This is a genomic window from Streptomyces sp. NPDC085900, from assembly GCF_044540925.1.
Taxonomy (GTDB): Bacteria; Actinomycetota; Actinomycetes; order Streptomycetales; family Streptomycetaceae; genus Streptomyces; species Streptomyces gilvifuscus.
Map to the genome: position 1 here is coordinate 510,610 of NZ_JBITSP010000002.1, position 55,926 is coordinate 566,535.

Below are 55,926 nucleotides of genomic sequence, written 5' to 3' on the forward strand. Positions count from 1 at the left end.
GCACAGCCCGGACGCGGCGGTGCGCTCGTCGAGTTCGGCCAGGGTCACGCCGGCCTGGACGACGGCGACGTGGTTGTCGGTGTCGATCTCGACGATCCGGTTCATCCGCTCGAACGAGACGACGATCCCGTCCGCGCGCGGCACGCACGCCCCGCACAGTCCGGTCCCCGACCCGCGGGCCGTCACCGCGATCCGCCGCGCCGCGGCGACCGCCACCACCTCCGACACCTCGTCCGCCGTGGCGGGGCGCACCAGGTACGCGGGCGTCCGGGCCACGGCGGTCAGCGACTCGTCGTGTCCGTACTCCGCGGGGACACCCTCCCCGCTCAGGACGTGCTCCGCCCCCACCGCCTTGGCCAGCAGCGCTCCGGTGTCGGTCATGATCCGGTCCCCTCCTCGGTGACGCGCCACGGGCACCGCCCGCGGCCGTGCTCGCCATCATGGGACCGGGCCCACCTCGCCGATGCCGGTCCAACAGGCCTCACTGCACGGCCGGTTGGCCCTGCCGACCGCTTCCACCCCTCTGCATGACAGATGCTGAATTGCAAATTTTCGCAATTGGTTAGATGCTGTGATTGCTGTGCTCGCAAGTAAGGCCAGGGAAGCCGAGGCGCCACCCGATGACCACCGCACTCCGCCGGGCGGCCGCCCGCATCTCGTCGTTGCTGCCCTCCCGCACCGATCTCGCACAGGTACGGCGTGATCCGCGCCGCGACCTGCTCGCCGGTCTGACCGTGGCCATCGTCGCCCTGCCGCTCGCGCTCGGCTTCGGCGTCTCCTCCGGACTCGGCGCCGAGGCGGGGCTGGCGACCGCCGTGGTCGCGGGCGCCCTCGCCGCGGTGTTCGGCGGGTCCAACCTCCAGGTGTCCGGCCCGACCGGTGCCATGACGGTCGTACTGGTGCCGATCGTGGCCCGCTACGGCCCGGCGGGGGTGCTCACCGTCGGACTCATGGCGGGCGTCCTGCTGGTCGGTCTGGCTGTGCTGCGGGCCGGCCGGTACATGCAGTACGTGCCCGCGCCGGTCGTCGAGGGCTTCACCCTCGGCATCGCCTGCGTGATCGGCCTGCAGCAGCTCCCGAACGCGCTCGGCGTGCCCAAGCCGTCGGGCGACCGGGTGCTGGTCGTGGCCTGGCGGGCCGTCGAGGAGTTCGCGCAGTCCCCGAACTGGACGGCGGCCGGCCTCGCGGTCGGCGTGGCCGCGGTGATGCTGCTGGGGGCGCGGTGGCGGCCGACCGTGCCGTTCTCGATCGTCGCCGTGATCGCCGCGACGGCCGTGGCCCAGCTGGCGCACCTCGACGCGGCGAAGCCGATCGGCGACCTGCCGTCCGGGCTGCCGATGCCGTCGTTGTCCTTCCTCGACCTCGGCTCGCTCGGCACCCTGCTCGCCCCCGCGGTGGCGGTCGCCGCCCTGGCCGCCCTGGAGTCACTGCTGTCGGCGTCGGTCGCCGACGCCATGACGGTGGGCCAGCGACACGACCCGGACCGGGAGCTGTTCGGACAGGGCCTGGCGAACATCGCGGCACCCCTGTTCGGCGGGGTCCCGGCGACCGGCGCCATAGCCCGTACCGCCGTCAACGTCCGCACGGGCGCCAGCTCCCGCCTCGCCTCCCTCGTCCACGCCGCCGTCCTCGCCCTGATCGTCTTCGCGGCGGCGCCCCTGGTGTCGAGGATCCCGCTGGCCGCGCTCGCCGGCGTCCTGCTGGCCACCGCGATCCGCATGGTCGAGGTCGGCTCGCTGCGGGCCATGGCGAAGGCGACCCGCTCCGACGCGCTGATCCTCGTCCTGACCGCCGTCGCGACTCTGGCCCTCGACCTCGTGTACGCCGTGATCATCGGCCTCGCCGTGGCGGGCACCCTCGCCCTGCGCGCCGTCGCCCAGCAGGCCCGGGTCGAGCAGGTGCCGCTGGACCGGGGCGACCACAGCGACGAGGAGCACGCGCTGCTCGCCGAGCACATCGTGGCGTACCGCATCGACGGTCCGCTGTTCTTCGCCGCCGCCCACCGCTTCCTGCTGGAGCTGACCGAGGTCGCCGACGTCCGCGTCGTCATCCTCCGTATGTCCCGGGTGTCGACGATGGACGCGACCGGCGCCCTGGTCCTGAAGGACGCGGTGGAGAAGCTGCGGCGCCGGGGCATCGTGGTCCTCGCCTCCGGCATACGCGCCGGCCAGCTGCAGGTCCTCGACTCCGTCGGCGCCCTCGACCTCCTCAGGGGCGACGGCCACGAGTACGCCACCACGCCCGAGGCGATCCGTGCCGCGCGCGACCACCTGGAGGCGGCCGGCGTCCTGCCCCCGCCCCGGCCCTCGGACACCGCGGCGGAGGAGGCCCTGCGATGAGCACCGTCCCCGCCACCCTCCGCGTGGTCCGGGTCTCCGGCGCGGAGGCCCTGTGTCTCCTGGAACGCAGCAGCCTGGGCCGGCTCGTGTACACGCAACGGGACCTGACCGTGCTGCGGCCCGCCGCGCACGTCTGGGTCGACGGCGGCCTGATCGTGCGCACGTCGGCCCCGGCCGCGGCAGGGCCCGTGACGGCCACGTACGAGGTGGAGGAGAGCCGCGCCGTGCCCGGCACCGGCTGGACGGTGACCGTCTCCGGTCCGGCCGAGGTCGTCGCCGACGTAGAGGACGCCGTCCGCCGTGCTCCCGCCGGCTGGACGCCCGGCCCGCACGACACGATCCTCCGCATCCGCCCCCGGACCGTCGCCGGTTTCCGGGTCGCCCACAGGGAGGCGTGAGGGATGCCCACGCGACCGCAGAGCCTTCCCCACCGGCACGTCCTCACTCTGCCCACCGAGCCGTCGGCCGTCCGGACGGCCCGGGAGACGGCCGAACAGGCCCTGGTCGAGTGGGGGATCGGACTACGGCACAGCACCGTGGACCCGGCCCTGCTGATCCTGAGCGAGCTGGTCACCAACAGCGTCCGGCACGCCGCCGCCCTGTCCCCGACGGTGACCGTGACGTACGCGGCGGGCGCGGACTGCCTGGCCTTCGCCGTGCACGACCGCCATCCCTACCAGCCGCCGCTGTACGGAGCGGTCACCGGGGCCGGCTCCGGGGGTCTCGGTACGGTCATGGAACTGCTGCTCGGCCTGCACGGCACCGCGGTCGTCCGCCCCGACGCCGACGGCGGCGGCAAGAGCATCTGGATCACCCTGCCGCTCTGACCGGAGCGGGCCGACGATGATCCTCACACGACAATCGGTAATTGCTAAAGTCGATAATTGATGATGTCGTACCGCCGGATGCGGCGGTCCGATCTTTTGCGCGGGTTGAGGAGACGGCACGGTGAGCACGCCGCTGTACCAGCTGAAGGCCGAGTTCTTCAAAACCCTCGGGCACCCGGCGCGCATCCGTGTCCTGGAGCTCCTGAGCGAACGGGAGCACGCGGTCGCGGAGATGCTGCCCGAGGTGGGCATCGAACCCGCGCACCTGTCCCAGCAGCTCGCGGTGCTGCGGCGGGCGAACCTGGTCGTGACCCGCAAGGAGGGCTCGACCGTGTACTACTCGCTGACCAGTCCGGAGGTCGCCGAGCTGTTGCGGGTGGCGCGGACGATCCTCTCCGGGGTGCTGGCCGGGCAGGCGGAACTGCTCGCCGATCTGCAGGCCACACAGGGGTCGGCGAAGCCCCCCGCCTGACGTCCGCCCCGGACGAGCGCGCCGCCGCCGCGGCGGTCGTGATCGGGACCTCGAACGCGCAGGCGGGGATGTGATCCCGCCCACGGGCGGGCTCAGCAACGGTTGCTATATTGCGCAATCATCCAAGCCGTGGGGTGCGCCCTGACGTGCGGGGCGGTCGCCCGCCGCCCGGTCGTCGCGCCGGGACGGTTGGCGTCGGCCACAGCGTAGGGAGTGGGACTTGAGCGACCCCTGGGGCGAAACCCGCGGCCGTGCGGGCACCCGCAGCCGGACGGCCGGAGTCCCCCGGCAACGGGAGACGGGTGACGAGGCGTCCGGCCTCGCCCCCGGCGGCCGGGCGGCCGCCCGGCGGGCGGCCCAGACACGGGGACGCCGCGCGGGGCGCCGGGCCAAACCCGTGGCCCGCCGCAGGCGGCTGGCACGCATAGCCCTGTTCACCGTCTCGGGGCTGGTCCTGGTGATCGCGGGCGCCGGCGCCTGGCTGTACGAGCACCTCGACGGCAACATCAACAGCGTCGCCCTCGACGACGGTGCCGGCGGCAAGGAGAAGGCGGACGCCTTCGGACGGACCCCGATCAACATCCTGGTGATCGGCTCGGACGGCCGGAACAACGCCGCCGACTGCAAACTGGGCGGCGGCTGCGGCTCGGCGAAGTCGACCGTCGGGCACAACGCGGACGTGGAGATGCTGGTGCACGTCTCCGCCGACCGCTCCAACGCCACCGTGATGAGCATCCCCCGCGACACCATGACCCGGGTCCCCGCCTGCAAGGACCCCGACAGCAACCAGTCCACGGGCGGCTACTACGGGCAGATCAACAGCGCCCTGCAGTACGGCCCGGCCTGCCAGGTCAAGACCGTCCACGACCTCACCGGCATCACCGTCGACCACTTCGTGATGCTGGACTTCTCGGGCGTCGTGAAGATGTCCGACGCGGTGGGCGGTGTGTCGGTGTGCGTCAGTGACAACGTCTACGACACCTACTCGCACCTCAAGCTCGCCAAGGGCACCCACACTCTCAAGGGGGACGCGGCACTGGAGTTCGTCCGCTCCCGGCACGGCTTCGGCGACGGCAGCGACCTGGGCCGTACCGTCTCCCAGCACCTCTTCCTCAGCGCCATGATCCGCAAGTTCAAGAGCGCGGGCACGCTGGAGAACCCGACCAAGGTGTACTCCCTCGCCGACGCGGCCACCAAGGCGCTGACCGTGGACACCGGGCTGGGCAGCGTCTCCAAGCTGGTCGACCTCGCGACCGACCTGAACAAGGTCCCCTCCAAGCGGATGACGTTCACCACCATGCAGACCGGGGCCGACCCGGCCGACGCCAACCGGGTCGTGCCCGCGGCCGCGGCGAAGGCCCTGTTCGCCGCCATCGTCAACGACCAGTCGCTGAGCGGCGGCAAGAAGAAGGCGTCCGCCGCGCCGTCCGCGTCCGCCGCGGCCACGGTGCCCGCCTCCGAGGTCGCCGTCGAGGTGGAGAACGGCACCACCACCGGCGGACGTGCCTCGGTCGTCGCCGACGGGCTCCTCGCCAAGGGCTTCGGCTCCGGCACCACCTCGGGCAACGCCCCCGCCCAGTCGTCGAGGACGACGATCACGTACGGGCCCGGGCAGAAGGCCAAGGCCCAGACCGTCGCCGCCGCGCTGGGGCTGCCCGCCTCGCACCTGACCCAGGGCACCGCGGCGGGCGTGGTCCTGGTCATCGGCGGCGACTGGCCCTCCGGTACGACGTACCCCTCCTCGGGCGGCTCGTCGGCGGCGCCCGCCGACACGCACGCTGCCGTCTCCGACGCCCACGCCCAGACCGCCGACAAGGCCAAGACCTGCGCGAAGGTCAGCCCGTACAAGACCGTCGAGATCAACGGCGTGGCCATGACCCCGGCCCAGGCCTACGCGGCGGCGAGCGACAAGAAGGACTCCGCACCCTGAGCCCGGGAACTCTCAGCGGTCGTGTGCCATGCGGCGTGCGGTGGTGAGCGGGCGGGGCGATGCGGCGGGGCCGTAGCCGACGGCGGCCGTTCGCGGCGACGGCCACAACCGCGCCGCCCCCGCGGACGCGGCCAGCGCGATCGCGCCGAGGGTGACGACGGCCGCCTGCAGACCGGCCTCCGCGCCGAGCCACCCCGCCAGGGGGTAGGTGAGCAGCCAGCAGCTGTGCGAGAGCGAGAACTGGGCCGCGAACGCCGCCGTACGCTCCTCGGCCGGCGCGGCCCGACGCACGAGCCGTCCGGTGGGCGTGAGCACCATCGAACAGGCGGCGCCGAAGGCCGCCCAGACCACCAGCAGCGCGGGCCAGCGCCAACTCCCGCTCCCCGCCGCCGTGATGGCGCCGAGCCCCACGAAGACGAGCCCGAGCAGCAGGGCCCCGCGCAGCATCACGGCACGTTCGGGGACCTTCTCCAGCACCCGGGGCAGCACGAGCGCCACGGCCATCGACCCCGCGCCGTACGCGCCCAGCGCGAGAGGTACCGCACCGGCCGGCCGGTCCAGCACGTCGCGCACGTAGACGACGGAGTTGACGGTCACCATCGCGCTCGCGGCGGCGACCGCGAGGTTCAGGGCGAGCAGCGCGCGCAGTTGCGGGACGGCGAAGAAGAGCCGGGTGCCCGCGGTGGCCCTGGCGTGGACGCGGCCGGGTCGCGTGGAGCCGGTGGCGGCCGGCTTCGGCAGCAGTACGGAGACCACGAGCGCTGACGACGCGACGAAGCCCAACACCGTGCCGGTGAACAGCCAGTTGTAGGTGACCACGGTCAGCAGGGCCGCGGCGAGTGCCGGGGAGAACAGGCTCTCCAGGTCGTAGGCGAGCCGGGACAGCGACAGGGCGTGGGTGTAGTCGCGCTCCTCGGGCAGCACGTCGGGGATGACGGCCTGGAAGGCGGGGGTGAACGCGGCCGAGGCCGACTGCAGCAGGAAGACCAGGACGTACACCTGCCAGACCTGGTCCACGAACGGCAGCAGCAGCGCGACCCCGGCCCGGGTCAGATCGGCGGCGACCATCAGCGCCCGGCGGGGCAGCCGGTCGGCGAACGCGCCGATCGCCGGTGCGATGAGGACATAGGCCACCATCTTGATCGCGAGGGCGGTGCCGAGCACCGCGCCCGCGTCGCCGCCCGCGATGTCGTACGCCAGCAGCCCGAGGGCCACGGTCGCCAGCCCGGTGCCGACCAGGGCGATCACCTGGGCGGCGAAGAGGTGGCGGTAGGTGCGGTTGCGCAGGACGGCGAGCATGCGGCGGCTCCGGGGGCGCGAGGCGGCTCGGTGCGACCAGTGTAGCCATCATGTGCGCATCTGCGCACATGATGGCTGGAAGGGGAGTCAGGCTGCGCCGATGCCTCCGCCCTCGCCGGGCCGCGGTGCCTCTACGCTGTTCCCATGTCGGGACGCGACCCCATGTCAACTGCATCCGGTGCGCATCTGCGGACCCCGGACAGCGCACGGCTGGCCGAGGCGACCGGGGTCTTCGCGATGCTCTCGGACGCCACCCGGCTGCATCTGCTGTGGCTGCTGGCGCAGGGCGAGTCGGACGTCGGGACGCTCACCGAGCACACCGACGCCTCACGTACGGCGGTCAGCCAGCACCTGGCGAAGCTGCGCCTGGCCGGCCTCGTCGACACGCGCCGGGAGGGCCGACACATCCACTACCGCCTCAGCGACGGGCATCTGCGCCGCCTAGTCCTGGAGGCGCTCAGCCACGCGGACCACCGGGTGAGCGGTCAGGCGCCGCACGACTGACACGGCCGCCAGGACCGGCTCACCGGCGGCGATCACTTGGCACTGTCAGCACGCCCCGGAGCGGTGGGCCGGTGGGGCTCATAGGGCCTCGGCAGGCGCATGCCACGGTCGGCCATGATCTGCCGGACGTGATCGGGGTAGTTCGTGATGACGCCGTCGACACCCATGTCCATGAGCGCCTCGACGGTGGCCGGGTCGTCGCAGGTCCACGGAACGACCTTCAGCCCGCGCGCGTGGGCCTCGCGGACCATCGCCCGGTCCGAGTAGAAGCGGAATCCGGGGTCGCCGACCTTGCCGGTCTGCGGGAAGCCGTAGTTGGGGGAGAGGGCGCGCACGCCGGGAATCGTCGCGGCGGCCTTGACGAAGTCGCCGCCGTAGTCGTCGGCGTCGATGCCGCCCAGCCACGGCGAGGCTCCGGGCAGGCCCACCTGGAGGAAGTCGTAGTTGGTCAGGGCGACCAGCGGCCACCTGGGGGCCAGCCGGTGCATGACCTTCAGCGCGCCCCAGTCGAACGACTCGATGGTGACCTGGCGTTCGATGCCGGAGCGGTGGATCTCCTCGTACACCCGGCGCACGAACAGCTCGCGCGGAGCCGTCTCCTCGGGTGCGCCCGCCTCCACCTTGGTCTCGATGTTCAGCTTCAGTCCCCACGCGCGGTAGCTCTTGACCAGGTTCAGGACGTCCTTCAGTTCGGCCATCCGGTTGCCCTCGACCACCTCCTGCTCCGGGAAGCCGGGGAGCTGCCGGTAACCGCAGTCCATCGTCTTGATCTGGGCCAGCGTCAGGTCCTTGATGTACTTGCCGACGTACGGGTACACCGGGTCGCTCGGCGTGACCGGTGCCGTGTCACGGCACTTGACGGAGCTGACCTGCCGGTCGTGGGTGACGACGACCTTCTCGTCCTTGGTGATCTGCGTGTCCAGTTCCAGGGTGGACACACCGAGCCGCATCGCCTTGGCGAACCCCGCGAGGGACTCCTCGGTCGTCATGCCGATGCCGCCCCGATGGGCCTGCAGATCGAACCGGCTCTTCGAGCGCGGTACAGGGGTGCCGTCGTAGGGCGTGGCGTGAGCGGCCACCGGGAGGGCGAACAACGGAGCCAGCGCCAGGCCGGCGAGGACGTGTCTTGCGGACATCACTACCTCACTCGTGTCGGGTCGGGCCGTCTGCAGACGCTAGTGCGGCCGGCCCCGAGCTCAACGCCCCCGACATGACCGGGCCGTGAATGTCCGAAAACGCTTGCAGGGTGAAGGGAACGGCGGCGGGCGGAGGTTCGTTGGAACGGCATGGCGCTGAACATGCGATCCGGGCACAGCGGGACGGGGCCCGGTGCGATCACGCCGGACGGATGCGCGGTCGAGCTGTACGCGCGGTTGCCGGTGCGGGAGGAGCCCGACGTCGTCGCCGCGGCCGTGCCGCAAGGGGCGCGCATCCTGGAACTCGGCTGCGGCGTGGGGCGGGTGACCCGTCCACTGCTGGAGCGCGGCTTCGCGGTGACGGCGGTGGACGAGTCGCCGGAGATGCTCGCCCGGGTCCGCGGGGCACGCACGATATGCGCGCCGATCGAGGAACTGGACCTCGGAGAGACCTTCGACGCCGTGCTGCTCGCGTCGTTCCTGGTGCACGCGGGCGACGCCGAGGTGCGCCGGGCGCTGCTGCGCACCTGCGTACGGCATCTCGCCCCCGGCGGCCGCGTGCTGATCCAGCGCGAAGGCGCCGACTGGCACACGAACGTGCCCCGCGAACGCGTCGACCCCAGCGGCTGCACGGTACGGATCGTCTCGGCAGAACCGGTCGGTGACGGGGTGAACTCGGTTCACGCGGAGTACGCGTTCCCGGACGCCACCTGGACCCACACCTTCCTCACCCGGCCCCTGACCAAGGAGCAGTTCGAGGAGGCACTGGCGGAGGCAGGCCTGCGGGTGGACGCGTACCTGACGGAGGACGGGGTGTGGGTGGGGGCGGTGCGCGCGGAGTAGGCCTCGGGGTCGCCCGCGGTAGCCCTGGCGGCGCGAGCGGTTCGACGGATGGCGCATCACCGACCTCCCCCTGGGTAGGCGCTCTTGACAACATGCGTACTGTTTCGCGACGTTTGATCCACGTCGGACAGTTCGCGACCGGAGGGGTCAATCGCGAAACGAGCGTGTACACAGCGTGGAATCGGCTGATACTGAATTAAGCGGTAGGACGCGGACAGCGCGTCATGGGGGGACGTCACGGGGGAGCGATCGCCGATGCGATCCATGAACAGAAGGTCACCCGCCCATCCGGCCTGCGCCGCCGTCGGCGCGTTCCTCGCGGAGCCTGTGGAAGGACGGTTGATCTGAAGTGGACGTCACGATCCACAGAGCCGACGAACTGAACGCCTCACTGCGCGAAGCCTGGCACCGGGCCATGGACGAGTCGCCGGAGTACTCCAACCCCTTCCTGGCGCCCGAGTTCGCCCTCGGCGTCGGCCGGTACCGGTCCGGTGCGCGCATCGCCGTCCTGCGCGAGGGCGGGGACCCGGCTGGGTTCTTCCCCTACGAGCGCAACCCCTTCGGCGTCGGCCGGGCCGTCGGTCTCGGCCTGTCCGACTGCCAGGCCCTGGTGCACCGCCCCGGCTTCACCTGGGACGCCCAGGAACTGCTGAAGGCGTGCGGGCTGTCCATCTTCGAGTTCGATCATCTCGTCGCGGAACAGAAACCGTTCGGCAGACATGTCACGGGGACGTTCGCCTCCCCGGTCGTCGACCTCAAGCCCGACCCCAGCGGCTACGCCCAGTGGCTGCGCGGCGCCTACCCGGGGCTCGCCAAGACCACGTTGAAGAAGGAGCGCCGCCTCGGCCGCGACGTCGGCGAGGTGCGCTTCGAGTTCGACGAGCGCGACCCGCGGATGCTGCGCCGGCTCATGCAGTGGAAGTCCGCCCAGTACCGCAGAACCGGACGGATGGACCGTTTCTCCAAGCCGTGGATCGTCGACCTGGTGAACCACCTGTTCCAGGTCCGGGAGCCCCACTTCACCGGGGTGCTGTCCGTCCTGTACGCCGGAGACCGCCCGGTCGCCGCCCACTTCGGGCCGAGATCGCGCACCGTGCTCGCGGCCTGGTTCACCGCCTACGACCCCGAACTGCACTACTACTCGCCCGGCCTGATGATGCACCTGCGCACCGCCGAGGCGGCGGCCCGCAACGGGGTGACGCTCATGGACCTCGGCCGCGGCGACAAGGAGTACAAGGACTGGCTCAAGACCCGCGAGCTGCGCGTGTCGGAGGGCTTCGCCAGCCGCCCCCACCCCGTGGCGACGGCCCACCGGCTGTGGCGCCGGCCGGTGCGCGGCCTGCGCAACACCGTCAATGCCCACCCCGAGCTGCGCGCCCCCGCCGACCGCCTGCTGAGGACGATCGGCACGCTGCGCACCTCGCGGGGGACCGGACCGGGTGGAGCGGGGCCCGGCACCCGCTGAGCGTGGGCGGCGGGCGGGCGTCAGCCCGCAGCGAAGTCCGGTCCGCTTGCCGGGGCAGGGGTGTAAGCATGTAATTCCAGCCTCTTGGGCAAGCGGAAAGGCCGACTCGTGGCCGAGACACTTTCCGGGCCCGACCGCTCCGGCGAGGAGCAGGCCGCGGTCGACTCCTACTCCCGGACCGTCACCTCCGTGGCCGGCGAACTCACCCCGAAGGTGGCGGCCCTGAACGCCGCCCACCGCCGCGCGGGACGCTTCGTGGTCGGCACCGGCTCCGCCGTCGTCTTCACCGACGACGGCTTCCTGCTGACCAACGCCCATGTCGTCGGCCACTCCGACGCCGGTACGGCCTCCTTCGCCGACGGCACCACCATCCCCTTCCACGTCATCGGGGCGGATCCGCTGTCCGACCTCGCCGTGGTCCGCGCCGACGGGCCGACCCCGCCGCCGGCCCGCCTCGGCGAGGCCGACGCGCTCCGGGTCGGCCAGCTCGTCGTCGCCGTCGGCAACCCGCTCGGCCTGGCCGGCAGCGTCACCGCCGGCGTGGTCAGCGCGCTGGGCCGGTCGCTGCCGGCCGGCACGGGCCGGGCGACCCGGGTCATCGACGACGTCGTCCAGACCGACGCGACCCTGCACCCCGGCAGCTCCGGTGGCGCGCTCGCCACCGCCGACGGCCGGGTCGTCGGCATCAACACCGCCATCGCCGACATAGGCCTGGGCCTGGCGATCCCCGTGAACGGCACCAGTCGGAAGATCATCGCGGCTCTCCTGGCAACGGGCCGGGTCCGCCGCGCCTACCTCGGCCTCGCCGGCACCCCGAGCCCGCTGCCCCCACCGGTGCGCGCCCGCACCGGCCGGCGCACGGGCCTGCGGATCGTCGAGGTCGTTCCCGCGTCCCCGGCCGCCCGCGCCGGCCTGCGCGCCGGCGACCTGCTGCTCACCGCGGGCGAGGAGCCGGTGACCGGCGCGCAGGCGTTGCAGCGCCTGATGCTGGAGGACGCCATCGGGCGCCCGCTGGCCCTGACCGCCCTGCGCGGCGACGCGCTGGTGGACGTCGTCGCCGTACCGGTGGAGCTGGTCACCGACGACTGAGCGCGCTCGCCTCCGGGGTCAGGGGGTTCCGTTCCAGCTGTGGGCCACGTCCACGATCACGTGGCCGTCCGTCCGCAGCACCCGGAACGGCAGCCGGGTCCGCACGCCGAGCCCGAGCTGGGTGTAGCCCTCGAAGCTCGCGCCGAAGCGGGTGTCGCGGAAGGCGCGGTAGCCGGTGAGGTCGACGCCCGGCAGCGGGCGGCCCGCCTTGGCCGGATACGTCGGCTTGCCGGTCTCGGGATCGTACGCGGGCGCGCTGATCCGCACTTCGAGGATCGCTCCGCCGCCGACGTGGATCTCACGCCCCGATCCGTCCTGGTAGAGGTGGGTGACGTACTCGACGGAGTAGCCGAGAGCGCTCCGGTTCGCGCCGGGGATGTCGATGACCATCCGGTCGTAGCAGGTGTGGCGGCCGGTCCTGACGTTCTTCACCGGTGTCGAGGTGCTTGCCGAGTGGGTCTTGGGCAGGCTGCCCCAGCCCGTGGGGCAGGCGGTGGTGCGGGCGGTGGCGGCGGTTGCCGCCTCGACCGGAAGGGCGCTCGCGCCCAGCGCGGTGACCAGGAGTGCCACTGCCGCCCAAGCTGATCTGCTTCGTTTCATCTCGTCCCCCGAAGCGTTGTCGGTGCTGATATGGCAGAAGACATTCAGGATGGCCGAAAGGTTGCGGTCTCGCCGAGTTCCGTCAGCCGGGGCCGTGGGTCCAGCGGCCGCCCAGCAGCGTGCCGTACACCGGCATCCGCCGCAGTGTGCGGGCGTCGGCCGTCTCGGGGTCGGCTTCGACGATCACCAGGTCGGCCCGGTCCCCGGCCCGGATCGCCGTGCGGCCCCGGGCCGACGCCGCGAGCGCCGCCCGTACCGGCACGCGCTGTTCGGGATGCCAGGCGGGCCGCCCGTCGTCGGTGCGGTGGACGGCGGCGGCGATGCCGAGCCACGGGTCGAGCGGTGCGACGGGAGCGTCGGAGCCGAACTCCAGGCGGGCGCCGGCCGCCAGCAGATCGGCGTAGGCGAAGGCACGTCCCGTGCGTCCGGCCCAGTGCCGGTCCGCCACGTCCCGGTCGTCGACTGCGTGCGCGGGCTGCACGCTCGCCGTGACGCCCAGTTGCGCGAACCGCGGCACGTCGGCCGCCCTCAGCAGCTGGGCGTGCTCGATCCGGCCCCGGCAGCCCACCGCCGCGAACGCGTCCAGGGCCAGCGTGTTGGCCCGGTCGCCGATCGCGTGGACGGCGGGCTCGATGCCGTGCGCGGCGGCTCGCCGCATCAGACGGACCAGCTCGGGGTACGGCGTCTCCTCGATGCCGTGGGCCTCCGGCGTGCCCTCCAGACCGGGGTACGGCTCGCAGCACAGGGCGGTGCGGGTGTTGAGGGAGCCGTCCGTGAAGAGCTTCAGCGGCCCGACCCGCACCAGGCCGCCGGTGCCGGGCAGCACGTCACCCGTCCGCAACCCGCGCTCGATCACCGCGTCCAGGTGCCCGGGATACACGGCGGCCCGCACCCGCACCCCGAGCGGCCCCCGTCCCGCGCGCCGACCCCAGTCGGCGAGGTTGTCGGAGAAGTGGAAGTCGACGATCCCCGTCACGCCGTGACCGGCGGCATCCCGGCAGGCCTCGGCCACCCACCGGTCCAGGACCTCGACCGGTACCTCGGGAAGTGCCCGCAGCACCTCGAAGCAGTCGTGCTCCCGCAGCAGCCCCGCCGCGTGTCCGGGCCGCCCCACCAGGGCCAGGCACGCCGAGTTCAGCCACGCGGCGTGCAGATCGGCGCTGATCAGCGCGACCGGCCGGTCCGGGCACACCGAGTCCAGCAGCGCCCTGTGCGGCGCGTCCGGCCACAGCCCGTCCCGGAAGCCCTGGCCGACGAGCACTTCACCGTCCGGCAGACCACGCGCGTACGACCGTACGGCTTCGGCCACCGCATGCGCGGATCCGAGACCGGCGAGGTCGACGCGCCGCCGGTTGCCGGCCCACTGCGCCGCGTGCACGTGGGCGCCCCACAGCCCCGGCAGCACGGTGCGCCCGTCCATGTCCAGGGCGGGGCCGCCGAGTTCGTCCGTCTCCGCGACGGCGACGACCCTGCCGCCGTCGATCCGCACCCTGCCCAGCGGCCCGCCGGGGCCCAGCCGCACCCGGGCGAGGGTCAGCGCAGGCGGCCGGCTCTCGGAGCCGTCCGTGAGAGGAGCGGGTGTGCCGTCGACGGTCGTCATGCGGGCTCCAGGCGTCAGGACACGCACGGCGGGGGCCGCTCGTGGCCCCCGCCGCGGGATGATCTGCCCCGAGGCTACGCGGGCACCGCCGATCGGGCACCGGTCGCGCCGCGGTAGGTGGAGATGCCCACGGCCAGCAGCCACCAGCTGAGGAGCACGCCCATCAGGGCGGTGGTGCCCCAGCCGTTCGCCGCGTAGAAGTGCGCGGGCGTGTTGCCGAAGAACAGCGACGGCACGAACGCGAGGTTGATCACCGCGAGGGCGGAGGCCGACCTGCCGACCCAGCGCGGCAGCAGACCGGTGCGGGTGACCACGTAGCCCAGCGTGCCGAGGAAGAGTCCGACCAGCAGCCGGGAGATCGACCCGTAGAGGATGTACGTGCCGCTGACCGTGATCGTCGGATCGATCGGGTGGTCGGCGGCGATGACCGCGCCGGCCTCCAGCCCCGAGGAGACCAGGGCGATCGTCGCGTAGACGAGCCCGACGGTGAAGGCGATCGCGCCCGCCCACTCGTAGTCGGGGCGGGTGCGCCTGACCAGTTCGCGGAAGGCGGTCACGAACAGCACCAGTGCGGTGAGTCCGACGATGCCGAGCAGCAGCCGGGACAGCACGTTCGCGTCCGGCGGCGGCCCCGAGTAGACGAAGTACAGGGGTACTTGGACGATGAGCGCGACCGCGGCGACGACGCCGGCGATGCCGGTCAGGCGCCTGGCGAAGACTTCGTTCATGGGTGGTCCCCCGAGCTGCGACGACGGATGAGGCGTCGGCCGTTGTGCCGACGTCATGAATCCTGTCGCTCGCGCGGTCCGCCGTCCCTGGGTCTGGACACCGGATGCGGGGTGGTGTCACCTACACCCGCGTCAGCCCAGCGCCTTGTCCAGGTTGAAGGCCGCGCTGATCAGCGCCAGATGCGTGAACGCCTGCGGGAAGTTGCCCTGTTGCTCCCCGGTCTGGCTGATCTCCTCGGCGTACAGGCCGAGGTGGTTGGCGTACGTGAGCATCTTCTCGAACGCCAGGCGTGCCTCGTCGACCCGCCCGGCGTGGACCATCGCCTCGACGTACCAGAACGAGCAGATGGAGAAGGTGCCTTCGTCGCCGCGCAGCCCGTCGGGGCTCGCCATCGGGTCGTAGCGGTAGACGAGCGAGTCGGAGACCAGCTCGTGGGTGAGGGCGTCGAGCGTGGACAGCCACTTGGGGTCGGTCGGCGCGATGAACTTCGTCAGCGGCATCATCAGCACCGCGGCGTCCAGCACATCGCCGCCCTCGTGCTGCACGAAGGCCTGCCGCCGGTCCGACCAGCCCTCTTTCATGATCCGCCGGTAGATCGTGTCACGGCTCTGGCGCCAGCGCGGCAGGTCGGCCGGCAGGCCCCGGCGGTGGGCCATGCGGATGGCCCGCTCGATCGCCACCCAGCACATCAGGCGCGAGTACAGGAAGTTCTTGCGCCCGCCGCGGGTCTCCCAGATCCCCTCGTCCGGCTGATTCCAGTGCTCGCACACCCAGTCCACCAGGGCGCACACGTCGTCCCACTGGTCGCTGGAGATGGGCTTGGCCCACTTGTCGTAGAGGTAGATGGAGTCGATGAGCGCGCCGTAGATGTCGAGCTGGAGCTGCTCGGCGGCGGCGTTGCCGATCCGGACCGGCGCCGAGCCGTGATGGCCCTCCAGATGGCCGAGTTCGGACTCGGTGAGGTCGGTGCGGCCGTCGATGCCGTACATGATCTGCAGCGGGCCGGAGGGCCTGCCGTCGCCCGGACTGACGTGCCGGGTCACGAACTTCATGAACGCCTCGGCCTCGTCGGTGAACCCGAGCCGCAGCAGCGCGTACACGCAGAAGGCCGCGTCACGCACCCACACGTACCGGTAGTCCCAGTTGCGCTCGCCGCCCAGCTGCTCGGGCAGGCTCGTCGTCGGCGCGGCCACGATGGCGCCGGTGGGCGCGTAGGTGAGGAGCTTGAGGGTGAGCGCCGAGCGGTGCACCATCTCCCGCCAGCGGCCACGGTACTTGGAGGCCGACAGCCAGCGGCGCCAGTACACCACCGTCGTGTTGAACTGCTCCTCGGCCTCGACCTTCGCGCAGCGGCGCGGCTCCACGGCACCGCCGACCTGGTCCAGCGCGAACACCGCCGTCTCGCCCTCGGACAGCTTGAAGTCGGCCCGCGCGTCCAGGCCTTCGGCCTCCAGGGGAACCGTCGACGTCAGGGCGAGGGAGAGCTCGTCGGCCTCGAAGACGGCGACCTCACCGTCCATCCGTACGGTGTGCGGCCGGGTGCCGTAGGCGAAACGCGGCGCGACCCGGGTGCGGAACGGGATGGAGCCCCGCACGCACACCACGCGCCGGATCAGCCGATGCCGCTCCGGCTCCCCGAACCCGTCGTCGACCGGCATGAAGTCCTGCACCTCGCCGACGCCGTCCTCGGTGAAGAAGCGGGTGATCAGGACGTTGGTGTCGGGGAAGTAGAACTGCTTCGTCTTCGCCGGCACGGATGCGGCCAGCTCGAAGCAACCGCCCCGGTCGGCGTCCAGGATCGCCGCGAAGACGCTCGGCGCGTCGAAGGCCGGGCAGCAGTACCAGTCGATGGTGCCGTCCGTGCCCACCAGGGCCACGCTGCGCAGATCGCCGATCAGCCCGTGCTCGGCGATCGGCAGATACCGGCCGGCGGCCGTCGGGACGTCCTGGTCGATCGCTCGTGCGCCCATCGCTGCCTCCCGCACCCGACACGCATCCCGGCACTCAGCCTAGGCGGAAACGGGGCCGGCGGCGCGTGGATCGCGGTACCCCCGGACGTGCCGGGTCAGACCGTGAGGACCACGACGCCCGCCTCCTCGAACCGGCGGACCTCCTCCGGGTCCGCCGCCGTGTCCGTCACCAGCGTGTTCACGGCCCCGGCCGCGCAGATCCGCGCGAACGCCCGCTGACCCAGCTTGCTGGAGTCGGCGGCGACGACCACCCGCTCGGCGCGCTCGCACAGCAGCCGGTTGATGGCGGCCTCCGCCTCGTCGTGCGCCGCGGCCCCGTGCGTGACGTCGAAGGCGACGACGCCGAGCACCGCCACGTCGACGGTGATCTGCCCGAGCACGCCGTCCGCGAGCGGCCCGATGAGCTCGTACGACTGCGGGCGCGCGACCCCGCCGGTGACCACGATCTTGAACTGGGGGCGTACGGCGAGCTCGTTGGCGATGTTGAGGGCATTCGTGACGACGGTGAGCGCGGGGGAGCCGGAGGTGAGGTCGCCGCGCACGGCGAGGGCGCGCGCCACCTCGGTCGTCGTGGTGCCGCCGGTCAGCCCCACCGCCTGGCCGGGCGTGATCAGCTCCGCCACCGCCTTCGCGATCCGCTGCTTCTCGGAGGCGTGCCGGGCCGTCTTGTAGCGCAGCGGCAGCTCGTACGACACCCCGTGCACCACCGCGCCGCCGCGGGTGCGCACCAGCATCTGCTGTTCGGCGAGCTGGTCGAAGTCGCGCCGGATCGTCGCCGCGGAGACTTCCAGCTCGCCGGCCGCCTCCTCGACGTCCAGCCGACCGCGCTCGACGAGCAGCTCCAGCAGCGCCTTCCAGCGGGCGTCGCGCGACATCCGCCCTCCATTCCTCGGTCTCCCGGCGACCCTAGCGCACCCTGAACGCGCTCGAATGCTTGATTGTGCTCGAAAGCTCGCTATATCTTGCAAGAACAAGCAGACAGAGGGAGGGGTGCGACATGACGCACGTCGAGGACGAGCTGACGAGTCAGCCGGAGTGCTGGACACGGGCCGCGACCGAGGCGCCGCGGCACGCGGCGGTGCTCCCGGCGCCGGGGGAGCGGGTCGCGATCGTCGGATGCGGCACCTCGTACTTCATGGCGCAGGCCGCCGCCGCGCTGCGCGAGTCGGCGGGACAGGGCGAGACGGACGCCTTCGCCGCCTCCGAGTTCCCCCGCGGCCGCTCCTACGACCGCGTCCTGGCCCTCACCCGCTCGGGCACCACCACCGAAGTCCTGCATCTCCTCGACGAGTTGAACGGGAGCACCCGCACGACCGCGCTCACCGCCGACCCGCACACCCCGGTCATGCGGGCGGCCGACGACGTCGTCGTCCTCGACTTCGCCGACGAACGGTCCGTCGTCCAGACCCGGTTCGCCACCACCGCGCTCACCCTGCTGCGCGCCCACCTCGGCCTGCACACCGACGCCGTCGTCGCCGACGCCCGCACCGCCCTCTCCCGGCCCCTGCCCGAACGGCTCGTCGACTGCACGCAGTTCACCTTCCTGGGCCGCGGCTGGACGGTGGGCCTGGCCAACGAGGCCGGCCTGAAGATGCGCGAGGCCGCACTCGCCTGGACCGAGTCCTACCCGGCGATGGAGTACCGGCACGGCCCCATCAGCGTCACCACCCACGGCACTGCCACCTGGATGTTCGGCGAGGCACCCGAGGGCCTGGCCGACCAGGTGCGGGGCACCGGCGCGTTGTGGATCGCGGGCCACCTGGACCCGCTCGCCGAACTGGTCCGCGCCCAGCGCCTGGCCGTCGCCGTAGCCGCGGCCCGCGACCTCGACCCGGACCGGCCCCGCCACCTCACCCGCTCGGTGATCCTCGCCCCCTGACGCACCTCTTCGAACGGGAGAAACCGTGCCCCTCGTCACCACCGGCGAACTCGTCGCCCGGGCCGCCGCCGCGCACTCCGCCGTCCCGTCCTTCAACATCATCACGCTGGAGCACATCGAGGCCGTCATCGCCGGCGCCGAGACCGCGCAGGCCGCCGTGGTGCTCCAAGTCAGCGAGAACGCGGTCAAGTTCCGCTACGGCAGGCTGCTCCCACTGGCCCGCGCGGCCGTCGCCGCCGCCGAACGCGCCGCGGTGCCCGTGGCCTTGCACCTCGACCACGTCCAGAGCGACGACCTGCTGCGCCAGGCCGTGGACGCCGGTTTCAGCTCGGTCATGTACGACGCGGCCCGCCTGCCCTACGAACGCAACCTCGCCGCGACCCGGGCGGCGGCCGACTGGGCGCACGCCCAAGGCCTTTGGATCGAGGCCGAGTTGGGCCAGGTCGGCGGCAAGGCAGGACAGCCCGCCCTCGACGCCCATGCCCCCGGCGCCCGTACCGACCCCGACCAGGCCCGCGCCTTCGTCGCCGACTCAGGAGTGGACGCCCTCGCCGTCGCCATCGGCAGCACGCACGCCATGACGACCCGCACCGCCACCCTCGACCACACCCTCCTCAAGCGCCTCTCGGCAGCCCTGGACGTGCCCCTCGTGCTGCACGGCTCCTCGGGCGTACCGGACCACGAGCTCGTCGCGGCCGTCGCGGGCGGCATCTCCAAGGTGAACATCGGCACCGCCCTCAACATCGCCATGACGGGCGCGATCCGGGACTTCCTCGCCGCCCACCCCGAGGCGGTCGACTCGCGCAAGTATCTCGGCGTCGGCCGGGAGGCGATGGTGACGACCGTGACCGGCATCATCCGGACACTGACCTGATCACCGCTTGACGGCTTTGAGCACCACGAACTTCGGGTCGCTCGCGACCAGGCGGCTGTTGCCGAACAGCCGCTTGAGCTTGACGTGGTAGCCCAGGTGCCGGTTGCCGACCACCCACAGCTCGCCGCCGGGCCGCAGCACGCGCTTCGCCCCGGTGAACATCCGCCACGCCGTCGCGTCCGTCGTCGCCTGGTGGGAGTGGAACGGCGGATTGTTGAGCACCAGGTCGACACTTCCGGTCGGCACCCCCGCCAGCCCGTCCCCGACCCGGAACTCGGCATGCCCGGGCACCCCGTTCGCCCTGTACGTGGCCTCCGCGGAGGCCACGGCCTGGAACGACTCGTCGACGAACAGCACTTCGGCGTCCGGGTCGGCGACCGCCACGGCCGTCCCGACGACCCCGTTGCCGCACCCGAGGTCCACGACCCGGCGAGCGCCCGGGGCGGGCAGGTGCCGCAGGAAGAACCGGGTGCCGATGTCCAGCCGGTCGGCGCAGAAGACACCCGCGTGGTTGACGACCGTGCGCCCCGAGACCGGACCGATGTCCTCGGGCAGCGTGTAGCTGTACGGCCACGGGTCGGCGGGCCGTTCCAGCGACGGATCGGGCGTGCAGAAGATCAGCCGGGCCTTCTTCACCGCGAGAGAGGTGCGCGTCGGACCGAGGATCCGCTCGAACAGCTCCAGCGTCGAGGTGTGGATCTCCTTCACCATGCCCGTGCCGACGACGACCGTGCCCTCGTGCACGGCGGGCGCCAGCCGCAGCAGCTGGTCCTCCAGCAGGGCGAGGCTCTTCGGCACCCGCACCAGCAGGACGTCGACCCGCTCCGGCGGCGCGTCCTGGGTGGTCAGCAGGCGTACGGCACCGGTCTCGACGCCGTTGCGCGCGAGGTTGAGCCGGGCGGCCTCCTGCGCGAGGAAGGAGTCGGTGATCTGCGTGGGCCGGTGCTCGGCCAGCGCCGTGACCAGCGCGCCCCAGCGATCACCGAGGACCACGACCGTGCCGGACAGCGGGACCTTCTCCTCGGCGAGGTGGGCGAGCAGATACTCGTCGGAGGCGTCCCACGCGCGCAGCCGCTCGCGCGGATCCTCGGGGAAACGGGTCAGCGCGAACTCGCCCCAGGGCGTCGTCATACGGTCGTTCATCGTGCGACCAGGCTAGCGGAGCCGCAGGTCATCCCCGGTCGGGCGGCCCGGCACCCGTCGCCCGCCGAAGCCTCAGCCCCCGCAGGACCGGAGACACGCCCTTGTCATGGGCTCGGCGACCGGATCAGGATGGCGTGACCGAGTCAATACGGGGGGTGTCCGCTCGGGTGACGGAATCGGGCACGCGTCAGCAGAGCACGACGAAGGACGCCGAGGGAACGACGATCACAGTGGGGCCGGCGTCCCGGGTCCGGCTGCACGACCTGACCTGGCGGCCGGACGGCGCCGAGTGGATCGTGGGACGCCGCGAGACACGGACGTTCGTGGCCGTACCGGAAGCCGGCATCAGGGTCATCCGCCTGCTGGAGCGCGGCCTGAGCGTCGGGCAGGCACAGGAACGGGCGCTTGCCGAGACCGGCGAGGAACTCGACGTGGCCGAGTTCGTGCGCGACCTCATCGGCCTGGGATTCGTGGCAGAGGCGGCGGGCCTGCCGGTGGCGACGGAGCCGGTGCGCCCGCCGACCCTGCCCCGGCTGCGACCCGAGCACGTGCGCTTCCTGCTGAGCCCCCCGCTGCCGCTGCTGCCCGCCGCCCTCGTCGCCGCCGCTCTGATCGCCCTGGTCCGGCACCCCGAACTCGTCCCCACCTACCGAAGCCTGCTGTGGAGCGACCGGGGCAGCGTGGTGATCCTCTCCGGTGCATTCGTGGGCTGGTCGATCCTGCTGCTGCACGAACTGGCACACCTCGCCGTGGCCAGGGCCGCGGGTGTCCCGGGCCGGATCGGCTTCGGCACCCGGCTGCAGTTCCTGGTCGCCCAGACGGACATCAGCGGCATCGAACTCGCGCCCCGACGGCACCGGTTGACGGCTTACTTGGCCGGCATCGCGGTCAATCTCGCCGTGGCCGCCTCGGCGTTCCTGCTCCTGCTCGTGACGGCACCCGGGTCGGCCCCGCACCGGCTGCTCGCCGCGACCGTGCTGTGGGCGCTCCTGCCGCTCACCTTCCAGCTCATGGTGTTCATGCGGACGGACGTCTACTTCGTCCTGCAGGACCTGACCGGATGCCGCGACCTGTACGGGGACGGCCGCGCCCACGCCCGGCACCTGGCGGGCCGCCTGCTGCGCAGGCGCGCCCCGGACGCCGACCCCACCCGGGCGCTGCCCCCGGCGGAACGGCGCGCGGTGCGCGTGTACAGCGTGATCCAGGTCGTCGGAACCACCCTCTGCCTGGCCGGACTCGCGCTCTACACCCTGCCGGCGGATCTCCGGCTGATCCTCACGGCGGTGGCCGGTCTGCGCACGGCGCGCACCGGCCTCGACCTCGCCGACGCGCTCCTGACCCTCGGATCACTGCTCGCGGTCCACGTGCTGTGGTTCACCACCCGTCGGCGCGACCGCCGGCGCCGTCGCCGTCGCCGGAGCTGACCGGGTGGAGCAGGATGGCTCGTATGGAAGGCGAGCTGTTCCCCAGGCCCCGGACCGAGGTGTCTCCCGGTGCCGTGCACCTGCCGGACTGGCTCGACGACGGACGGCAGAGCGAGCTGCTGGAGGCCTGCCGTGAGTGGGCGCGACCCCCGGCCGGGCTGCGGACGGTACGGGTACCCGGCGGGGGCACCATGTCCGCCCGCCAGGTCTGCCTCGGCCACCACTGGTACCCGTACGGCTACGCCCCCACGGTCGTCGACGGCGACGGAGCGCCCGTGAAGCCGTTCCCCGAATGGCTCGGCGAGCTGGGACGGCGGGCCGTCGCCGACGCGCTGGGCGCCCCCGCACCGCCGTACGACATCGCACTGATCAATTTCTACGACGGCGACGCCCGAATGGGCATGCACCGCGACAGCGACGAGAGGTCGGACGCGCCGGTGGTGTCCCTGAGCCTCGGCGACACGTGCGCATTCCGCTTCGGCAACACCGAGACCCGCGCCAGGCCCTACACGGACGTGGAACTGCGCAGCGGTGACCTGTTCGTGTTCGGCGGGCCCTCCCGGCTCGCCTACCACGGGGTCCCCCGGGTGTACGCGGGCACCGCGCCGCCGCAGTTGGGGCTGTCCGGACGCCTCAACATCACGCTCCGGGTCAGCGGCCTGTAGGCGGACACGGCTGCGGATCATGGGAGACTCGCCCTCATGAGCGGCAAGGCGGACCCCCGGCCGGCGGGGGAAGGGACCACCTCGAGGGCGCGGCTGGACCGGGGGCGCGGCGCGCTCGGTCCCGCGTTGGAGCTCGTGCACACCGGACGCGCGCCCACCCGGGCCGTGCTCACCGCCGAGCTAGGGGTCACCCGGGCGACGGCGGGGGCGGTCGCGGCCGAACTGGAGGCGCTGGGGCTGATCCGGGTCGACGCCCGGCCCGGCGCGGCGGCCGGCTCGCAGGGGCGGCCCTCGCACCGGCTCGCGGTCGCAGACGACGGGCCGGTCGTGCTCGCCGCGCAGGTCCACGCCGACGGCTTCCGGGCCGCGCTGGTCGGCCTGGGCGGCCGGATCGTGGCCACGGCGCCCGGCTGCGAGACCGTCGACGCCGACCCGGCGAAGGTCCTCGGCTCGGTGGTGGAGGCGGGCACGGACCTGCTGCGCTCCACGGGACGGCGCTGCGTCGGCGCCGGACTCGCCGTGCCGTCCGCGGTCGCCGAACCCGACGGCCTGGCCCTGAACCCCCTGCACCTGGCCTGGCCGGTCGGCGCGCCGGTCCGGCGGATCTTCGCCGAGTGTGTGCGCGCGGCCGGCATCACCGGGCCGGCGTTCGCGGGCAACGACGTCAACCTCGCCGCCCTCGCCGAGCACCGGCACGGCGCCGGCCGCGGTGCCCGTGACCTGCTGTGCGTGGCCACCGGGCACCGGGGCGTCGGCGGCGCCCTGGTCCTCGACGGCCGCCTGCACACCGGCAGTTCGGGCCTGGCACTGGAGGTCGGCCACCTCACCGTCAACCCCGAGGGCCGCCCCTGCCACTGCGGCAGCCGCGGCTGCCTCGACGTCGAGGCCGATCCGCTGGCCCTCCTCACGGCCGCCGGCCTGGACACGGGCCCCGAGGTGTCCCTGCTCAGACAGGCCGACGACCTGGTCCGCGAGCACTACGACGACCCGGCCGTCCGCGCGGCCGCCGAAACGCTCATCGACCGCCTCGGCCTCGGCCTCGCGGGCCTGGTCAACATCCTCAACCCCGACCGCATCATCCTCGGCGGCCTGCACCGCACCCTCCTGGACGCCGACCCCGACCGACTGCGCGCCGTCGTCGCCGAGCGCAGCCTGTGGGGCCAGAGCGGGGGAGTGCCCATCCTGGCCTGCACCCTCGACCACAACAGCCTGGTGGGGGCGGCGGAGTTGGCCTGGCAGCCGGTCCTGGACGACCCGCTGGGAGCGCTCGCCTAGGACGCGAGGACGCCTGGCCGGCGGGGGATGGCTCCGGGCGAGGCGAGCTAGGCTCGTCGGCATGCGGATCTCCGTCTCCTCCGACATGGACGAACCCGTCGCCCGCGCCCTCCTCGCCGAGCTGGGCCGACGCGGCCACGAGGTCACGGCCCACGGCGCGCTCAGCCCCGGCGACGACCCGCAGTGGGCCGCCTGCTCGGAGGCGGCGGCCCGGGAGGTCGCCGCCGGCCGGGCGGACCAGGCGGTCGTGTGCTGCTGGACCGGCACGGGCGCGTCCATCGCCGCGAACAAGGTGGCGGGCGTACGGGCCGCGCTGTGCACGGACGCCTACAGCGCGGACGGCGCCCGCCGCTGGAACGACGCCAACGTCCTCGCACTCAGCCTGCGGCTGACCTCCGAGCCGCTGCTGAAGGAGATCCTGGACGCCTGGTTCGCCGCCGCGGCCAGCGAGGCCACCGAGGACCGCGAGAACATCGCCCGCGTCGACCGGCTCGATCTGGGGAAGACCGCTTCCTGACTCAATCGACACTTCCCGAGCCACCGGCAAGGCTCCACAGGGCCGCCACCAGAGGCCGCCGCAGCTCGGCCCGGCGCACGCACAGCCCATCCGGTGCACGAGGCCCGGGCCGCGGCCGCGAATCTGCGCCCCTCGGTGGACATCTCCGTCGCCCAGGCCGGCCCAGATGCCTTGTCAGTGCCGGCCGCTAGCCTGCGGGCATGATCGAGACAACGGACGACTCCCGCCGCTTCCCGCCGGCGCTGGCCGACGTGGCCCTGGTGGAGTTCGACTACGACGACGGCGAGGGCGTCGACTTCGAGCCGTACGGCGCCTTCGACTCCGCCGAGGAGACCACCGACTGGCTGCGTCACTGGACCGGCAATCACGAACTCGACGGTGACGCCTACCGGGTCTTCGGCCAGGACGGCACCGGCGGTCTGGCCGCCCTGTGGTGCGTACGGCCCGGCCGGCCGCTCGCAGAGCAGCCCGTGGTGTTCTTCGGCTCCGAGGGGGAGCGGGGAGTAGTGGCGGCGAACCTGTCCGACTTCCTGTGGGTCCTCGCCGACGGTCTCGGGCCCCTGGAGATCGTGGACTTCGGGCAGCGCGAGGGCCGGCCGAACCCGGCCCTGACCGCGCTCGCCGAGCGGCACGCCACCACTCCGCGCCGTCCCGCGCGGGAGATCGTGGACGAGGCGCAGGCGGAGTTCCCGTCCTTTTCCGACGACATCGACGCACTGTGCCGCTGATCCCCGTTCAGGAAGGGGGAGTTCCGGTGTACTGCGCGAGCCCGTGACCGAGCGACCAGTCGGCCGACTCGTTCTCGGTCACGGTGACGAACACGTTCCGCGGCTCCGTCCCCGCGTAGGCGTGGGCGAGTTCGGCGATCCGCCGGTACAGCGCCTGCTTGCGTTCGGGCGGGCGCCCCGACCGCATGGTGATCGCGACGTACACGATGCCCTCGTCGCGCGGGACACCCAGGTAGTCGTCGTGGCGCAGGGTGCTGTGCACGCCGTCGTGGCCTGTCAGGACCTGGAAGCGGTCGTTCGGCGGGATGCCGATCGTCTCGACCAGCGCCTCGTGCACGGCCCGGCCGAGCGCGTCCAGGCGTGCCGCGTCGGTCCCCAGCGTGTCGATACGGACGAAGGGCATGCCCGCGTTCCTCCTTCCGGCTCAGCGCCACTGCACGGCGAACGCCCGGCCGGGGTTCTCCGTCAGGACGCGGTCCATCAGCTCCTCGCCCAGCTCCAGCGCCAGCCGGGGCCGGACCCTGCGCAGCAGATACGGCATACCGGGGCCGCCGTCGACCGACCGGGCCCCGGCGATGACGGTGTCCCCGCCGAGCAGCAGCCGATGCCCGAAACCGGCCTCGGCCAACGCCCGCACGGCCTGCGGCATCCGCCAGTCGGTGGCGTGGTGGGCCAGCGACGGGCCGTCGAAGGCGAGATAGGCGCCGGCCTCGGCGGCCTGCCGCTGGACGACCGGGTCGGGGGAGCGGTTGAGGTGCCCGAGGATCACCCGGTGCGGCTCCACGCCGAGCCTGCCGCACAGCAGGTCGAGGACGTCCAGTGCCCCGGTCCCCAGCTCCAGGTGCACGGCGATCGCCGCCCCGGTCGCGTGATGGGCCTCCGCCGCCGCGGTCATCGTCCAGCGGGCGTGCGCGTCCAGCGCGTGGAAGCCGCCCGCCACCTTGATCAGCCCGGCCCGCACCCCCGAGGTGCCGATGCCCTGCGTGAGCTCCGCGACGAACACCTCGGCGAGCCCGCCACGCAGCTCCTCCACCAACTGCGCGCTGTAGTGCGCCGCTTGGTGCAGACCGGTCGCGCACACCACGTGCACCCCCGAAGCCCGGGACAGGTCGGGCAGGTCGGCGGCCCGCCGCCCCATGCCGTACGGCGTCCACTGCACCACGGTGCCGCCGCCCACCGCCCGGAACGCGGCCAGCTCGGCCCGGGCGGCCGCCGCGTCGTTGAGCTCCTGGCCGGGCAACCGGGCACTGCGCAGGAACAGATGGTCGTGCGCGTCGCACACGCCCAGCTCCTCGGGACGCACGTCCCCCAGCACCGTACGGACCGAACTCACCACTGCCGCCCCTCCGTCAGGACTTCACGCCCCGGCGCGGACAGGTGCAGCACCTGGAAGACGTCCCCCTCGGCCTTGGGCGCCCGGTGCTCCCACAGCGAGAAGTGCACCAGCTCCCAGCGGCTCGTGTCCACGGCCGCCGCCGCGAGCACGGCCCCGTCCTCGCCCGCCAGCCGCCCGACCTCGTCCGTCGCCTTCGCCATGACATCGGCCAGCACGACGCCGTCCGGCACGCGCCGACGGCGACGCACCGCGATACGCGCCGTACCCGAGGCGGCCGCGCCCTCCGCGTACGCGAGCCCCGACCACTGGCGCACGGACGGCCGCCCGAAGTCGTCGCTCAGCCCCTGGAACGCCCCTCCCCAGAGGAAGGAGTTCATGCCCTCCATGCTGTTCCACAGGTAGAACGGCGCGTACTGGTTGACCGGCGAGCCGTCCACCCCGCGCTCGCGCAGCAGGTAGGTCTTGAACCCGAGTCCCTCCCAGTCGTCCAGCAGATGCCCGATCCGGGCGACACGGTCGCGGATGACGTTCGTGTCGTAGTCGGCGGGGAGGGTCAGCTCGTACTGCATGGCGTGCATCGGATGCCTCCTCAGGCGGGTCGCGGGGCGAGCAGGGAGAGCAGTCCCCGGACGCCGGCGTCGAAGTCGGCGGGGGAGCCGGAGGCGCGGGCGAGCACATAGCCGCCCTGGACGGTCGCGAGGACGGCCGCGGCGATCTGCTCGCCGTCCAGCGAGGGCGCGAACTGGCCCAGCTCCTTGCCCTCCTCCACGATCCCCGCGATCAGCTCACGGATCGCGTCCAGCGTCTCGTCGACCGGAGCGCGCAGCTCGGCACTGGCGACGACGTCAGGGTCCATCGTCAGCCGGCCCACCGGGCAGCCCCGCAACACGTCGCGCTCGCGCAGCAGATACGCCTCGATGCGCTCGTACGGAGTCCCTGGCCCGCCCAGTACTCCCTCGGCGGTGGCCCGCAGCTCCGCGGCCGTCCGCCGGATCGCCGCCAGCGCCAGGTCGGGCTTCCCCTTGAAGTGGTGGTACATGCTGCCCTGCCCGGCGCCCGCCCGCTCCAGGATCGCCTTGGGGCTCGTGCCCACGTAACCGCGCTCCCACAGCAGCTCGCGCGTCGACTCGACGAGTCGGTCCGAAGTGCTCTCCGAGGTGCTCATGCACGTACTGTACATACTAGTAGTTACAGAAGTCGAGGGTATGAGGGAGCAGCGCACGAGCCCGCCGGTACTCCCCCGGAGGTATCCGCACTGCCGCTGGCCGTACGACGACCAGGGCCCCCTCCCGGCGCCAGTCTCGAGACATCACCACCGACAACCACTCTGGAGATGACCCGAGATGCAGACTTTCGCGGACTGGCACGGTGGCCCCGGCCCCTGGATCCTCTTCTTCCCGCTGATCTGGGCGGCCGTCGTGATCGGCGTCGCCACCTTCCTGCGCCGCACCGTCTGGTGCGGCCGCCGGGGCCCCTGGCGCCCGATGGACGACCCACGCCCCTCCGGCGACTCACCCCTCGCGGTACTCGGCCGCCGCTTCGCCTCGGGCGAGATCGACGAGGACGAGTACTGGCGCCGCCTGTCCGTCCTGGACGAGCAGTTCGGCCGCCCGAAGGGCGGCGCGGCATGACGACCGCGACCACCGTGCGCGCGGCCGCCCGAGTCGCCGACGCCGTGAAGGTGTACGGCCGTGGCGACACCGAGGTGAGGGCCCTGGACGGGGTGAGCGTCGACTTCCCGGCCGGCCGCTTCACCGCGATCATGGGGCCCTCGGGCTCCGGCAAGTCCACTCTGATGCACTGCGCCGCCGGCCTGGACACCCTCACCTCCGGCACCGCCCACATCGGCGACACCGACCTCGGCACACTGGACGACCGCCGCCTCACCCTGCTGCGGCGCGACCGCGTCGGCTTCGTCTTCCAGGCCTTCAACCTCGTCCCGACGCTCACCGTGGCCGAGAACATCACGCTCCCCCTCGACCTCGCGGGCGGCGGACGCGACCAGGACTGGCTCGATGCGCTGATCGACGTCGTCGGCCTGCGCGACCGCCTCCACCACCGCCCCTCCGAACTCTCCGGCGGACAGCAGCAACGCGTCGCCGTGGCAAGGGCGTTCGCCGGACGGCCGGACGTCGTCTTCGCCGACGAACCCACCGGCAACCTCGACTCGCGCGCCGGCGGGGAAGTCCTGGGCCTGCTGGGCCGGGCCGTCCGTCAGACCTCCCGCACGGTCGTCATGGTCACCCACGACCCGGTCGCCGCGGCCCACGCCGACGAGGTCGTCTTCCTCGCCGACGGCCGCCTCGTCGACCGCATGGAAGCCCCGACCGCCGACAGGGTCCTGGACCGCATGAAAGCCTTCGAGGTGCCCGCATGAACGCCGCCGTACGCCTGAGCGCTTCCTCGCTGCGCGCCCACAAACGCCGCTTCGCCGGCACCTTCCTCGCCGTCTTCCTCGGCGTCGCCTTCCTGGCCGGCACCCTCGTCATGGGTGACACGCTGCGCGCCGGCTTCGACACCATGTTCGGCAGGGCGGCCGCCGGCACGGACGCGGTCGTCCGCAGCGCCGACGCCATCACCACCCCCGGCGAGAGCCAGGGCACCCGCCAACCGGTCCCCGCGACCCTCGCGAACACGATCGAGAGGGTGCGGGGCGTCGCGGCCGCCGAACCCGACATCGAGGGCGCCGGCCAACTCGTCGGCAAGGACGGCAAGCCGATCGGCGGCAAGGGCCCGCCCACCCTCGCCGGCAACTGGATCACCGACCCCGAGAACAACCCCTACCGACTCGCCGAAGGCCGCGCCCCGCGGGCGTCCGGCGAAGTGGTGATCAACCGAGGCACCGCGGCCAAGGGCCACCTGAGGATCGGCGACACCACCACCCTGCGCACCCCAGACCCGGTCCGGGTGACCGTCGTGGGCCTCGCGACCTTCGCGGGCGAGGACGGCATGGCCCAGGTCACCTTCACGGGTATGACCCGGGCGGACGCCGAGAAGTACCTCACCGCCCGCCCCGGCGAGGCGGCGAGCATCAAGGTCCGGGCAGATCCCGGCACCACCCAGCGGGAACTGGTCGCCCGCCTGACCCCCGTACTCCCCAAGGGAGTCGAGGCGATCACCGGTCAGGAGTCGGCCCAGGAGAACACGGACATGGTCTCCAGCCAGTTCCTGACCCTCTTCACGACCTTCCTCCTCGTCTTCTCCGGCATCGCCCTCCTCGTCGCGACCTTCTCCATCCACAACACCTTCGCGATCGTCGTGGCCCAACGCACCCGCGAGAACGCCCTGTTGCGTGCCCTGGGCGCCTCCCGCCGCCAGGTCACCGCCACCACCCTCACCGAGGCCACCGCGGTCGCCGTGACAGCGTCCGCCACCGGTCTCGCGGGCGGCATCGGCATGGCGGCCGGCCTGCAAGCCCTCTTCCCGGCGATCGGATTCCCCTTCCCTGACGGCGACTTGGTCATCAAGTCCCTCTCCCTGACGATCCCGCTGGCCGTCGGCATCACCGTCTGTCTGGCCTCCGCCCTCCTGCCCGCCCTACGAGCAGGCCGCATCGCCCCGTTGGCGGCCCTGCGCGAGACGGCCGTCGACACCTCCGCCGCCTCCCGCACCCGAGCCGTCACCGGCACGGCCCTGGCCGCCCTCGCCGCGGCCGCGACCCTCGACGGAGTCCTGGCCTCACCCTCCCTGCCGCTGGCGGGACTTGGCGCCGTACTCGCCCTGGCCGCCTTCATCGTCCTGGGCCCGGTCGCCGCCACCAAGGTCGTACGGATCCTCGGCGCCCCCCTGGACAGACTGCGCGGCGTCACCGGCTCCCTCGCCCGCCGCAACGCCCTGCGCAGTCCAAAGCGGACGGCCGCCACCGCCGGCGCCCTGATGATCGGCGTGGCAGTCGTCTCCTTGTTCACGGTCTTCGCCGCTTCCCTCAAGGCGACCATGGACCAGACCGTCTCCCGCTCCTTCGCGGGCGACGTGGCGGTCAGCACCCCGTCCTTCGGCGCGGGCGGCAGCGGACTGAGCCCCCGCCTGGCCGGCGCGATCGGTCAACTGCCCCAGGTCGACACGGCGGTGGGCCTCGGCCGAGGAGTGGCCGAGGTCGACAGCAAGGGCCGCGCCCTCACCGTCACCGACCCCGTCGCCCTGAAACGCACCTTCGACCTCGGCAGGATCGACGGTTCCCTCGACGGCCTGGGCGCCGACGGCATCGCGATCACCCGCTCCGAGGCCACCCGCCGACACCTCACCACCGGCGACAAGGCGCGGCTCGCCTTCACCGACGGCCAGAGGCAGACCTTCACGGTCCGCGCGGTCTACGGCCGCTCCGAACTCGCCGGCGACTACGTCATCACCCGCGCCGCCTGGGCCCCGCACCGCACCCAGGACTCCGACACGCTCGTCGCCGTCACTTTCAAGCCGGGCGTGAGCACGAAGGCGGGCAAGGCCGCGGTCGAACAGGTCGCCGCCCGTTACGGCGACCCCGCCGTCCAGACCCGCGCGGAGTACGCGCAGTCCTCGGCCGGAGGCATCGACATGATGCTGACCCTGGTCTACGCGCTCCTGGCCCTCGCGGTGCTGATCGCACTGCTGGGCATCGCCAACACCCTCACCCTGGCGATCCACGAGCGCACCCGCGAACTCGGCCTGCTGCGCGCCGTCGGCCAGACCCGCTCCCAACTGCGGGCCATGGTCCGCTGGGAGTCGGTCCTCGTGGCGGCCTTCGGCACGGTGGGAGGCCTGGGCCTGGGCGCCTTCCTGGGCTGGGTCCTGGTCAAGGCCTCGGACGGAGCGAGCGACAGCAGCTTCGCCTTCGCCCTCCCGCCGACCCGCCTGCTGGTCGTGACCCTGGTGGGCCTGACGGCCGGCGCCCTGGCGGGCCTGCGCCCCGCACGTAGAGCAGCACGCCTCGACGTACTACGCGCGATAGCGACGGAGTAGGTGCGGCCCAACGGCAAGTGCCCACCAACGCCCCCTGTACCGACGCGCCGGCCGCGAGGGAGCCGCAGGGGGCGCGTCGGTGTCGAGAGGGCGAACGCGCGGAGGCGCGCAGCGCCGAGCACGTTCGCCCTCTCGACACCGACACAAAGCGCCCCCGGAGGCGACCGAGCAATCCAAAGGGTGAGGGCACTGCAGCAGGTAACCCCAACCGCAGCGCCCGACTCAGCCCCCAACCACAACCCTCAACCACAACCCTCAACCACAACCCCGACCGAACCCCCCATCACCGCCCGGTCAACCGACAACGGCCGACCGGGCGGGAGCGTGTCCGGCCCTGTGCCCGTCCACCGCGTGCTCGGCCTCGACGAAGCGCCGTACGGGTTTCTCGGCCGTACGCCGTGGGCGCCTGCTGGGCGCGGTGACCGTCACGGCGGCGGCGGGCAGCGTGAACCACACGACCTTGCCCGACTCGCCCTCGGGCCGTACCCCCCAGCTCTCGCTCACCGCGGCCACCATGGCGAGCCCACGTCCGCTGGTGGCGGAGGGTTCGACGTCCTGCACCTGGGGGAGGCGCGGGTCGTGGTCGCGCACCGAGACCGTGAGCCGGTCCAGCAGAAGCTCGATCTTGACGGTGCACTGCTTGTCCGGTTGGGCGTGCCGGTGGACGTTGGTCAACAGTTCGGTCACGGCGAGCGCGGCCCGGTCTATGAGGGGATCGAGATGCCAGTAGCGCAACTGCGCTGAAAGGATTCTGCGGACCTGGCCGATCCGCGACGGCAGGGCTTGGAGCTCCACCGTGCAGTGCCTGCTTGGGTGACTGATCACGGCTGCGACTCCCCGACTTGAGGTCCGGAAGAACACGGAGTTCGGATGCAGCAGCGGCCCGGACGGAGATGGTCGGCTGCTGTCGTGCCCGGCGGGCTGGTTCGCAGCGTTATCGCCGGTAAACCCAGAGTGACGTGAGACCAGCGTGACGCAAGGGGCGCGGGACCGCAACTCGCGGTCACCCCGCACGGGCTGTGCGTCATCGGACGGGGCCGGTCAGCCCCCGCGCCCCGCGGCCCTCCGCACGGCTTCGATGAACCGCCGTGCCGCCGGCGGCCCCCCTTCGCCCGGCGCGGGGTCGTGGTCGCCGAGCGTGAGCGTGTAGCGCTTGCCGTTGAGGTCGGCGAGCGCCCGGTCGTCGGCCGCGAACCACGGCTTGGAGGCGCGCACCGCCTGTACCGGCGCGCTGTCGATCTCGCTGCCGTAACTGGTCAGCAGCTGCACTCTGCCGTCCGTGATCCGGACCTGCCCGGCCCGGGTGAGCGAACGCAGCCGCTTCTCGATCCGCACGCCCGTAGCCGTGAACTCCGGCTCCGCCATGCCGTATGCCCCCTCGTACGCGTGGGTGCGCCGGCCCGTGGCTCCTTCGCGGGCTCTGGTCCAGCGCCTTTCGTGATCCAGTGTGCCGCCCCGTTCGGTGCAGTCTGCCCGCACCCGCCGTCGAGCACCAGTGCGTACGGCGCGCTCGCACCAGGCATCCGGAGCACTCGCGCGAATGCGCCCCCACGCCCGCCGGGATCGCGCCCCCAGCTTGTCTTTGGGCTGCTCAAAGTGGTGTTTATGCAGGTGAGGCGGGTGCGGAAGGTGTCTATGATCGGTGTGTCGGCGGCGCGACACGCCGTCGGCGCGAAGTCTAAGGAGCCCGTGGTGAGCACCACTCAGCAAGCACCGACCGGCGAAACCCTCGACGTCGACCACAGTGACGCCGCCTACCGCGACTGGCTGAAAGAAGCCGTACGAAAGGTGCAGGCCGACGCCAACCGCTCGGCCGACACCCACCTCCTGCGCTTCCCGCTGCCCGAGAAGTGGGGCATCGACCTGTACCTCAAGGACGAGTCGACCCACCCGACCGGCAGCCTCAAGCACCGGCTCGCCCGCTCGCTCTTCCTCTACGGCCTGTGCAACGGCTGGATCCGGCCGGGCCGCCCGGTGATCGAGGCGTCCAGCGGCTCGACGGCCGTGTCGGAGGCGTACTTCGCGAAGCTGATCGGTGTGCCCTTCATCGCCGTCATGCCGCGCACGACGAGCGCCGAGAAGTGTCGACTGATCGAGTTCCACGGCGGGCAGTGCCACTTCGTGGACGACTCGCGGAAGATGTACGAGGAGTCGGCCCGTCTGGCTGCGGAGACGGGCGGCCACTACATGGACCAGTTCACCTACGCCGAACGGGCCACCGACTGGCGCGGCAACAACAACATCGCCGAATCCATCTTCCGTCAGCTGGAGTTGGAGCGGTTCCCGGAGCCCGCGTGGATCGTCGCGACGGCCGGCACCGGCGGCACCTCGGCGACCCTCGCCCGCTACGTGCACTACATGCAGTACGACACCCGCATCTGCGTCGCCGACCCGGAGAACTCCTGCTTCTTCGACGGCTGGACCACCGGCGATCCGGACGTCACCTGCGACTGCGGCTCCCGCATCGAGGGCATCGGCCGACCCCGTATGGAACCGAGCTTCGTCCCCGGCGCGATCGACCGGATGATGAAGGTTCCGGACGCCGCGAGCGTGGCCGCCGTGCGGGCCCTGGAGCGGGCCATCGGCCGCAAGGCGGGGGGTTCGACGGGCACCGGGCTGTGGAGCGCGCTGAAGATCGTCGCGGAGATGGTGGCCGTGGGGCGGCGGGGGAGCGTGGTGACCCTGCTGTGCGACCCGGGCGACCGCTACCTCGACAAGTACTACTCGGACGCGTGGCTGGCTGGGCAGGGCCTCGACATCGCGCCGTACACCACGGCGATCGACTCGCTGCTGGCGACGGGCGTGTGGCGCTGAGCAGCCACGGCCCGCACACGGGGGCGATCGAGTCACTGCCGGCGAGGTCGGACGATCACACGCCACTACCGACGTCAGGCGCCCCGCGCCAAGCGGTTACCTGCGCACCCCGCCCGGCATCAGGCGCCCCGCGCCAAGCGGCTTCCCCCGCCCCGCTCCCGGCATCAGGCGCCCCACCCCGACCCGCGCTCCTACCCCCGCTCCGACAGCCGCCGATCCAGCGACGTCACCGCGTCCCGGAAGGCCCGGCCGAGCCCGGGGCGTGCCGCCTTCATGACCCACCGGAACGGCGCCGTCCCGTCCGCGCCGAAGGTCCACTGCACGCGCGTGCCGGTTCCGGCCGGGATCAGTCGCCACTCCTCGGCGAGGGCTCGGGCGCCCGGCGCGTTGGTCACGTCGACCCGGTAGGCGTACAGCTCCGGCTCCTTGGCCGCGATGACCGTCTCCTGGAAGCGTCCGCCGCCCTTGAGCCGGATGTCGCGCCCGGCGCCGTCGTCGGTCGACCGGGCGTGCGTCACGGCGGCGAACCACTCCGCCCAGCCCGGCACGTCGTCGTTGAGGGCGTGGAAGACCGCCTCGGGAGCCGCGGAGATCTCCTGTGCGAAGACCAGCCGCACCGGGGCGGTAGCGATGAAGTCGAGCCCGACAGGGCGCAGACGGTTGGCCATGGACGCGAACCCCCGTGACGGGTAAGGGTGGTTGACCGGGGCGACGTCACGATAACTGGCGCCCCGTCAGATGTCAGCACCACCTGACCGGGGTCAGTCCTCCGGCTCGCCGGCCACCACCAGCCGCCGCAGGTGATCGGCGATCTCCTCGCGGGCCTCGCCCGGCAGTCCCGCATCCGTCACCAGCGTGTCGACCTGTTCCAGCGCCGCGAACGAACTCAGGCCCACCACACCCCACTTGGTGTGGTCGGCGACCACCACGACCCGCCGCGCGGACTGCACCAGGCGGCGGTTGGTCTCGGCCTCCGCGAGGTTCGGCGTCGACAGGCCGGCCTCGACCGATATGCCGTGCACACCGAGGAAGAGCACGTCGAAGTGGAGCGCCGCGATCGCCTGGTCGGCGACCGGCCCCACCAGCGAGTCGGACGGGGTGCGGACCCCGCCGGTCAGTACCACGGTCGCCGCGCCCTGCCGGGGTCCGGAGCTGCGCTGCGCCGCGTGGAAGACGTCGGCGACCCGCACCGAGTTGGTCACCACGGTCAGATCGGGCACGTCGACCAGCTGGTGGGCCAGCGCGTACGTCGTCGTACCGCCCGACAGCGCGATCGCGCTGCCCGGTGCGACCAGCTCGGCCGCCGAACGCGCGATGTCCTCCTTGGCCGTCAGCTCCAGACCCGACTTGGCCTCGAAACCCGGCTCGTGGGTGCTCGCCTCGACCACGGGCACCGCGCCGCCGTGCACCTTCTCCAGCACGCCCTGCCGGGCCAGCGCGTCCAGATCGCGGCGCACGGTCATGTCCGACACGCCGAGCTTGCGCGTCAGCTCGTTCACACGGACCCCGCCCCGGCGCCGCACCTCGTCCAGGATCAGGGCGCGCCGCTGCTCCGCGAGGAGGTTCTGATTCTCACTCACGTACGCTCCGGTCCTTTCGCCACATGCAGTCCGACACGCCCGGCACACCCTCTCCGACAAGGACATTCTTCCCGGCCCCGGTGCGCGGACGTCCCATCCTCGCACGCCTTGGTCCCGGTGGCGCCACCGACTGTCACGACGCGTGCATGCCGGCCAGGCATCATCCGCCCGCCGCTTGTCACACGTACAGGGGAGATTCGGTGAGAAGAGGTGTGAGGCGTCGTGGCGGCGGAGATCCTTGAGGCCGCACGGGCACAAGCCGACGGCTCGTCACGGGGGAAGTGCGAATCGTGGAACGCGCGCAGGAAGCCGCCTCGACGGAAGGCCCCGGCCGGCCGGCCGGGAAATCCGGAATCGCCCTGGAACTGCTGGTCCACGGGGTGGGCGGCACCACTCCGCAGGACATGCTCGGTGATCCGCGCACGGTGCGGGTCACCGGCGACGACACGGCCGCCGTCTTCCGGCGGGCCGAGGACGCGGACGCCGAGAGCCGACCCGAGGACTACCGGGGCCGCCCGGTCCCGGAGGCCTACGTCTGGTGCAATCTCACCTCTGGTAACAGCGCGCGGGCCCTGTGGCTCCTGTTGCTGCCGTTCATGGTCGTCAACCTCGCCCACTGGATGCGCCCCACCGCTCGCGGACGGGCCCGCACGGTCCGCTTCTACGGGCTGCTCGTCCGCCTGGCCGGCCTGACCCTGACCGTGCTGCTGGTCGCCGCCGCCTGCGAGGTCGCCCTGGACCTCGCGGCCTGGCAGTGCGCCGGCACCCGCGCGTGCGCGGCGCGCCACTCCTGGCTGGGCTTTCTCTCGCCGGAGGCCTCCCACGACGGCTGGTGGAGCCGCCCCGGCCGCCGCCTCGCCCTCGCCGCCCTCGTCCCCACGGCGCTCACCGGCCTGCTGTGGTACCTCTCGCGCCGCACCTGGAGCGCGTACGAATCGGTACAGCCGGTCTCCCGCCTCGACGAGTCCGAGGAGGACAGCGCCCGCACCTCCCTGGGCCGCCCCGGCTTCTGGTACGGCCGCCGCCTGGTCGCCCGGCTGCGCGCCGCCCACACCGCGGCCGGCCTGCTGACGGTCGCCGCGGCCCTGACCGCCTCGGCGGCCCGCTTCGACCGCGAGCCGGGCGGCCCCGCCCTCCTCGACACGCTGGGATGGCTCCTGTACGCCGCGCTCGCCGCCAACGCCGTCGTGACGCTGTGGGTGATCTGCCGCCGCGGGCGCACCGAGAACCGCCTGGACCAGCGGCTCGACAGGCATCTCGTACGACGCCTGCCGCTGGCCGCCCTCGGCCTGCTGCTGCTCGCCGCGGTGTACGCCGGCTGGGAGCGCCCGGGGTGGGAATCGGCGGGCCGGCTGCTGGGCGGCGGCACCGCGTTCGGCTCCATCGCGCTCGCCCAGGGCGGTCTGGTCATCGCCCTCGGCGTGGTGGCGCGTCTGCTGTACCGCACCCACCCCGATCCGCGGGCGGCGATGCGGGGCCTGGCCGGACCTGCCGTCGCGATGCTGGCCTGCGCGCTCGGCGGGGTGATGTCCGGCGGCGTCTCCCAGCGCGTGTCGGACTGGCTGGACGGCACCAGGGCCTCCATCGACGGCCCGCCCGTCCTGCTGACCTGGCAGTCCTCCGTCCTTCCCGTCCTCCTTCTGGTCCTGCTGGTGGTGTGCGCCTGGCTGGGGCGCGGCACCTGGCGGTTGCGCCGCGGCGAGATCGACGAGGTGGAGGCCGACTACCCCGGGGAGCGCCGGGACGCCGCCCGCACCCGCGCCATCGCCACCACGCGCGCGATGGCCACGCTCACCGACCGAGGGCCCCTCATCGCCGCCGTGACCGCCGCCGCCACCCTGGCCCTGGGCGCCGCCGCCCTCGTGGGGGCCGGGCTCACCGACGAGGCACCCGGCCCGGCCGCCCGCGACGCTCAGGCCTTCGTGCACGGCACCGCGCAGACCGCCCAGGCACTGGGCTCCTGGCTGATCGGCGTCGGCTTCATCCTCTTCGTCACCTGGGGCCGGCGCGCCTACAAGGACGCCTCCGCCCGGCGCACCATCGGCATCCTGTGGGACGTCGGTACGTTCTGGCCCCGCGCCGCCCACCCCTTCGCCCCGCCCTGCTACGCCGAGCGGGCTGTCCCGGACCTCACCTGGCGCATGGCCACCTGGACCCGTGCCACCGGCGGCCGACTGGTCATCTCCGGCCACTCCCAGGGCAGCGTGCTCGCCGCCGCGGCGGCCTGGCAGCTCAAGCCGTCCGACCGCAAGCGGGTCGCGCTGCTGACCTACGGCTCACCCCTGGAGCGCCTCTACGGCCGCTGGTTCCCCGCCCACTTCGGCCCGGCCGCGCTCAGCTCCCTGCACCAGGAGGTCGACTGCTGGCGCAACCTCTACCGGCTGACCGACCCGATCGGCGGCCCCGTCCGGCTGCCTGGCGACTGCGGCCCCGAGGTCGACCACGCACCGCTGAGGGACCCCCTCGCCTACGGCCGCACCGCCCGCCATCCGCTGCCCGCGCCGATCCTCGGGCACAGCGACTACCAGGCCGACCCCGTCTTCGCCGAGGAACGGGAACGGCTGCTGGCCCGGCTGCGCCCGGAGGTGCCGGGTCCGCGTCCTCAGGGGGAGTCGGGCAGGTCCTCGGCGTAGAGGAGCGTCAGGTCGTCCGTGCTCGGCTCGTCGACCTGCGCGACCCGGCTCGCGTGCCGCTCGACCATCGCCTCGAAGGTCTGCCGCGCGGTGCGGCCGTTGCCGAACGCCGGGCCCTTCGGGATCGCCGTGAAGTACTTCAGCAGCGCCTCCGCGGTGCCCTCCGCCAGCCGGTACTCGTGCTCGTCGGCCTGCTGCCCGACGATCCGCAGCAGCTCCTCGGGGTTGTAGTCGCTGAAGGTGATGGTCCGTGAGAAGCGGGACGCCACACCGGGGTTGACCGAAAGGAACCGTTCCATCTCGGCCGTGTAGCCCGCCACGATGACGACCACCGCGTCCCGGTGGTCCTCCATCAGCTTCACCAGGGTGTCGATGGCCTCCTTGCCGAAGTCCCGGCCCGAGTCCTCCGGCGACAGGGCGTAGGCCTCGTCGATGAACAGCACCCCGCCGCGCGCCCGGTCGAACGCCTCCTGGGTGCGGATCGCCGTCGACCCGATGTGCTCGCCGACCAGGTCGACGCGGGAGACCTCGACGAGGTGACCCTTCTCCAGCACACCGAGGGAGGCGAGGATCTCGCCGTAGAGGCGCGCCACGGTGGTCTTGCCGGTGCCGGGGGAGCCGGTGAAGACGAGGTGCCGCTTGACCGAGGCCGCCTTCAGGCCCGCCTGCTGCCGGCGCCGGCCCACCTCGATCATGTCGGTCAGCGCCCGCACCTCGCGCTTGACGCTGTCCAGGCCGACCAGCGCGTCGAGCTCACCGAGCACGGCCTTCGAGGTCCGCGTCGGCTGCTCCGGTTCAGCGGGGACGGCCTGGGGTCCCTGCTCGGTGATGCGCTGCCCCGGAATGGCGCCCAGCAGGCCGGGGGACTGGTGCACCGTCTGCACCGCGGTCTCCCGTGCCGCCGGCGGGCGCACGCCGGAGCCGCTCTCGTCGCTGGTGCAGTCCTCGACGTCGGGGCCCGTGCCGGCGGCCGCGTCCGGGCCGGCGTCGGCGAACTCGTAACCACCGCGCGCGCACCGCTCCGTGCGGCACTTCCGCAGTGTCGTGCGGCAGCCGTCGATCACATGGAAGCCGTAGCCGCCGCTGCCGGTGACCCGGCAGCTCAGGAAGCTGCCCCGGCCGCCCGCCGACACATAGAACCCGGCCTCGGCGGGGGAGTCGACCGTGCATCGCTCGATGGTCGGATCGGCGCCCTTGGTGACGATCACACCGGTCTGGGTGCCGTCCACGGTGCAGTTGTTGAGGGTGCCGCCGCTGCCGTGGTCGCGGAACCAGGCGCCCGTCGCCGCGTCCCGGATCCGGCAGTCGTCGAGCTGGGCCGTCGCCCCGTCGCTCACCGACACGGCCGTGTTGCGCACCTGCGACAGGTCGCTGTCGACGACGTCCGCGCGCGAGCCGCGGTCCAGGACGAACAGGGCGTCCGGCACGTCGTGCACCCGGCAGGACTCCAGCACCGCGGTGGCGCCGTCACTGACCCACACCGCCGGGTAGTCGCCGGTGCTGTCGAAGATCTCGCACTGGTTGGCGTCCACCCGGGTGCCCGGGTCCCACACCGACAGGCCGTTGCGCCCGAACTGACGCACCGTCGTGCGCGTCAGCGTCAGCACCGAACGCGACCGCAGGTCGACCGCGTTCTCCGGGATGTCGTGGATACGGCAGTCCGCCAGCGTGAGGACCGCGTCCGTGTCGAGGGTGACCCCGTCCGCCGTGGTGCGGTGCACATCGCAGTCCGTCAGATGGGCGGTGGCCCGGCCGGTGATCTGCACCCCGCTGCCGCGGACCTCGTACACCTCGCAACCGACCGCCTCCAGCGCGGAGTTCTCCCCCGTCGCCGTCAGCCCCGAGCCCGAGGCGTGGTGGACGCGGCAGCGCTCCAGACGCGGGTGCGCGCCGCCGCGGACCGCGACGCCCGCCTGCCCGGCCGCGACCACCTCGCACTCCTCGAACACCCCGCCGCCGCCGTCGAGTACGGCGATGCCGATGCCCGCCGGATTGTCGACCGTGCACCGCCGTACGGTGGGCCGCGCGCCTCCGCGCACCTCGATCCCGGCCGCGGACCGGGTCACGATCCGCACGTCCAGCAGCTCCGGCGTGCCCTCCTCGACCAGCAGCGCGGGCGCGGCCGCGTCCTGGCCCTCCACATGCAGGTCCTGGACCACGGCGGAGGCCCGCACGGTCAGCGGTACGCCGTCCAGGGGCGCGATCCGCACCGAGCCGGGGGAGCCCTCGGGGCCGCGCAGCGTCACCGGCCGCTGTACGACGAGGTTCTCCCGGTAGGTGCCGGGTGCGACGGTGAGGACGTCGCCGTCGGCCGCGGCCTCCAGGGCTGCGGCGAGCGACGCGTACTCACCTGTGCGGCGCCGCCACCGCGATGTTCCGGTGTGCGTCACCTGGACCGTGCCCTGTGCCATGGCGTTGCTGTGCCCCCACCTCGTAGTACGCGGGTTCGTGCTGCCGAAAGAGCTCGGCCGGTCCACCGTAGCGTGCGCGCGGGGGGTGGGTTGACCAGAGCCGGAAGGCCGTCAGCTGCCGGTGCCGGTCCTGCCCCAGTCCGGGCCCGCCCGGTCCCAGGCCTGGTCCCAACGGGCGTAGCGGCGAAGGACCATGCGCCAGAGGATCAATCGCCGAGTGCCCTCGACGGCGCCCGCGGTCAGCAGGGCGGCACCGAATCCCGCGAGCACCGCGTGGGTCGTGGCCGTCGCCGGATCCAGCGGACGGGCCACCAGTCGGCCGTGGATGTCCGTCCATATCGTGAAGTGGTCGCCGTGGCGCGGAGACTTGAGGGCGGCCAGGGTCACGGCGTGGTGCGCGGTGCCGTCGGGGGCCGTCCAGTCGGCGAGGACGCGGCTGCGCAGGTCCCGCGCCGAAGAGGTCTCGGGGTCGGTGTCCAGCGGGGAGCGGTCGAGCTTGCGCACGACGGTGGCCGTGACCGCGTGACGCGCGGCGCGCTGATCACGGACGGACTGCTGAAGCGAGTGCTGGGCGACGCGGCCGACGAGCGAGCCGACCACGGGCGCGGCGGCCAGGATCAACAGCAGGGCGACCAGCGCCACCCACGCCTCGACCAGATCGCTCGTACGACGCAGCGGATTGTGCCGCCAGCGCCAGAGTCCGCCGATCGCTCGCACCGTCCCGCACCCCCTTCCCCGCTCCGTGATAGCCCCTGGCGGAGTCCTCCACGGCCCGACCCGGTCGAAGAGAGAGCGAAATCACCTCCGGCCGGTGCCTCTCATGGAGTTCTCATCGAACATGCAACGTCCGGTGCCCCGGCGCCGGTTCCCGTGACGCGGGCCTTGGCCGGATCTTTCCTCGAGACCGGCCGGCGGGGCCTACTCGAGGATCGTGACAGGGTCGCCGATCCGGATGGTGCCGCGCTCGAGGGGCACCAGGTTCTGGCCGAAGACGAGCCTGCCGTCGATCCGGCGGTGCCGGCCCAGGGTGTGCAGGGGCTCCTTGCCCCGGGCGGCCGTGAACTGGTCGGTCGTCGTCACCAGACAGCGCCCGCACACCTTGGCGACCCGGAAGGTGACCTCCCCGACGGCGACGCGGCTCCAGTCGTCCTCGGCCCAGGCGGCGGTGCCGGAGACGACGAGGTTGGGCCGGAACCGGTTCATCGGCAGCGGGCCCTCGGCCTGATGCGGCCCCTGCGCGATCAGGGAGTTGAGGGCGTCGAGGGAGGCGTCGGTGGTGAGCAGCAGGGGATAGCCGTCCGCGAAGGTCACGGTCTCGCCCGGGAGCGCGAACTCCGGCTCGACGGGGCGGCGTACGGCAGGATCGTCCATGTGCACGAGGCGCGATCCGGCGCCCAGGTACTCGCTGCACCAGGCATGTGCGGCCGGCTGCTCAGCGAGGACGCCCTCCACCTTGTCACCGAAGATCTCCACCGTCACCGTGCCCTGCGGCCGCGGCACCGGCACCGTCAACGGGTCCATGCCCGGGGCGGACAGCCGTACGCCGCCGCCGGGCAGGAGCTCGGCGGCGGCCAGTGCGAGGCGCGGCTGCTCACGTTGTGTGACGACCTTTCCCCCGTCGTCGATCAGCGCCCAGCGCCTATCCCCGGCCAGCCCCCAGGGCTCCACGACGGCCTCCCGGGGCGCGAGGCCCCGGAACGCCTTGACCGGATGAACGTGAATCGACCGCAGCCGCGCATTCCCCATGGAGCCATCGTGCCAGGCGGCGGCGACGGCGGGGAAAGCGGCTCAGTAGCCGCGGTACTGCTGCTGGTTGTACGGATCCTGGTAGGGGGCGGCGGGCCGGGGAGCCGCGGGGCGCATGGCCTCGTAGCCCGTGCCGGCCGCCATGGGGCGCTGCGGCTGCTGCTGCGGGCCGGGATAGCCGCGCGGCGCGGTGGCCTGCTGCGGGATGTAGGCGGCGGGCGCCTGCTGCAGCGGTGAGGGCTGCTGCGCCTGTGGGTAGCCGTAGGAGGGCTGGGACGGGCCCGCCGGGAGGGCGGGCAGTGCCGACGGCAGCGCGGGCAGGTTGCTGCCCGGCATGTCGTAGGCGGCGGGGACCCTGATCGGAGCGATCTGCGGGGTGCCCCGCTCGGCGACGAGCCTGTCGTAGATCGGGGTGTCCGGGAAGGCGGAGTAGTAACCGCCGCCATAAGTGGAGCGGGGGGAGGTCATGGCACATAAGTTAAGCCCACGATGTGCTGGTTGGGGAGACCGATAAGAAGGTTGTTTTCCGTGTCTGCAGTGGCCCGGGATGCCCAATGCGAGCGAACGTGCCAAAAAGGGGCGCCGCGCGGGGCCGTGATCCGGTAAAGGCCGAGTTCCGGGCGGGTTACCGGCGGGTCGCTCGAGGGTCTCGTCGCGCCTCGCATGGGAGTTCGTCGCCCTGAGGAATAGGTTGTGCGCAGACGGAGAACCCGAAGGCGGCTTCCGGGCGCGGAGCGGCGCTGTGACACGCGAGGGGGCGGACATGTCAATGCCCAAAGGATCGAATACTCCGGTGCCTACGACGGCGCTGCGCGTGGAATTGGGCTGGCGCTCCGGCCCCGGGGTCCCCGACGCGGATGCCTCGGCGCTGCTGCTGGTGGGCCGCAAGGTCCGCTCCGACAGCGACTTCGTCTTCTACAACCAGCCCACGCACGCCTCCGGGGCGGTGCGGCACGAGGGCAAGAGGGACGGCGGAGGCAGGATCACCGACACCCTCCTCGTCGACCTCACGCGCGTGGAGGCGTCGATCGAGACCGTCGTCCTAGCCGCGTCCGCCGACGGCGGTACGTTCGGACAGGTCCCGGATCTCTATATCGAAGTCCGCGATGCCGCCTCCAATGCGGTGGTCGCTCGATTCGACAGCACGGGCGCGAGTGTAGAAACCGCTTTCGTCCTGGGGGAGTTCTACCGTCGGCAGGGCGCGTGGAAATTCCGTGCGGTCGGCCAGGGGTACAGCAGCGGACTGGAGGGCCTCGCCACGGACTTCGGTATCACCGTGGACGAACCCCAGCACAACCCGACCGCCGCCGCTCCGACGGCGCCCCCCGTCGCCCGGCCGGCGACCGTTCCGCCGCCCGTCGCGCCGCCCGTGACGATGCCGCCCCCGGCCGGGCCCCCGGCCCCCGTCCAGCCCCCCGCGCCTCCCACCGCACCGGTCCGCCTGAGCAAGGTCACGCTGACCAAGGCGGCCCCGGCGGTCTCCCTCACCAAACAGGGCGGCACCTCCGGCGCCATGCGCGTGAACCTCAACTGGCAGGTGCGCAAACAGTTCTCGGGATGGGGCAGCAAGCGCGGCCGCGCGGTGGCGATGCACGCCGACCTCGATCTCGACCTGTGCGCCCTGTACGAACTCACCGACGGCAGCAAGGGAGTCGTACAGGCCCTCGGCAACGCCTTCGGCTCCCTGAACCGTCCGCCGTACATCCACCTCGACGGCGACGACCGCACCGGTGCCCTGGCGAGCGGCGAGAACCTCACCGTCAACCTCGACCACAAGGCGAGCTTCCGGCGGATCCTCGTCTTCGTGACCATCTACGAGGGCGCGCGTTCCTTCGCCGACCTGCACGCCACGGTCACCCTCCAGCCGCAGTTCGGCGCGGCGATCGACTTCTCGCTCGACGAGTGCACGGTCCCCTCCACCGTGTGCGCGCTCGCCCTGATCACCAACACCGGCGGTGATCTGATCGTCCAGCGCGAGGCCCGTTATCTGGTGCCCGAGCGCGGGGTGAGCCCCCAGCGCACCGTCGACTACGCCTACGGCTGGGGCATGAACTGGACCCCCGGCCGCAAGTGACCGTCCTCAGGGCCATCGGAGAGGCCGCTCGTCCGCGACAGTGTCGGGGCGCGCGTAGGTGCGGCCCTTCCAGGCCGCGCCCCGCCCGCGGTAGTGCTGCACCGCCGAGTCCACCGTCATCAGGAGGTACAGGCACGCGGTGAACGGCAGCAGCGGGGCGAGCCACAGCGGCTGGCGGTAGTAACGGAGCATCGGCACGTACGTGCCCGCCATCACCAGCCAGGCGAGCCCGCCGAGGACGGCCGCCGTCAGGTCCCCCACCGTCAGCCCCGCGACCAGAGCCACCGGCGGCACCACATAGACCAGCAGCAGCCCGGCGACCGTCCCGAGCAGCAGCAGGGGATTGTGCCGCAGCTGCGCGTACGCGCTGCGCGACACCATCCGCCACAGGTCGTGCAGCCGCGGATAGGGCCGGACGCTGTCCACCTTCTCGGCCAGCCCCAGCCAGATGTGCCCGCCGCCGCCCTTCACGGTCCGCGCCAGCGCCACGTCGTCGATCACGGCATCCCGGATGGCGTCCGGGATCCGCGCCCGCTCGGCGGTGTCCGCACGCAGCAGGACGCAGCCGCCCGCCGCGGCGGCCGTCCGCGTCCGCCGCCCGCCGATCCGGCGGAAGGGGTACAGCTGCGCGAAGAAATAGACGAACGCGGGGACCACGAGCCGCTCCCACGCGCTCTCCACCCGCAGCCGGGCCATCTGCGACACGACGTCGAAGCCGCCGGTGCGCGCCGCCGCGACCAGCTCGCGCAGACTGTCCGGCTCGTGCGCGATGTCGGCGTCCGTCAGCAGCAGGTACTCCGGCCCACGCGCGCGTGCCAGGGCGATGCCGTGCCGCACGGCCCACAGCTTGCCCGTCCAGCCGGCCGGCGGCTCGCCGGGGGAGTCGACGGTCAGGGGCAGCCCGCCGTGGGACGCGGCCATTTCGCGGGCCAGTTCGCCGGTGCCGTCCGAGCTGCCGTCGTCGATCAGGAAGACCTCCGCACGCCCTGGGTAGTCCTGGGCGAGCAGCGAAGGCAGGGCGGCGGGCAGGACGGCGGCCTCGTCGCGAGCCGGGACGACGACGCACACCGGGGGCCACTCGCCGGGATCCTCGCGGCGCGGCAGCCTGACGTCCGTGCGCCAGAAGAACCCCTGACACAGCAGCAGCCACAGCCAGGCGGCGAGGGATACGGCGGCGGTCCACACGATGGCGCTCACCCGCGCAGTCTGCCCCACCGGACCGGCCCCGAACGGCTCATCGTCTATCGTGGCCGGGTGAAGATCGCGCTCATGGACTCCGGAATCGGTCTGCTTCCCGCCGCCGCCGTGGCGCGCCGTCTGAGGCCCGACGCCGACCTCGTCCTGTCCTGGGACCCCGACGGCATGCCCTGGGGACCGCGCACGCCGGAGGACATCACCGAGCGGGCCCTGGCCGTCGCCGGAGCGGCCGCGGAGCACGACCCGGACGTGCTGATCGTCGCCTGCAACACCGCGTCCGTGCACTCGCTGCCCGCGCTGCGCGCCCGTTTCGAGCCGAAGCTGCCGATCATCGGCACCGTGCCCGCGATCAAGCCCGCCGCGGCCGGCGGCGGCCCCGTCGCGATCTGGGCGACGCCCGCCACCACCGGCAGCCCCTACCAGCGGGGTCTCATCCAGGAGTTCGCTGCCGGCGTGGACGTCGCCGAGGTGCCCTGCCCCGGGCTGGCGGACGCCGTGCACCACGCCGACGACGCGGCGATCGAGGCCGCCGTCGCCGCGGCTGCCGCGCGTACCCCGCGGGACGTCACCACCCTCGTCCTGGGCTGCACCAACTACGAGCTGGTCGCCGAGCGCATCCGCGCCGCCGTCCAGCGGCCGGGCGAGCCGCCGCTCATCCTGCACGGCACCGCCGGCGCGGTGGTCGCCCAGGCGCTGCGCCGGATCGGCGCGCAGCCCGCCCCCGAGGCCGACGCCGACGGCACGCTGACGGTGCTGCTCAGCGGACGCCGGGCCGAGCTGCCCGCGACGGCGCTGACGTACGAGGAGGGACGTTTCCTCCAGGCGGTCAGCACCGCCCGGTGACCGGCGGGTGCCCGGTCGGCGCAGTCACTGTCCGCGACCCGGTACCACCGCTGCGAAACCTAGGTAACCTCATCGGTATGAGGGACCACCCCCACGACGAGAGCCTTCCGCACCCCGACGTCTGGACCGGGCGTGCCACCAACCGCGCCCAGTGGCTGCTGGCGCTCGGCGGCGCGGCCTTCATGGCGCTCGGCGTCGAGCTGGCCGTCGACTCCGCCTGGACCTCCGGCATCGCCCCGCTGGTCATGTCCGTCGTCGGCTGCATCGCGGCCGGGCTGCTGGTGCTCTTCGGCACGCTCGCCTTCGTCCACGTGGACCTGAAGCTCGACAAGGAGTCCCTCGAAGTGCGCTGCGGCCACATCGGTGTGCCGCGCCGCCGCATCCCCCTCGACACCGTGGCCGGCGCCGAGTTCGCCCCGCACGTCACCCCGCGCCAGTGGGGCGGCTGGGGCTACCGCTGGCGCCCCGAGAAGGGCACCGCGGTCGTCGTACGCCGGGGCGAGGGCGTCGTCCTGCAACTGTGGGACGGCCACACCTTCACGATCACCGTGGACAACGCCGAGGCCGCCGTACGGGTCATCAGGGACCGGCTGCGGCCGGGCACGCCGGGCGGGGCGCACTGAGCGACGGGGCGCGGCGTAAGCCGGTCGATCCTCGCAGGTCCTGACGCACGGCCCTTTCGGCGTGGCCGCTGCAAGCCGGGCGGGCGCTGGACCCGCGGCCCGGAATGCCCACGGCGCCGCCCGGTCGTTCCACGGCACGACCTTCTGACCTGGGCCTCGCGGCGTAGGCAGTCGGTCGGTCGTCGTCGGCTCCGGTGGGCTCTAGATCCGCGGCCCGGAATGCCCACGCCGCCCGGTCGTTCCACGGCACGACCTTCTGACCTGGGCCTTGCGGCGTAGGCAGTCGGTCGGTCGTCGTCGGCTCCGGTGGGCTCTAGATCCGCGGCCCGAAACCCCCACGGCGCCGCCGATCGATCCACCGCAGGCTCCTCGCGGCGTCACTCCGTCGTCCCGCGGCACGGCGTACCGGCCGAAGCCTCACGGCGTCAGCCGGTCGTCCCGGCGGCGGGCCCGTGTCTCGTGGCTCGGGGAGTCGTCGGTGAGGGGGCGGGCGGTGGCCAGGCCCGCCAGGAGGCCCGCTCCGACCGAGACGGCGGTGAAGCTCAGCGCGTTGCCGACCGAGGCGATCGCCGCGAGCAGCGTGAGCGCCGCGCCCGCCGTGAGCACGACCGGGGTGGGGCGCGGTGAGCGCCACAGCGTGTACAGCAGCCACCCGAACACGGCCGCCAGCAGCAGTAGCCCGACGACTCCCTGCTCCGCCGCCTGCTGCAACAGCGCCGAGTGCGGCTTGCCGTCGGGGAACAGGGTGCGGGTCGCCGTGGTGCTCACCTCGCCGAAGCGGCCCGGCCCCACTCCGAGGGCCGCGTTGTCGCGGGACAGGCGCAGGGCGTCGTGCCACAGCCGCAGGCGGTGCGGCGTCAGCTCGCCCTGCAGCGACGCGGTCAGTCCACCGGGCAGCGAGCCGGCGGCGACCGCCCAGGTGAGCAGGCCCACCGCGGCGGCACCGAGCGCCAGTCCGGCCATCCCCAGGGCGCGACCGCGCATCCGGCCCGCGGCGAGCGAGCACAGCAGTACGGCCGTGCAGCCGACGAACCCGCTCACCGAGCCCAGCACGGGCGCGGCCACCGTGATTCCGGCCGCCAGCGCGCCCAGCGCGAATCGCAGGGCCGGTGACCCGGCCTCCCACGCGGCACAGCAGGCGGCACCGGTGCAGAGGGTGAGCAGTGCGGCCGTACCGCCGGCGTGTCCGAGCGGCGCGTCGATCTGCGGGCCGGCCGCGAGGCGTGGCACCACCAGCATCAGCACCAGCCCGGCGAGCGCGCCCGCGCACATCGCCGCGACCGGCAGCAACGCGCCGCAGATCCGGCCCGCGGCGTAGCCGGCCGCCACGGCCAGCACCGCCAGCAGCACACCCTCCGGGCGGCCGTCGTGCGCGGTCGCCGTGATCAGCGACCAGGTGGCACAGCCGCCCAGCGCCATCACGCCCGCCGCGTCCGAAACGTTTCGTCTGTCGCCGTCCTCTCCAGGACCGGCGACGGACGTCATCCCCGTGGAACCCACCCCGCCCCCCACACCCGACCGAAGCCCCCCGACCTCGCACGACCCGCCCGTCGAGGCCGTGACCGGCCGGGCGACTGTGGCTGGGCACACCGTAACCGCTGATGGGCGTTTTGTGGATGAGTTGGACCGAGATGCGCAGGAACGGTGGGGCGCCCGGTTCCCGCGAGCCCGTGTGCTGCCATGCGGACCGCGCTGTCCCGGCCAAGGTCACCCGCCGTACACTCCCCGAGTGACCGTCACCGCAACTTCCGTGGACGAGTCGGACCAGTTGCAGCCGCGGACCGCGCCCTCCACGCGCGCGGCGCGCCTCGTACGCCTCGTTCCGGCTCTCGCCGCCGCACTCTGCGGAGTGCTGCTCTACGTCAGTTTCCCGCCGCGCCCCCTGTGGTGGCTGGCGCTGCCGGCCTTCGCCGGTTTCGGCTGGGTGCTGCGCGGCCGCGGCTGGAAGGCAGGTCTCGGCCTCGGCTACCTCTTCGGCCTCGGCTTCCTGCTGCCCCTGCTGGTGTGGACCGGCGTGGAGGTCGGGCCCGTGCCGTGGATCGCCCTGGCCGCGATCGAGGCGATGTTCATCGCGCTGGTCGGCGCGGGCGTCGCCGCGGTGTCCAGGCTGCCCGCCTGGCCGCTGTGGGCGGCGGCGGTGTGGATCGCGGGCGAGGCGGCACGCGCGCGCGTGCCCTTCCACGGCTTCCCCTGGGGCAAGGTCGCCTTCGGCCAGGCCGACGGAGTGTTCCTGCCGCTCGCCGCGGTGGGGGGCACCCCGGTGCTGGGCTTCGCGGTCGTCCTGTGCGGCTTCGGCCTGTACGAGGTCGTACGCCTGGCCCTGGACGCGCGGCGCACCCGGGAGATCCGGCGGTCGGCCGCGGCCGTGGCCCTGCTGAGCGTGGCCGTGCCGGTGGCGGGCGCGGTGGCCGCCCGCGCGCTGGTCAGCGACAAGGCGGAGAACGGCTACACGACCGTCGCGCTCATCCAGGGCAACGTGCCCCGCTCCGGGCTGGAGTTCAACGCACAGCGCAGGGCGGTGCTCGACTACCACGCGCGCGAGACCGAGCGCCTGGCCGCCGAGGTCAAGGCCGGCAAGATCGCCAGGCCCGACCTCGTACTGTGGCCGGAGAACTCCTCCGACGTCGATCCCTTCGCCAACGCCGACGCCTACGCCGTCATCGACCACGCGGCCAAGGCGATCGGCGCGCCCATCTCGGTCGGCGGCGTCGTCGCCCGGGACGGCAAGCTGTGGAACGAGCAGATCCTCTGGGACCCGAAGAAGGGCCCGACCGACACCTACGACAAGCGGCAGATCCAGCCCTTCGGCGAGTATCTGCCGCTGCGCGGCCTGATCGGCGCGATCAACGGCAACTGGACCTCGATGGTCCGCCAGGACTTCAGCCGGGGCAGCAAGCCGGGCGTGTTCACCATGGACCACGCCAAGGTCGGCCTGGTCACCTGCTACGAGGCCGCCTTCGACTGGGCGGTGCGCTCCGAGATCACCGACGGCGCGCAGCTGATCTCCGTACCCAGCAACAACGCGACCTTCGACCGCAGCGAGATGACCTACCAGCAGCTCGCCATGTCGCGCGTCCGCGCCGTCGAGCACAGCCGCACCGTGACGGTGCCCGTCACCAGCGGCGTCAGCGCGGTCATCATGCCGGACGGAAGGATCACCCAGAAGACCGGCATGTTCGTCCACGCCCACCTCGTGCAGAAGGTGCCGTTGCGGTCCTCCGAGACGCCCGCCACCCGGCTGGGCATCCTCCCGGAGATCGCCCTGGTGCTGGTCGCCGCGGGCGGTCTCGGCTGGGCGATCGGCGCGGCGGTGCGTGGGCGGCGCGCGGGGGACGCGTAGCGGTACGCGGGGGCCGTGTAGCGGTACGCCGGTTCGTGTAGCGGTACGCCGGGGGCACGCCCCCAGGGCGTCCGCCGGGACCCTGGCACCGGCCCCTTAGGGTCGGTGTCATGCCGACTCCTGACTTCATCCGTGAGATCCGGGCCACCGCGGGCCACCAGCTGCTCTGGCTCCCCGGCGTCAGCGCCGTCGTCCTCGACGACGAGAGCCGAGTGCTGCTCGGACAGCGCGCCGACAACCACAGGTGGGCGCTGATCTCCGGCATCCCGGACCCCGGGGAGCAGCCCGCCGCCGCCGTCGTGCGGGAGGTGGAGGAGGAGACCGGCGTCCGCGTCGCCGTCGAGCGGCTGGTCTCGGTGCGCTCCGGCCGGCCGGTCACCTACCCCAACGGCGACGTCTGCCAGTTCATGGACCTCTGCTTCCGCTGCCGCGTCCTGGGCGGCGAGGCGCGGGTGAACGACGACGAGTCGCTGGAGGTCGGCTGGTTCTCCCTGGACGAGCTGCCCGAGATGACCGAGTTCCACCACTTCCGCATCAAGCAGGCCCTGTCCGACGAACCCACATGGTTCGACCCCACGGCGCCCCAATGAAGTATGTGCTTTGACCACATGTGGCGAGGGCACAGCGCTGCCTAGGGTCGTTTCCATGACCCCGACCGGTGCCCTTCCGCCCCCACACGCCCTCGCCCTCGACCTCGGCGGCCGCACCGCCCTCGTCACCGGCGCCGCCAGTGGTATCGGCCGCGCCTGTGCGCTGCGGCTCGCGGCCGCCGGGGCCAAGGTCAGAGCCGTCGACCGGGACGCCGAAGGAGTGGAGTCCCTGGCCGAGGAGGCCGCGGGCCTCACGGGCGGCATCGAACCGCACGTCCTCGACCTCACCGACCTCGACGCCGCCGAAGACGCGGCCGCGGGCACCGACGTCCTCGTCAACAACGCGGGCCTGCAGTTGGTCCGCCCCATCGAGGAGTTCCCGCCCGACGTCTTCCGCACGGTGCTCACGGTCATGCTGGAGGCGCCTTTCCGGCTGATCCGCGGCGCCCTGCCGCACATGTACGGGCAGGGGTGGGGCCGCATCGTCAACGTGTCCTCCGTCCACGGGCTGCGCGCCTCGCCGTACAAGTCGGCCTACGTGGCCGCCAAGCACGGCCTGGAGGGCCTGTCCAAGACCGCAGCCCTGGAAGGCGCCCCCCACGGGGTGACCTCGAACTGCGTGAACCCCGGTTATGTGCGCACGCCCCTGGTCGAGCGGCAGCTGGCCGACCAGGCCCAGGCGCACGGCATCCCCGTGGAGCGCGTCCTGACCGAGGTGCTGCTGCAGGACAGCGCCGTCAAACGTCTCGTCGAACCGGAGGAGGTCGCCGAGGCCGTGGCCTACCTGTGCGGTCCGCAGGCGTCCTTCGTCACGGGCACCTCGCTCGTCCTCGACGGCGGCTGGACCGCCCACTGATCCGGCGTACACCTGTGCGAAGAGGAGTTGTCCACAGGGCTGACGGGGCGGCCGTGGGATGGGGAATCCTGTGAGCATGTCCCGCGATCACGTGCAGTCCGCCGAGCGCTCCGCCGCCGAAGCGCCACCCGCAGCGCTCAACGGCGTCGAGACGCCGTTCCTGGAGCTGCTGGCCAGGGGAGCGTCGGCCGACGCCTACGAGCAGCCGGTGCTGCTGGCCCGCGCCGAGGGACGACCGGCCGAGACGATCGGCGCGCTGGAGCGGGCCAAGCTGCTCGCGCTGCGGGTGCGCGCGGAGCTGGAGGGGCGGCGCCGCCGCGAGGCCGAGCTGTCCGCGCTCTTCGAGACCGCACACGACCTGGCCGGACTGCGCGACCTGGACGCGGTCCTCAAGGCGATCGTGCAGCGCGCCCGCTCGCTGCTGGGCACGGACGTCGCCTACCTCAGCCTGAACGACCCCGAGCGCGGCGACACCTACATGCGGGTGACCGAGGGCTCCGTCGCCGCCCGCTTCCAGCAATTGCGGCTCGGCATGGGCGAGGGACTCGGCGGGCTGGTGGCGCAGACGGCCCGCCCCTACGTCACCGACGACTACTTCAAGGACGGCCGCTTCCAGCACACCCGCACGATCGACGCCGGTGTCCGCGACGAAGGCCTGGTCGCCATCCTCGGCGTGCCCCTGATGCTGGGCCATCACGTGATCGGTGTGCTCTTCGCGGCCGACCGGCGCGCCCGCGTCTTCGAACGCGAACAGATCGCCCTGCTGGGCTCCTTCGCCGCACTGGCCGCGGCCGCCATCGACACCGCCAACCTCCTCACCGAGACCCGCTCGGCCCTCGCCGGCCTGGAGCGGGCCAACGAGATCATCCGGGACCGCAGCGCGGTCATCGAGCGCGCCTCGGACGTCCACGACCGGCTCGCCGAGCTCGTGCTGCGCGGCGGCGGGGTGCACGACGTGGCCGCGGCCGTCTCCCAGGTCCTCGACGGCACGGTCGAGTTCACCGAGGCCGCCGACACGGCCGCGGCACCACTGGAGGCCTCCCGGGCGGAGGGCCACGCCGTGCGGCACGAGGACGACTGGATCGCCGCCGTCACCGCCGGCGGCGAACTGCTCGGCGCTCTCGTGCTGCGCGGCCACCCCGGCCTCGACCCCGTCGACCAACTCACCCTGGAGCGGGCCGCGATGGTCACCTCGCTGCTCCTCCTGGCCAGACGCTCGGCCGCCGACGCCGAGCAGCGCGTCCGCGGCGAGCTCCTGGACGACCTCCTCGACGCCCGCGACCGCGATCCGCGCCTGCTGCGCGAGCGCGCCTCCCGGCTGCACGCCGACCTCGACTCCACCCATGTCGTCCTCGCCGCCCGTCTCGACGGCCCCGCCGCCGACGCCGAGCAGGAGGCCGCCGCCCGCAGACGCCTGGGTGCCGCCGCCTCCCACCTCGCCGCGACCCGGCACGGCCTGGCAGCCGCCCGCGACGGCGGCACCGTCCTGCTGCTGCCCCTCACCTCCGGCGACACCGCGACCGACCTGGCCCGCCGCACCGCCCGCCACCTGGGCACCGCCGTCCACGAACCGGTCACCGTCGGCGCCTCAGCCCCCGTACGGGACCTCGCCGCCCACCCCGACCACGTGGCCGCCGGATACGCCGAGGGCCGCCGCTGCCTGGAGGCCCTGCGCCTGCTGGGCCGCGCCGGCGACGGCGCCGCCGCCGAGGACTTCGGCTTCCTCGGTCTGCTGCTCGCCGGCGACCGGGACATCGCCGGCTTCGTCGACCGCACCATCGGACAGGTCGTCGCCTACGACGAACGCCGCGGCACCGACCTGGTGCGCACCCTGGACGCCTACTTCACCTGCGGCATGAGCCCGGCCCGCACCAAGGACGCGCTGCACGTCCACGTCAACACCGTCGCCCAGCGTCTGGAGCGCGTCGGCAGACTCCTCGGCGACGACTGGCAGGACCCCGCCCGCGCCCTGGAGATCCAACTGGCTCTGCGGCTCCACCGGTTGTCCGCACCGGCACAGCACTGACCCCCGTACGCACGGGCGTACGGGGGCCGATGCCGCCGGCTCAGACGGTGCGCGCGTCCGCCGCCGGGACCGCCGTGGCCTCCGCGCCCACGGACGGCTCGACGTCTGCCAGGTCCCGGTGACGGGTCTCCTTGGCCGCGAGCACGGCAACGACCGTCAGGGCCGCCGCGGCGACGACGTACAGCACGATCGGGGTGGAGCTGTCGTACTCGGCCAGCAGGGCGGTGGCGATCAGCGGAGCCGGCGCGCCCGCGGCGACCGAGGCGAACTGGGCACCTATGGAGGCACCGGAGTAGCGCATCCGGGTCGCGAACATCTCGGCGAAGAAGGCCGCTTGGGGCGCGTACATGGCACCGTGCAGGATCAGGCCCACGGTGACGGCGAGGACCAGGGCGCCGAAACCGCCGGTGTCGACGAGGGAGAAGAAGGGGAACATCCACAGCCCGACGCCGACCGCGCCCAGCAGGTACACCGGCCGCCGTCCGATCCGGTCCGACAGCGCGCCCCACGCCGGGATGACCGCGAAGTGCACGGCAGAGGCGATGAGCACCGCGTTCAGCGCGGTCTGCTTGGACACGCCGGCCGAGGTGGTGGCGTAGACGAGGATGAACGCGGTGATGACGTAGTAGCTGATGTTCTCGGCCATGCGGGCGCCCATCGCGACCAGCACGTCCCGCCAGTGGTGCCGCAGCACGGACACCAGCGGCAGCTTCTCCGCCTCGCCGCCCCGGGCCGCCTTGCGGGCCTCGGCATGCGCGAGGGCCTCCTTGAAGACGGGCGACTCGTCGACGGACAGCCGGATCCACAGACCCACGACCACCAGGACCCCGGACAGCAGGAACGGAATCCGCCAGCCCCACGACCCGAAGGCGGCGTCCGACAGCAGAGCCGTCAGCAGGGACAGCACACCGGTGGCCAGCAACTGCCCGGCGGGCGCCCCCGTCTGCGGCCACGAGGCCCAGAAACCGCGCCGCCGAGCGTCGCCGTGCTCGGACACCAGCAGCACCGCGCCGCCCCACTCGCCGCCGAGCGCGAAGCCCTGGACCAGCCGCAGGGTGGTCAGCAGCACGGGAGCGGCGCTGCCGACGGTCGCGTGCGTGGGCAGCAGACCGATCGCGAAGGTCGCCCCGCCCATCATCAGCAGACTCAGCACCAGCAGCTTCTTGCGCCCGATCCGGTCCCCGTAGTGCCCGAAGACCAGGGCGCCCAGCGGCCGGGCGGCGAATCCGACGGCGTACGTCAGGAACGACAGCAGCGTGCCGACCAGCGGGTCGGAGTCCGGGAAGAACAGCTTGTTGAAGACGAGCGCGGCGGCGGAACCGTAGAGGAAGAAGTCGTACCACTCGATCGTGGTGCCGATCAGGCTGGCGGCGACGATGCGCTTGAGGTTGGCGGGGGTCGGTGGAGCGGATGCTGCTGCGGAGGCCATGTGCGCCACTTCCTCGTGTGCGATGGGGACGGGTACGTGTCGGCACACCGTAGGAAGCCCCACGTCGGGCGCACATGTGGCGGGGCTACATAGTTCGGCTACGACGTATCCGCGCAACCACCATGCGGTGGTGTGACAAACGCGCAGTCGGGAGCTGAGACTTTGTGAGCACCGCCCCGACTCCG

General features: G+C 72.8%; 52 protein-coding genes (1 of these 52 only partly in view). 28 read left to right on the plus strand and 24 right to left on the minus strand.

Features of this window, described 5'->3' with window-relative positions; all coding sequences use genetic code 11:
• Positions 1-381, minus strand: partial view of an FAD-binding oxidoreductase gene (locus ACIGDI_RS07035; RefSeq protein ID WP_399891661.1) — the start only. It extends 993 nt beyond the left edge of the window; 381 of the gene's 1,374 nt are visible here — the first part of the coding sequence; its start codon is at positions 379-381; its stop codon lies off the left edge, out of view.
• 239 nt (positions 382-620) lie between these two features.
• Between ACIGDI_RS07035 and ACIGDI_RS07040 the strand changes: the two genes are divergently transcribed.
• The 5 genes from ACIGDI_RS07040 to ACIGDI_RS07060 all read left to right on the plus strand — a co-directional run bounded on the left by ACIGDI_RS07040 (position 621) and on the right by ACIGDI_RS07060 (position 5,568).
• Positions 621-2,339 carry a SulP family inorganic anion transporter gene (locus ACIGDI_RS07040; protein WP_399891664.1) on the plus strand — a complete coding sequence of 573 codons (1,719 nt, stop codon included), beginning with the start codon at positions 621-623 and terminating at the stop codon, positions 2,337-2,339.
• Positions 2,336-2,737 (plus strand): pyridoxamine 5'-phosphate oxidase family protein, encoded by a 402-nt coding sequence (locus tag ACIGDI_RS07045; protein ID WP_399891667.1) that lies wholly within the window; start codon positions 2,336-2,338, stop codon positions 2,735-2,737. Before ACIGDI_RS07040 ends, ACIGDI_RS07045 begins: the two co-directional genes overlap by 4 nt.
• 3 nt (positions 2,738-2,740) lie before the next feature.
• Positions 2,741-3,166: an ATP-binding protein gene (locus ACIGDI_RS07050; RefSeq protein ID WP_390628924.1), complete on the plus strand. Its 426-nt coding sequence runs from the start codon at positions 2,741-2,743 to the stop codon at positions 3,164-3,166.
• A gap of 121 nt (positions 3,167-3,287) precedes the next feature.
• A complete protein-coding gene (locus ACIGDI_RS07055) occupies positions 3,288-3,638 on the plus strand; it encodes a metalloregulator ArsR/SmtB family transcription factor (protein ID WP_200701619.1) in 351 nt (116 codons plus the stop codon).
• 220 nt (positions 3,639-3,858) lie between these two features.
• Positions 3,859-5,568, plus strand: coding sequence for an LCP family protein (locus ACIGDI_RS07060; RefSeq protein WP_399891672.1), 1,710 nt, complete (start codon positions 3,859-3,861; stop codon positions 5,566-5,568).
• 12 nt (positions 5,569-5,580) lie between these two features.
• Here the strand turns inward: ACIGDI_RS07060 and ACIGDI_RS07065 are convergent, their stop codons facing one another.
• Positions 5,581-6,867, minus strand: a complete 1,287-nt coding sequence (locus tag ACIGDI_RS07065; protein WP_399891675.1) for an MFS transporter — start codon at positions 6,865-6,867, stop codon at positions 5,581-5,583.
• Between the two features lie 162 nt (positions 6,868-7,029).
• Here ACIGDI_RS07065 and ACIGDI_RS07070 point away from each other — a divergent pair, with 162 nt between their 5' ends.
• The gene (locus tag ACIGDI_RS07070; protein ID WP_234491065.1) at positions 7,030-7,371 is read left to right on the plus strand and encodes a metalloregulator ArsR/SmtB family transcription factor; all 342 of its coding nucleotides are present in this window, start codon (positions 7,030-7,032) and stop codon (positions 7,369-7,371) included.
• A 32-nt stretch (positions 7,372-7,403) separates the two neighbouring features.
• On the opposite strand, the gene ACIGDI_RS07075 is transcribed toward ACIGDI_RS07070, so the two are convergent.
• Positions 7,404-8,507 carry a glycerophosphodiester phosphodiesterase family protein gene (locus ACIGDI_RS07075; RefSeq protein WP_399891680.1) on the minus strand — a complete coding sequence of 368 codons (1,104 nt, stop codon included), beginning with the start codon at positions 8,505-8,507 and terminating at the stop codon, positions 7,404-7,406.
• A gap of 162 nt (positions 8,508-8,669) precedes the next feature.
• Between ACIGDI_RS07075 and ACIGDI_RS07080 the strand changes: the two genes are divergently transcribed.
• The 3 genes from ACIGDI_RS07080 (at position 8,670) to ACIGDI_RS07090 (ending at position 11,904) form a co-directional block, all read left to right on the plus strand.
• Positions 8,670-9,350 (plus strand): class I SAM-dependent methyltransferase, encoded by a 681-nt coding sequence (locus ACIGDI_RS07080; protein WP_399891683.1) that lies wholly within the window; start codon positions 8,670-8,672, stop codon positions 9,348-9,350.
• Between the two features lie 349 nt (positions 9,351-9,699).
• Positions 9,700-10,815: a GNAT family N-acetyltransferase gene (locus ACIGDI_RS07085; protein WP_399891686.1), complete on the plus strand. Its 1,116-nt coding sequence runs from the start codon at positions 9,700-9,702 to the stop codon at positions 10,813-10,815.
• A 108-nt stretch (positions 10,816-10,923) separates the two neighbouring features.
• On the plus strand, positions 10,924-11,904 hold the full coding sequence (locus ACIGDI_RS07090; RefSeq protein ID WP_399891689.1) for a S1C family serine protease: 981 nt from the start codon (positions 10,924-10,926) through the stop codon (positions 11,902-11,904).
• A gap of 18 nt (positions 11,905-11,922) precedes the next feature.
• On the opposite strand, the gene ACIGDI_RS07095 is transcribed toward ACIGDI_RS07090, so the two are convergent.
• From ACIGDI_RS07095 to ACIGDI_RS07115, 5 genes are all read right to left on the minus strand, one after another.
• On the minus strand, positions 11,923-12,504 hold the full coding sequence (locus ACIGDI_RS07095; protein WP_399891692.1) for a hypothetical protein: 582 nt from the start codon (positions 12,502-12,504) through the stop codon (positions 11,923-11,925).
• 82 nt (positions 12,505-12,586) lie between these two features.
• Complete coding sequence (locus ACIGDI_RS07100) at positions 12,587-14,104, minus strand: amidohydrolase (RefSeq protein WP_399891694.1); 1,518 nt, start codon at positions 14,102-14,104, stop codon at positions 12,587-12,589.
• 74 nt (positions 14,105-14,178) lie between these two features.
• Positions 14,179-14,832, minus strand: a complete 654-nt coding sequence (locus ACIGDI_RS07105) for a hypothetical protein (protein WP_399891697.1) — start codon at positions 14,830-14,832, stop codon at positions 14,179-14,181.
• A 132-nt stretch (positions 14,833-14,964) separates the two neighbouring features.
• Positions 14,965-16,803 (minus strand): glycoside hydrolase family 15 protein, encoded by a 1,839-nt coding sequence (locus ACIGDI_RS07110; protein WP_399891700.1) that lies wholly within the window; start codon positions 16,801-16,803, stop codon positions 14,965-14,967.
• A 95-nt stretch (positions 16,804-16,898) separates the two neighbouring features.
• The gene (locus ACIGDI_RS07115) at positions 16,899-17,678 is read right to left on the minus strand and encodes a DeoR/GlpR family DNA-binding transcription regulator (protein WP_399891703.1); all 780 of its coding nucleotides are present in this window, start codon (positions 17,676-17,678) and stop codon (positions 16,899-16,901) included.
• Between the two features lie 122 nt (positions 17,679-17,800).
• Here ACIGDI_RS07115 and ACIGDI_RS07120 point away from each other — a divergent pair, with 122 nt between their 5' ends.
• Together ACIGDI_RS07120 and ACIGDI_RS07125 are read left to right on the plus strand one after the other, a co-directional pair.
• Complete coding sequence (locus ACIGDI_RS07120) at positions 17,801-18,682, plus strand: SIS domain-containing protein (RefSeq protein ID WP_399891706.1); 882 nt, start codon at positions 17,801-17,803, stop codon at positions 18,680-18,682.
• 25 nt (positions 18,683-18,707) lie between these two features.
• Entirely contained in the window at positions 18,708-19,556 is an 849-nt protein-coding gene (locus ACIGDI_RS07125; RefSeq protein WP_399891709.1) for a ketose-bisphosphate aldolase, read from the plus strand.
• Here ACIGDI_RS07125 and ACIGDI_RS07130 read toward each other — a convergent pair whose 3' ends face one another.
• Positions 19,557-20,687, minus strand: coding sequence for a methyltransferase (locus ACIGDI_RS07130; RefSeq protein WP_399892973.1), 1,131 nt, complete (start codon positions 20,685-20,687; stop codon positions 19,557-19,559).
• Between the two features lie 179 nt (positions 20,688-20,866).
• Here ACIGDI_RS07130 and ACIGDI_RS07135 point away from each other — a divergent pair, with 179 nt between their 5' ends.
• From ACIGDI_RS07135 to ACIGDI_RS07155, 5 genes are all read left to right on the plus strand, one after another.
• Positions 20,867-22,123 (plus strand): site-2 protease family protein, encoded by a 1,257-nt coding sequence (locus tag ACIGDI_RS07135; protein ID WP_399891712.1) that lies wholly within the window; start codon positions 20,867-20,869, stop codon positions 22,121-22,123.
• 23 nt (positions 22,124-22,146) lie between these two features.
• Positions 22,147-22,788 (plus strand): alpha-ketoglutarate-dependent dioxygenase AlkB family protein, encoded by a 642-nt coding sequence (locus ACIGDI_RS07140; protein WP_399891715.1) that lies wholly within the window; start codon positions 22,147-22,149, stop codon positions 22,786-22,788.
• Between the two features lie 36 nt (positions 22,789-22,824).
• On the plus strand, positions 22,825-24,063 hold the full coding sequence (locus tag ACIGDI_RS07145) for an ROK family protein (RefSeq protein ID WP_399891718.1): 1,239 nt from the start codon (positions 22,825-22,827) through the stop codon (positions 24,061-24,063).
• Between the two features lie 61 nt (positions 24,064-24,124).
• Entirely contained in the window at positions 24,125-24,580 is a 456-nt protein-coding gene (locus ACIGDI_RS07150; protein WP_399891721.1) for an RpiB/LacA/LacB family sugar-phosphate isomerase, read from the plus strand.
• Between the two features lie 200 nt (positions 24,581-24,780).
• Positions 24,781-25,308, plus strand: a complete 528-nt coding sequence (locus ACIGDI_RS07155) for an SMI1/KNR4 family protein (RefSeq protein WP_399891724.1) — start codon at positions 24,781-24,783, stop codon at positions 25,306-25,308.
• Positions 25,309-25,315: 7 nt separating this feature from the next.
• On the opposite strand, the gene ACIGDI_RS07160 is transcribed toward ACIGDI_RS07155, so the two are convergent.
• From ACIGDI_RS07160 to ACIGDI_RS07175, 4 genes are read right to left on the minus strand one after another with little or no spacing between them, the layout of a single operon-like run.
• Positions 25,316-25,711: a tautomerase family protein gene (locus ACIGDI_RS07160; protein WP_399891727.1), complete on the minus strand. Its 396-nt coding sequence runs from the start codon at positions 25,709-25,711 to the stop codon at positions 25,316-25,318.
• Positions 25,712-25,732: 21 nt separating this feature from the next.
• Positions 25,733-26,641: a phosphotriesterase gene (locus tag ACIGDI_RS07165; protein ID WP_399891730.1), complete on the minus strand. Its 909-nt coding sequence runs from the start codon at positions 26,639-26,641 to the stop codon at positions 25,733-25,735.
• Positions 26,638-27,222: a DUF4865 family protein gene (locus ACIGDI_RS07170; RefSeq protein ID WP_399891733.1), complete on the minus strand. Its 585-nt coding sequence runs from the start codon at positions 27,220-27,222 to the stop codon at positions 26,638-26,640. Before ACIGDI_RS07170 ends, ACIGDI_RS07165 begins: the two co-directional genes overlap by 4 nt.
• Before the next feature lie 11 nt (positions 27,223-27,233).
• Positions 27,234-27,809: a TetR/AcrR family transcriptional regulator gene (locus tag ACIGDI_RS07175; protein ID WP_272175020.1), complete on the minus strand. Its 576-nt coding sequence runs from the start codon at positions 27,807-27,809 to the stop codon at positions 27,234-27,236.
• 178 nt (positions 27,810-27,987) lie between these two features.
• Here ACIGDI_RS07175 and ACIGDI_RS07180 point away from each other — a divergent pair, with 178 nt between their 5' ends.
• Genes ACIGDI_RS07180 through ACIGDI_RS07190 form a run of 3 tightly spaced genes read left to right on the plus strand, consistent with a single transcriptional unit; the run spans position 27,988 to position 31,579 of the window.
• On the plus strand, positions 27,988-28,275 hold the full coding sequence (locus ACIGDI_RS07180; protein ID WP_399891737.1) for an SHOCT domain-containing protein: 288 nt from the start codon (positions 27,988-27,990) through the stop codon (positions 28,273-28,275).
• Positions 28,272-29,021 (plus strand): ABC transporter ATP-binding protein, encoded by a 750-nt coding sequence (locus ACIGDI_RS07185; RefSeq protein WP_399891740.1) that lies wholly within the window; start codon positions 28,272-28,274, stop codon positions 29,019-29,021. The genes ACIGDI_RS07180 and ACIGDI_RS07185 overlap by 4 nt, the downstream gene beginning before the upstream one ends.
• Positions 29,018-31,579, plus strand: a complete 2,562-nt coding sequence (locus ACIGDI_RS07190; protein ID WP_399891743.1) for an ABC transporter permease — start codon at positions 29,018-29,020, stop codon at positions 31,577-31,579. The genes ACIGDI_RS07185 and ACIGDI_RS07190 overlap by 4 nt, the downstream gene beginning before the upstream one ends.
• Positions 31,580-31,873: 294 nt before the next feature.
• Here ACIGDI_RS07190 and ACIGDI_RS07195 read toward each other — a convergent pair whose 3' ends face one another.
• Both ACIGDI_RS07195 and ACIGDI_RS07200 read right to left on the minus strand, forming a co-directional pair.
• Positions 31,874-32,404, minus strand: coding sequence for an ATP-binding protein (locus ACIGDI_RS07195; RefSeq protein WP_200701648.1), 531 nt, complete (start codon positions 32,402-32,404; stop codon positions 31,874-31,876).
• Between the two features lie 216 nt (positions 32,405-32,620).
• Positions 32,621-32,944, minus strand: a complete 324-nt coding sequence (locus ACIGDI_RS07200) for a hypothetical protein (RefSeq protein WP_351564214.1) — start codon at positions 32,942-32,944, stop codon at positions 32,621-32,623.
• 327 nt (positions 32,945-33,271) lie between these two features.
• On the opposite strand from ACIGDI_RS07200, the gene ACIGDI_RS07205 reads away from it, so the two are divergent.
• Positions 33,272-34,393: a PLP-dependent cysteine synthase family protein gene (locus ACIGDI_RS07205; protein WP_399891747.1), complete on the plus strand. Its 1,122-nt coding sequence runs from the start codon at positions 33,272-33,274 to the stop codon at positions 34,391-34,393.
• A gap of 191 nt (positions 34,394-34,584) precedes the next feature.
• Here the strand turns inward: ACIGDI_RS07205 and ACIGDI_RS07210 are convergent, their stop codons facing one another.
• Together ACIGDI_RS07210 and ACIGDI_RS07215 are read right to left on the minus strand one after the other, a co-directional pair.
• Positions 34,585-35,061 (minus strand): SRPBCC family protein, encoded by a 477-nt coding sequence (locus ACIGDI_RS07210; RefSeq protein WP_399891750.1) that lies wholly within the window; start codon positions 35,059-35,061, stop codon positions 34,585-34,587.
• A gap of 93 nt (positions 35,062-35,154) precedes the next feature.
• Complete coding sequence (locus ACIGDI_RS07215; protein ID WP_399891753.1) at positions 35,155-35,973, minus strand: DeoR/GlpR family DNA-binding transcription regulator; 819 nt, start codon at positions 35,971-35,973, stop codon at positions 35,155-35,157.
• Positions 35,974-36,263: 290 nt separating this feature from the next.
• Here ACIGDI_RS07215 and ACIGDI_RS07220 point away from each other — a divergent pair, with 290 nt between their 5' ends.
• Positions 36,264-38,606 (plus strand): hypothetical protein, encoded by a 2,343-nt coding sequence (locus tag ACIGDI_RS07220; RefSeq protein ID WP_399891756.1) that lies wholly within the window; start codon positions 36,264-36,266, stop codon positions 38,604-38,606.
• Here ACIGDI_RS07220 and ACIGDI_RS07225 read toward each other — a convergent pair.
• The 4 genes from ACIGDI_RS07225 to ACIGDI_RS07240 form a co-directional block, all read right to left on the minus strand.
• Positions 38,576-41,017, minus strand: coding sequence for a right-handed parallel beta-helix repeat-containing protein (locus ACIGDI_RS07225; protein WP_399891759.1), 2,442 nt, complete (start codon positions 41,015-41,017; stop codon positions 38,576-38,578). The genes ACIGDI_RS07220 and ACIGDI_RS07225 overlap by 31 nt on opposite strands.
• 111 nt (positions 41,018-41,128) lie before the next feature.
• A complete protein-coding gene (locus ACIGDI_RS07230) occupies positions 41,129-41,734 on the minus strand; it encodes a hypothetical protein (RefSeq protein WP_399891762.1) in 606 nt (201 codons plus the stop codon).
• Positions 41,735-41,935: 201 nt separating this feature from the next.
• Complete coding sequence (locus tag ACIGDI_RS07235) at positions 41,936-42,763, minus strand: MOSC domain-containing protein (protein ID WP_399891765.1); 828 nt, start codon at positions 42,761-42,763, stop codon at positions 41,936-41,938.
• A 42-nt stretch (positions 42,764-42,805) separates the two neighbouring features.
• The gene (locus tag ACIGDI_RS07240; protein ID WP_058927034.1) at positions 42,806-43,231 is read right to left on the minus strand and encodes a DUF6643 family protein; all 426 of its coding nucleotides are present in this window, start codon (positions 43,229-43,231) and stop codon (positions 42,806-42,808) included.
• 301 nt (positions 43,232-43,532) lie between these two features.
• Here ACIGDI_RS07240 and ACIGDI_RS07245 point away from each other — a divergent pair, with 301 nt between their 5' ends.
• The gene (locus tag ACIGDI_RS07245) at positions 43,533-44,837 is read left to right on the plus strand and encodes a TerD family protein (RefSeq protein ID WP_399892976.1); all 1,305 of its coding nucleotides are present in this window, start codon (positions 43,533-43,535) and stop codon (positions 44,835-44,837) included.
• Between the two features lie 6 nt (positions 44,838-44,843).
• Here the strand turns inward: ACIGDI_RS07245 and ACIGDI_RS07250 are convergent, their stop codons facing one another.
• Positions 44,844-46,052 carry a glycosyltransferase gene (locus tag ACIGDI_RS07250; protein ID WP_399891768.1) on the minus strand — a complete coding sequence of 403 codons (1,209 nt, stop codon included), beginning with the start codon at positions 46,050-46,052 and terminating at the stop codon, positions 44,844-44,846.
• A 39-nt stretch (positions 46,053-46,091) separates the two neighbouring features.
• On the opposite strand from ACIGDI_RS07250, the gene ACIGDI_RS07255 reads away from it, so the two are divergent.
• A complete protein-coding gene (locus tag ACIGDI_RS07255; RefSeq protein ID WP_399891771.1) occupies positions 46,092-46,877 on the plus strand; it encodes a glutamate racemase in 786 nt (261 codons plus the stop codon).
• Between the two features lie 77 nt (positions 46,878-46,954).
• The gene (locus ACIGDI_RS07260) at positions 46,955-47,500 is read left to right on the plus strand and encodes a hypothetical protein (protein ID WP_399891774.1); all 546 of its coding nucleotides are present in this window, start codon (positions 46,955-46,957) and stop codon (positions 47,498-47,500) included.
• A gap of 417 nt (positions 47,501-47,917) precedes the next feature.
• On the opposite strand, the gene ACIGDI_RS07265 is transcribed toward ACIGDI_RS07260, so the two are convergent.
• Positions 47,918-48,985: an O-antigen ligase family protein gene (locus ACIGDI_RS07265; protein ID WP_399891777.1), complete on the minus strand. Its 1,068-nt coding sequence runs from the start codon at positions 48,983-48,985 to the stop codon at positions 47,918-47,920.
• Positions 48,986-49,229: 244 nt separating this feature from the next.
• Here ACIGDI_RS07265 and lnt point away from each other — a divergent pair, with 244 nt between their 5' ends.
• The 4 genes from lnt to ACIGDI_RS07285 all read left to right on the plus strand — a co-directional run bounded on the left by lnt (position 49,230) and on the right by ACIGDI_RS07285 (position 54,312).
• On the plus strand, positions 49,230-50,840 hold the full coding sequence (gene lnt / locus ACIGDI_RS07270) for an apolipoprotein N-acyltransferase (RefSeq protein ID WP_399891780.1): 1,611 nt from the start codon (positions 49,230-49,232) through the stop codon (positions 50,838-50,840).
• Positions 50,841-50,950: 110 nt separating this feature from the next.
• Positions 50,951-51,430 (plus strand): NUDIX hydrolase, encoded by a 480-nt coding sequence (locus ACIGDI_RS07275; RefSeq protein ID WP_399891784.1) that lies wholly within the window; start codon positions 50,951-50,953, stop codon positions 51,428-51,430.
• Between the two features lie 55 nt (positions 51,431-51,485).
• Positions 51,486-52,286 carry a 3-hydroxybutyrate dehydrogenase gene (locus ACIGDI_RS07280; protein WP_399891787.1) on the plus strand — a complete coding sequence of 267 codons (801 nt, stop codon included), beginning with the start codon at positions 51,486-51,488 and terminating at the stop codon, positions 52,284-52,286.
• 76 nt (positions 52,287-52,362) lie between these two features.
• Positions 52,363-54,312, plus strand: a complete 1,950-nt coding sequence (locus ACIGDI_RS07285) for a helix-turn-helix domain-containing protein (protein ID WP_399891790.1) — start codon at positions 52,363-52,365, stop codon at positions 54,310-54,312.
• A 40-nt stretch (positions 54,313-54,352) separates the two neighbouring features.
• Here the strand turns inward: ACIGDI_RS07285 and ACIGDI_RS07290 are convergent, their stop codons facing one another.
• Positions 54,353-55,741, minus strand: coding sequence for an MFS transporter (locus ACIGDI_RS07290; RefSeq protein WP_351564180.1), 1,389 nt, complete (start codon positions 55,739-55,741; stop codon positions 54,353-54,355).
• Positions 55,742-55,926 lie beyond the last annotated feature (185 nt).

What these genes read in the sequence shown, in the direction of transcription:
- ACIGDI_RS07180 (WP_399891737.1), top strand. Translation starts at nt 27,988, where the DNA reads ATGCAGACTTTCGCGGACTGGCACGGTGGCCCCGGCCCCTGGATCCTC.
- ACIGDI_RS07040 (WP_399891664.1), top strand. Translation starts at nt 621, where the DNA reads ATGACCACCGCACTCCGCCGGGCGGCCGCCCGCATCTCGTCGTTGCTG.
- ACIGDI_RS07065 (WP_399891675.1), bottom strand. Translation starts at nt 6,867, where the DNA reads ATGCTCGCCGTCCTGCGCAACCGCACCTACCGCCACCTCTTCGCCGCC.
- ACIGDI_RS07120 (WP_399891706.1), top strand. Translation starts at nt 17,801, where the DNA reads ATGACGCACGTCGAGGACGAGCTGACGAGTCAGCCGGAGTGCTGGACA.
- ACIGDI_RS07130 (WP_399892973.1), bottom strand. Translation starts at nt 20,687, where the DNA reads ATGACGACGCCCTGGGGCGAGTTCGCGCTGACCCGTTTCCCCGAGGAT.
- ACIGDI_RS07110 (WP_399891700.1), bottom strand. Translation starts at nt 16,803, where the DNA reads ATGGGCGCACGAGCGATCGACCAGGACGTCCCGACGGCCGCCGGCCGG.
- ACIGDI_RS07050 (WP_390628924.1), top strand. Translation starts at nt 2,741, where the DNA reads ATGCCCACGCGACCGCAGAGCCTTCCCCACCGGCACGTCCTCACTCTG.
- ACIGDI_RS07210 (WP_399891750.1), bottom strand. Translation starts at nt 35,061, where the DNA reads ATGGCCAACCGTCTGCGCCCTGTCGGGCTCGACTTCATCGCTACCGCC.
- ACIGDI_RS07095 (WP_399891692.1), bottom strand. Translation starts at nt 12,504, where the DNA reads ATGAAACGAAGCAGATCAGCTTGGGCGGCAGTGGCACTCCTGGTCACC.
- ACIGDI_RS07240 (WP_058927034.1), bottom strand. Translation starts at nt 43,231, where the DNA reads ATGACCTCCCCCCGCTCCACTTATGGCGGCGGTTACTACTCCGCCTTC.
- ACIGDI_RS07160 (WP_399891727.1), bottom strand. Translation starts at nt 25,711, where the DNA reads ATGCCCTTCGTCCGTATCGACACGCTGGGGACCGACGCGGCACGCCTG.
- ACIGDI_RS07275 (WP_399891784.1), top strand. Translation starts at nt 50,951, where the DNA reads ATGCCGACTCCTGACTTCATCCGTGAGATCCGGGCCACCGCGGGCCAC.
- ACIGDI_RS07150 (WP_399891721.1), top strand. Translation starts at nt 24,125, where the DNA reads ATGCGGATCTCCGTCTCCTCCGACATGGACGAACCCGTCGCCCGCGCC.
- ACIGDI_RS07140 (WP_399891715.1), top strand. Translation starts at nt 22,147, where the DNA reads ATGGAAGGCGAGCTGTTCCCCAGGCCCCGGACCGAGGTGTCTCCCGGT.
- ACIGDI_RS07280 (WP_399891787.1), top strand. Translation starts at nt 51,486, where the DNA reads ATGACCCCGACCGGTGCCCTTCCGCCCCCACACGCCCTCGCCCTCGAC.
- ACIGDI_RS07045 (WP_399891667.1), top strand. Translation starts at nt 2,336, where the DNA reads ATGAGCACCGTCCCCGCCACCCTCCGCGTGGTCCGGGTCTCCGGCGCG.
- ACIGDI_RS07155 (WP_399891724.1), top strand. Translation starts at nt 24,781, where the DNA reads ATGATCGAGACAACGGACGACTCCCGCCGCTTCCCGCCGGCGCTGGCC.
- ACIGDI_RS07225 (WP_399891759.1), bottom strand. Translation starts at nt 41,017, where the DNA reads ATGGCACAGGGCACGGTCCAGGTGACGCACACCGGAACATCGCGGTGG.
- ACIGDI_RS07105 (WP_399891697.1), bottom strand. Translation starts at nt 14,832, where the DNA reads ATGAACGAAGTCTTCGCCAGGCGCCTGACCGGCATCGCCGGCGTCGTC.
- ACIGDI_RS07290 (WP_351564180.1), bottom strand. Translation starts at nt 55,741, where the DNA reads ATGGCCTCCGCAGCAGCATCCGCTCCACCGACCCCCGCCAACCTCAAG.
- ACIGDI_RS07115 (WP_399891703.1), bottom strand. Translation starts at nt 17,678, where the DNA reads ATGTCGCGCGACGCCCGCTGGAAGGCGCTGCTGGAGCTGCTCGTCGAG.
- ACIGDI_RS07080 (WP_399891683.1), top strand. Translation starts at nt 8,670, where the DNA reads ATGCGATCCGGGCACAGCGGGACGGGGCCCGGTGCGATCACGCCGGAC.
- ACIGDI_RS07245 (WP_399892976.1), top strand. Translation starts at nt 43,533, where the DNA reads ATGCCCAAAGGATCGAATACTCCGGTGCCTACGACGGCGCTGCGCGTG.
- ACIGDI_RS07260 (WP_399891774.1), top strand. Translation starts at nt 46,955, where the DNA reads ATGAGGGACCACCCCCACGACGAGAGCCTTCCGCACCCCGACGTCTGG.
- ACIGDI_RS07145 (WP_399891718.1), top strand. Translation starts at nt 22,825, where the DNA reads ATGAGCGGCAAGGCGGACCCCCGGCCGGCGGGGGAAGGGACCACCTCG.
- ACIGDI_RS07285 (WP_399891790.1), top strand. Translation starts at nt 52,363, where the DNA reads ATGTCCCGCGATCACGTGCAGTCCGCCGAGCGCTCCGCCGCCGAAGCG.
- ACIGDI_RS07190 (WP_399891743.1), top strand. Translation starts at nt 29,018, where the DNA reads ATGAACGCCGCCGTACGCCTGAGCGCTTCCTCGCTGCGCGCCCACAAA.
- ACIGDI_RS07235 (WP_399891765.1), bottom strand. Translation starts at nt 42,763, where the DNA reads ATGGGGAATGCGCGGCTGCGGTCGATTCACGTTCATCCGGTCAAGGCG.
- ACIGDI_RS07070 (WP_234491065.1), top strand. Translation starts at nt 7,030, where the DNA reads ATGTCAACTGCATCCGGTGCGCATCTGCGGACCCCGGACAGCGCACGG.
- ACIGDI_RS07185 (WP_399891740.1), top strand. Translation starts at nt 28,272, where the DNA reads ATGACGACCGCGACCACCGTGCGCGCGGCCGCCCGAGTCGCCGACGCC.
- ACIGDI_RS07200 (WP_351564214.1), bottom strand. Translation starts at nt 32,944, where the DNA reads ATGGCGGAGCCGGAGTTCACGGCTACGGGCGTGCGGATCGAGAAGCGG.
- ACIGDI_RS07075 (WP_399891680.1), bottom strand. Translation starts at nt 8,507, where the DNA reads ATGTCCGCAAGACACGTCCTCGCCGGCCTGGCGCTGGCTCCGTTGTTC.
- ACIGDI_RS07100 (WP_399891694.1), bottom strand. Translation starts at nt 14,104, where the DNA reads ATGACGACCGTCGACGGCACACCCGCTCCTCTCACGGACGGCTCCGAG.
- ACIGDI_RS07265 (WP_399891777.1), bottom strand. Translation starts at nt 48,985, where the DNA reads ATGACGTCCGTCGCCGGTCCTGGAGAGGACGGCGACAGACGAAACGTT.
- ACIGDI_RS07175 (WP_272175020.1), bottom strand. Translation starts at nt 27,809, where the DNA reads ATGAGCACCTCGGAGAGCACTTCGGACCGACTCGTCGAGTCGACGCGC.
- ACIGDI_RS07170 (WP_399891733.1), bottom strand. Translation starts at nt 27,222, where the DNA reads ATGCACGCCATGCAGTACGAGCTGACCCTCCCCGCCGACTACGACACG.